This is a genomic window from Vibrio sp. 10N.247.310.17 (assembly GCF_041466605.1).
Classification (GTDB): domain Bacteria; phylum Pseudomonadota; class Gammaproteobacteria; order Enterobacterales; family Vibrionaceae; genus Vibrio; species Vibrio tasmaniensis_A.
In genome coordinates, this window is sequence record NZ_JBFSTC010000023.1 from 1 (window position 1) to 57671 (window position 57671).

Below are 57671 nucleotides of genomic sequence, written 5' to 3' on the forward strand. Positions count from 1 at the left end.
CAGCTCGGAAGGATCCTTCAACCGATCACTTTGGCTTTAACTGATCGGCATTACCTTAAGACAGTGCTTTTAGCTCTTCGTATTTCGTTACTAGTATCTAAGCAGGAAATTAACGGTTTAAGAAGTCGACCGCTTTATCTGGAAAATCGGTAAACACACCATCGACTTTGACTTGGTTGTAAAAGACATCCAACATGCCATCAAAATTATCGGCATAAGCTGGGATTCTTCCTGGGTCAGCACGGAACGTGTACGGGTGAACGTCTAAGCCAGCGTCTTTTGCTGACTTCATCAATGGTTTAATAATGATGTTATCTTTGGTCGATGCATCGTCCACCAGCATAGGTTTCCATGGGCCAATGCCATCAGCATAGCTAGCGACTTTTTCCATGCCGCCCTTCTCAAACATCCAGTCATAACTGTACGGCGTCGCTTTATCGCCCTTGTAAGTCATGGTTTCGTTCCAATCTGTATAGGCCATTAGCTGAACGAGCTTAAGATCCATTTCCATCGCAGGCATTAATTCACCGTTAATACGTTGCAGCTCATTGGCATCAAAACACTGTAGATATACCTTGTCGTCTTTTGATAGATAACCATATTGCTGCAAGGTGGCAAGCACGGCTTTCGAGATATCTTTGCCTTCATGACGATGGAACCAAGGCGCTTTAATCTCAGGATAGATACCCACGTCATAACCCAGCGTTTTGTTTAAGCCTTGAATTAGTTCAATTTCTTCCGCAAAAGTAGCAACGCGAAAATCTGACTGCCACATCGGGAAACGTGTTGGGTACCCTGCCACTCTGTTGCCTTGCTCATCTAGGTTAAAACCTTCTGTCACTTTTAATGATTTGATCTCAGCAAGCGTAAAGTCAATCGCATAATAGCGTCCATCTGCTCGTGCGCGATCTGGAAAGCGGTCAGCAACATCGGTGACGCGATCTAAATAGTGATCATGCAATACCACCAGTTGATCATCTTTGGTCATCACGACATCTTGTTCGATGTAGTCGGGTTTCATGGCATAAGCGAGCGCTTTAGCAGGTAGTGTGTGCTCGGGTAAATAACCAGAAGCACCGCGATGCGCAATCACTAAAGGATCGGCGAACGCATTGGCAGATAAGCTAAGTGCTAATAAAGTCAGAGACAGTGACGTTGTTTTCATTATTGTTTCCCTTGATAAAGCAGAAGCAGGATATACCTGCCTCTGTTGTTTATTAGTATGACGTTGTCCAGTTAATGAACTACTGAGTTAATGCTTCTTTCTGTTGTTCGCGTTCTTTTTGTTTGTGGTGCGCACGTTCACCTAAGAACGCGTAAAGCAGACAGATGATTGAAGCCACACAAGCACCGACCAAAATAATGAAGCCGCCATCCCAGCCGTAATGGTCAACCATAAAGCCGAGTATTGCGTTCGCAGCAACCGCGCCACCTAAGTAACCAAACAAACCTGTTAGACCAGCCGCTGTACCTGCAGCTTTCTTAGGTGCAAGTTCCAGTGCATACAAACCGATCAGCATTACAGGGCCATAGATAAGGAAACCAATCGCAACCAGTGCCAACATATCAACCGTTGGGTTACCCGCAGGGTTCAGCCAATATACCAACACAGCGACTGTCACTAGAACCATGAACAAGATACCTGCAGGTGCTCGTCGACCTTTGAATAGCTTATCTGAAATCCAACCACACAATAAGGTGCCAGGGATACCTGCCCACTCATACAGGAAGTAAGCCCAAGATGATTTATCGACAGAGAAGTCTTTTGCTTCTTTTAAGTAAACCGGAGCCCAGTCGAGTACGCCATAACGGATAAGGTAAACAAACGCGTTAGCAATCGCGATTGACCACAACAGTTTGTTTGAGAAAACGTACTTAAAGAAGATCTCTTTCGCCGTCATTTCTTTCTCATGAGACGTATCGTAGTCGTCTGGGTAATCGTCTTTATGTTCTTCAATCGGTGGTAAGCCGCAAGATTGAGGTGTATCTCTTACCGTAAACCAAACAAAGACAGCAACGAGAGTGGCAAAAAATGCAGGAACATAAAAAGCGGTTCGCCAATCGTCGTTAAAAGCCCACAGCCCCAACAAGAACATCGGGCCAATCAAACCGCCACCCACGTTGTGAGCAACGTTCCATACCGATACGATCTCACCACGTTCTTTGCGAGACCACCAGTGAACCATGGTTCGTCCACAAGCCGGCCAACCCATACCTTGGAACCAACCATTCAAGAACAGCAGAATAAACATCGCAGTGATGCTGCCTGTTGCCCAAGGCATAAAGCCAAAGCAGAACATCACCAGTGCCGACATTAACAAGCCACCGCTGAGGAAGTAACGAGGGTTAGAACGGTCAGAAACACTGCCCATTAAGAACTTAGATAAGCCGTAAGCGATAGATACCGCCGCTAATGCAACCCCTAGCTCTCCACGGCTAAAACCTTGTTCAATGAGATAAGGCATCGCCAAACTAAAGTTTTTACGGACTAGGTAGTAACCCGCATAGCCAACGAAGATGCCGAGAAACAGCTGCCATCGTAGTCGTGTGTAGGTGCTATCGATCTTATCTGATGACAAGCGATCGATATGCGCCATAGGTTTGAATATTCCAAACATAGGAACCTCATAATTATTGGGCGAAGGAAGAATTTAAATGCTCGAACGAAAAAATTTATCGCTCATTCGAAATCAAGGGGATTGTATGTGCTTCATGATTAATTTCTGTGATAGAGGTAGTTATTAACAAAAAATAACTTTAAATACAGCATATTAGTTTCATTTAATTAGACTGCGCTTCATATTTTTGTTTGTGTTGTTCTTCAGTGCAGAATGCGCTTGTATAGAAAGCCACCTTTCGAGTGAGCAAATATCGAACTTTTCAAACAAGGATATGCAATTAAGTTAAACAATTGTAAACAGAATCAACCTCTTTGCGCCCAATTAATGTGAATAGATAAGTCGCACATCGCCATCGGCAATGCGTATAACTAGCAATACATAGCCAATGGTGATGTTTTGTATTTCTTTCCGTTTATTTATCGAATTACCAAGGTTGTTTATTGTACATCTCAAGTGATGCAACAATGTCTATACACAAGGTGTGTACCCATCACCTAGTAGTGAGGTTAGTCAGTGAGCATCTTACGAATTCAACAAACGTTAGGAAATATCATGAACAAATCACTTATCGCACTCGTTCTTACTACTGTTTTAGCAGGTTGTTCATCTGGCGGTGGTTCAGAACCAGCACAACCTCAATTTGATGGCGACTATGGTTTCGAAAATATTGACCCAGGTTTTGGAAACGGCGACTCTGATAGTGATATCGACAATGGGTTTGATAATATCGACCCTGGATACGGCAAAGACGATTCAAAAAATATTGCTGATATCATTGAACAAGCTGATCTAGGCTTCGTCTACATCCCAGATATCGGTGATGTACCATTTTTTAATAAAGACACAGGTGAAGCTCATATAAGCGCCGTAAAACAACGTTCTGATGATCACGAAACGCTATACAGCATCTACTTAGATGACAAGACTGTCGGTGAAATTATTGTTCGTGAAGACTATGTGACGATCAGCTCTGGTGACAAGATGATCTCAGGTGAGCAGAAGTCTTATCTTGATACTGAACATACGTTTTGGACAGTTCGAGATACGAACGGCAATGTAGTTGGTGACTTTAAGCGTCTCGACGATGGTGTTTGGGTGTTCCGTGAAGAAATGAACCGTGAGACCTTTGTAGTTAAGTATCACGACGGTCAGTGGAACTTCATCCCTGTCGCAGACATTAAAAACAAGATCAAAGACAACTTGCCGTCGCAAGCGCAAGCCACCAAAGTGCGAGCAAAAATGCAGGTCAATAAGCTACGTACTTTGAAGTAATACTTATCACCAATCCCATATCAAAAAGGCATCCTCAAATCCAAGAGGATGCCGCTCAAGCGTCAACCAAGAATACATAACTAAAAAGCTCAAGGAAGATCCGGACTAGGTTACTAATCTACTGGCATTCGATAGTTTGAATTTGCCGATATTTTGTATACATAAGCGAGAGATCCAATGACCATCAAAAAGCTTCCCCTTCTGACATTAGCCGCTGTCTTGCTGTTCACTATGTCTAACGCACAAGCCTATGAACAAAACCAAGAGGAAACCGCGATTACATTTGGTCTATCGGCTGAACGTGGTTGGAGAGATTGGTCTGCTTCTTACATCAAATATCGCGGCCCGGGAAGCATAGGTTATGGTATTGAGTTTACCCGCTCAGCTTATAACGAAGATGAAGACTCGTACGAATATAAGCAACGCGACAACGAGTATCAGTTTCAAGCACCTATTGGTATCACCGAAAACTTGTACATCACCCCAGGTTACGGGATTAAGCGTACCCACACGGACGTCATTTTAGATAGCCGTGAGTTCTCTGACAGCTCAACCAAACAAGTTGGTGGCTTAGATGCAACCTACATTATGGACAGTGGCTTTGTTGTGACCGCTGGTTTCGATAAAGCAGAAGGTGAAGATTTGGAGTTCTCGATTGGTGCAGGTATCGCTTGGTAAAGGTAATAACCCAATAGATTTGAAAACAAAAAGGGTCTAGATTTATCTAGACCCTTTTAGGTAATAACGCTTGGTGGCTTTGGTTTTATGTTGGCTAATTAAGCAAACATTAGCTAATTACACGAAATATTAGCCAGCCACACGACGTGATTATGCGTCGATGTAAAAAGCTTCTACAGTGCCTTTTAGAGTAATAAGCATTGGCTGACCAAAACGATCTAGCGCTTTTGGAGAAGGGATCTTAACCCAACCTTCGCTGATGCAGTATTCTTCAACATCAGTACGCTCTTTACCATTTAGACGAATGCCGATTGGGTATTCGAAACACTCAGCAACGTGGTGTGGGCTGCGTGGGTTACCTGCAAGATGATCTGGTAAAGCTGGTCTTGAATTAGTATCGCTCATGTTCATTACCTGTATGTACGTAAATAAAAAAAGTGCGTCATTCTAGTCAATATAGGCTTTGTGCTCAACAACTGCTGCAATAAATCGTATTGATAGGTCTAATCAACAGCTAGTTGTTTGATTTAAAGGCGATATCGACATGAGTTCCAACGAAAGTTTAACAGGTTTATACGTTATGGATGAAAGGGAGAAGTTCATCACTCGCACGGCAGATAACCTAATATCTGACTTTAATCTTAGTTTATCGATTAAGCTCAATACTCATCACTTTATGGTTCGGTTCTGATTCGATATCGACAACTGACCAACCTAGCCCTTGGTAGAGTCCCATGATATTGGTGTACGCGTAGAGTTGAGTTTGCACTGCAGAAGAAACCTGTCTGACACCACGATTAATCAGTTCACTGGCAATGCCTTGACCGCGCCATTGAGGGGCGACGAACACGGCGTTGATCCACACTACATCACGAACTTGGTGAGGTTCTTGAAAATAGGAATACGCCAAGCCACCAATGACCACATTATCGCGAAGTACTGTTATTACTGGAGGGAGTTTTACGTTTTCTTTATAGGTATCTTTAAACTTGAAATCAGACCATTCGCTTTGAAATAAGCCCTCTAACTCACTCCAATAAGGCGAGCTTTCATCGCAATTTCTAAAGATTACTTTCTGCATTTTTTCCGTCCTTTGAAAGGGTGTGATTCGGCTATCCTAGCCTTTTTTAATTTAAGTGTAGGTAAAGCTACTCTTCTTCGTCGCAATCGTCTGCAGGGTCTTGATTGATCTCTTCGCCACACCCTAAGCATTCGGCTTGCAAATCTGTTGGCATGACAATAATCAAACCACAATGCGGGCATAAATCGCCTTGTTGAAACATCCTGCTATTCCTTCTGCTTCATGGCTATTGCTTAGGGTACTTTTGCTTACTCGCTTCTAACCAGTCATGGATGACTTGGCGAGCCGACTCCGATGGCGGTGCATTTCGTTTTCCGCAAATTTGGTCAATCTCAAACGGAAACGCTTTGCTCGAGACACGACGTAAACCTATGGTTAAACGCTGAGGCTTAAACATTCGAAACACCACATAGCGGTCGCTCATGATTCGATTGTGATAGACGCCAATACAATGTTTTTGTTCCACGCCCTCTTGTTCAAGGTCGTAGTAATCAGTAAGCGGATGAATATTGTCGTTACCTAGCAAAGGAACCGGGTAAGGAATGTCTTTATCCATTGGGCGGTTACCTTCTAAACGACGCAGTTGACGTTGCTCTGTCCATCTATCGTGAAGTTGTTCGAACATCGCAAATGAGTTCTGGCTGGTAATGGCGCGTAATGGATCATCCATCTCCAAATCTAGTCCTAACAATATCGCATCTTGGAACATCGCCATTTTTGAAGGCGCATTAAGCCTGCCCTCTTCTACCATCGCAATGCCCAATCGACTGCCGGTTAGAAATGGATGAACTTGGTCCAAACGAAGCGCTGTGTAGCCAACTTTGGAATAGTGCTTGAATTTAAGAACACGTCTTTGTAGCGGTTCAAGAATTCGTACAATGTGGTCGAGCTCATCACCGACGTTGTAGTTAAGCTCTAGCTTATCGATGAATTTTAGGGTCGCTTTACTGCCATCTAAGCCCAGTTTGGCTAAGATTCTCTTTTGCCCTAAACGACTCAGTTCCAATGCTTTCTTGTTATCAACACTGTGTTTCATGCAGATTAACGCCAAGATAACCGGCCTTAATTCAAGCAGTTGAGCCGCCTCATAAGTGTTCGCCGCGAGCCAAAGCATCTGGTATTGATACTCTGGAAAATCATCGGTGATCTCACGATAACGAGCTGGCAATGAATCCAACCAACGACCATTCACATCAAACTGCTCAACGAGGTTTAAGCTCAAGCCAATACCACCATCGAGCGGTCGTCTACCATCTTCAAATACGTGAAAACCGACAAGCTTTTGAGACCAATCTCGGATCTCAATATCGTAGTCGAAACCTAACGTCCTAGTGGGAATGGTGAGTAGTGCTGTCATTGATGCCTCTTCGTTATTGGCGCATTAAACCGTAAAGCCTATCTAACAGAATAAGCTAGCGCTTCAACCACTATAACAACCTTTTGTAAATTTCTTATCAATCAAAGCGATATAAATACGATAGTGCTTAGAAGATCATTGAATGATGAATTTATGCAATATGAGATCTCTTCGATATCATTTGTGCTAACAAAAACTATGCTTGTTATATAACTGATAACACGAGGCTTTAATTATGGAATACCGACATATTCTGGTCGCTGTTGAAATGTCCGACGACACTAAGATTCTGATTGATCGAGCGACCTTCTTCGCAAACAAACTAGAGGCTGGCATTTCGTTTGTTTATATCGACGGCACGCATGGAGAGATTTACCCTGAACTCGTTGATATTCAGGGAAATGAAGGCGATCTACCCATCAATGAAGATTCCGTTAAACATTTGAAAGAGTTTGAGGCCTACGCTAAACACCCAATCAAGCACATATTCGTGGGAACGGGAGATTTGAATGATAAGCTCAAAAATACCATCGAGGTAAATGGCGTTGACCTACTACTATGTGGCCATCACCACGATTTTTGGCATAAAATCATTTCCCATTCGAAACAGATCATCGACACATCTCCGGTCGATATTCTAATCGTTCCAATGGATTAGATACTGCCGTTCGAACTTTAAAAACTTCTGCATTGCCAATCTCTATCGGTATTATTGGTTGGCTTCATACTCTCCTTAACATCCCTCTTTGCGCTTAGTTCAGTCATTACCTTTTCAAAACAATCATTTGTGATCTTGTCAGCTTATCAACTCGTAAGCGTCTAATAATTAAAAAATTACGAGTGTAAGTAATGAAAAAGATTGGTCTCTATCTTTTTACAAACGACTTAAGAATCAACGACAATCAATTGCTCCATTGCGCTGCACAGAGGGTCGAAAAACTCATTTGCGTGATTGTCGAACCCACTTTGGTTCGTTTCTCTGCTGATTTAGCGCAAGAGCAAAGTTATGGCGCACATCGCCAGGCTTTTGTTTCACAATCGATAGCCAATTTAGAATCGAATTTAGTAAAGCTAGGGCAGCAAGTTGTCATGATTCGCAGTAATCATTTAGAACCCGACACAACCGAGCAAACACTCAGCCAAATTATTGCTACACAGCACGTCACCCACTTTTTCGCCAATGCACACTGCGGTTACGATGAGCGACGATTGATTCATTCAGTACACCGTCGTCACCCTGACTTAATAACATGCTTGCCACATCACTCGACCTTGATTGACTCACATGAGCTGCCGTTTGAATTATCAAAAGTCCCGAGCTCGTTTACCAAATTTAGAAAGCTAGTCGAACACTTAGACGTTAATCGCCGTGAGACGGTTATTTCAGCTCTACCACCAGCCGTGAGACTAGCATCGACATCGACAATCTCATTATTCAGTTCACCAAATGATGAAAGCGCAGTAATAAGCGATTATTTGGGTGGCGAAGATGCCGGACTAGCGCATTTAGAAAACTACTTTTCACATGATTACGCTCTTAATTACAAGCAGACTCGAAACGCATTTGACGGCATCGTAAACTCAACCAAGTTCTCGCCGTGGTTGGCACTCGGCTGCGTTTCGCCTAAAACGATTTATCGACATTTGAAGCAGTTCGAAACCGAACATGGCAGTAACGATTCAACCTATTGGATCTATTTTGAGTTGTTATGGCGCGAATATTTCTATTGGACGTGTTTGTCACTGGGTTCCTCGTTGTTCGGTGAAACCTCAAACCATAAACTCGACTCTTCAAACTCCTCAGCGACGTTGAACCTGAATTTAGCCAAATGGAAAAGTGGCAATACCAACTACCCGATTGTCGATGCGTGTATGCGCCAACTTAACGAAACAGGCTACATGTCTAATCGAGGAAGGCAGCTGGCCGCTAGCTGTTTGATCTACGAACTAGGGATCGATTGGCGACACGGCGCAGCCTATTTTGAGAGCCAACTTATCGACTATGACGTGGCATCAAACTGGGGTAATTGGGCATATATAGCCGGAGCCCTGAACTCTCAGGTAAACACCCAAGCCAATAAGCAAAATAATGCTAAGCAACCTAAATCACGACATTTTGATTTGGCTATGCAAACGGATATGTACGATCCAGACCATGCGTTCATCAACAAGTGGAATGCGAGCAGCAAAGAACCTTTCTTAACCAACAATCAGGATATGTTATGAACTTCAAAACCGTGCGCCTTGTCTTAGGCGACCAACTCAATGTCCAGCACTCTTGGTTTCAACAGGTTGATGACGAGGTCACTTACATCATTGCCGAACTTAAGCAAGAGACTGACTACGTTGCATCGCACATCCAAAAGGTGGCGGCTTTTTTCTCGGCGATGGGCTATTTTGCCGACGAACTCAAACAACAAGGTCATCAGGTACTCCACTTAACTCTTGATGACACGACTCAATTTGAAAATCTTGATGCGCTATTGCAGCACTATGTCCACGAATTCGGCGCTGAGAAATTCGAATATCAAAGGCCAGATGAATATCGACTTCTCCAACAACTGGCAAAGCTGAAGTTAACCGGAGTAACCAAAGGCTGTAGCGATTCTGAGCACTTCCTGTTTCCGTTTGACGAGATTGAAACCCAATTTCCAAAAGACAAACACATCATGATGGAACACTTCTATCGTCGAATGAGAAAGCGTTTCGACATCCTGCTCGACGATGGCAAACCGGTTTGCGGAAAATGGAATTACGATGCAAACAATCGCAAGAAGCTGAAGAAACAAGACATCGAGAACCTGCCGCAACCGTTAATGTTTGCCAACGACATTTCTGCGATCTTAAAACGCATCGAGCATCATCAAGTTCAAACCATTGGTGAAGTTGGCGACCAATTATTATGGCCAGTTAACCGCGCACAAAGCTTGTCTTTACTCGCGCACTTCTGCCAAGTCTGTTTACCGCTGTTCGGTCAGTTTCAAGATGCGATGACGACAGAACACGACTCAAAATGGAGCTTGTACCATAGCCGCCTCTCCTTTTCGATGAACAGCAAACTGCTAAGCCCCCAAGAAGTGATTGATGCTGCGCTGTCGGCTTATCAAGCCTCTTCTAAGATAAACACACCCACTATCGACATTGCACAAGTCGAAGGGTTTGTACGCCAAATACTGGGGTGGCGAGAGTACATACGCGCCGTCTATTGGGCAAACATGCCTGCGTACGCCAATAAAAACCATTATTCAGCAACCAATAAGCTGCCTCATTACTTTTGGGATGGACAAACCAAAATGAATTGCATGAAGCATGCGATTGACCAGTCCCTTGAATTTGCTTACGCGCATCACATCCAAAGGTTAATGATCACTGGCAACTTCTGCTTAATTACGGGCATAGATCCCGACCAAGTCGACAGTTGGTACCTTGGTATATACGTCGATGCGATTGAGTGGGTCGAAATGCCAAATACGCGAGGTATGGCACTGTTTGCGGATGGCGGGATCGTCGGAACCAAACCATACTCTGCCAGCGGTTCTTACATCAACCGTATGAGTGACTACTGCAAAGGTTGTCACTACAAGATAAAAGAACGCAGCGGAGAGCAATCATGCCCTTTCAATAGCTTGTACTGGCGCTTTATGAACCAGCACCGCGATGCGTTAAACCGTAACCCACGTATGGGAATGTTATATCGCTCTTGGGACAACATGGACGAGCAATCACAACAAGCGATTCTCGATACTGCTGAACAACGAATCACAAACTTGGAGAACTTATAATGGTGGAACAACTCAGATTACACATATTGGTCATTGGTGGCAGCGGCGGTATTGGTTTCGCCGTGGTTAAGCACCTATTGTCTGAGCTGTCTCGCTTTGATTTTCTCGATGTACATGTCGACGCGACTTATCATTCACAACGACCAGAATTGGAAGATAACCGTTTAAATTGGCACCAAGTCGATGCCACCAACGAAGCTGATATTGAACGACTAAGCACTCAATTCGAGCGATTGGATTGGTTAATAAATTGCGTGGGTATGCTTCATACGCCAGACCTTGGTCCAGAAAAGAATTTGTCCTTTATCGACCCAGAATTCTTCCTGAAAAACATCTCGGTAAACACCCTACCTAGCTTATTACTGGCCAAGCACTTCACGCCGATCCTCAAATCCAGTGACAATCCAAAATTTGCTGTGGTATCAGCCAAAGTCGGCAGCATTTCAGACAACCGATTAGGTGGATGGTATAGCTATCGCTCATCCAAAGCCGCACTCAACATGTTCATTAAAACCATGTCGATTGAATGGCAACGCACATTGAAAAAAGGCACAGTGTTAGCGCTCCACCCTGGTACAACCGACACAGCTCTATCTAAGCCATTTCAGACCAATGTACCGCAAGGTAAGTTGTTTGAGTCTAGTTATGTAGCTCATCAGTTGGTGGACATCATTCGAACGGCCACGCCGGATAAAAGCGGGCATTTCTACGCGTATGATGGTGAGCAATTGACTTGGTAGGGAGGAATACCAATCGCTGGCTTTGATGAATAGTAAAATTTGATGAGTGGTAAGAATAGAAAACCCAACAAAGCTATGACTCTGTTGGGTTTAGTAGTAAACGTGAAGCTGTTGGTTGAAACTAAAAATATGATCTCAACGAAGGGCACTCTAAGGGGTCAGTAATGACCAAAACTGATCATTACTATCACCGCTATTCAGCCCAGTTGAACTTGCTATCGTCGACACCTTCTTTTTCTTCCTTAACGCGCTCGCGGCGGCTTTGCTCTTCAGCACGGGCTGCGTCAATTTCTTGCATGATGGCATCAATATCTGCCAAGGCGTCACTTTCGGTAAACTCACCCGTTAGCTTGCTGTCTGGCTTCAAATCACCCTTCTCAAACAGTGCCCACATTTCTTTAGCATACTCAGTGGTCGCCAGTTCAGGGGCAAATTGCGCATAATAGTCACGGATGTTATTAACATCACGAGTCAGCATCCACTCAGCATTGTTGTTCGCAGATGCATCGACCGCTTGCGGCAAATCGATAATCACAGGACCATATTCATCAACCAATACGTTGAACTCAGACAAGTCGCCATGAATTAAACCAACGCAAAGCATCTTAACGACATAAGTCATCATCACCGCATGATCTTCAATCGCTTGTTCAGGCGGCATCACCACATCATTCAATCTTGGCGCGACATAACCTTCGTCATCAGTGACCAACTCCATCAGAAGTACGCCATCAAAGCAGCCATAAGGGACAGGCACGCGAACGCCTGCTTCTGCCAGCTTATACAAGGCATCCACTTCTGCACTTTGCCATACTTTTTCTTGTTGCTCGCGACCGAAACCAGAGCCTTTTTCCATCGCTCTAGCGCGGCGGCTATTGCGGACTTTTCGCCCTTCTCGATATGCCGTTGCTTTTTTAAAGCTACGTTGGCTTATTTCCTTGTACACCTTGGCACAACGGATCGTATCACCACAGCGTACTATGTACACTGACGCTTCTTTGCCACTCATGAGTTGGCTTTTCACCTCGTCGACTAAACCATCGTCAACTAAGGGCTGTATTCTTTTAGGTATCTTCATGTCGTCTTTATACATGAGTTACCTGACAGATAAAATATTAACTCGTTAAATGAGTGGTTATTCTCAATAGATTCTTAAATGAAGGGAGATTATGTGGGTTTTGTCTTGTGGCGACGACAACGTTCAGAGCAATAAATCACCTCTTCCCAACAACGTTGCCATTTTTTACGCCATGAGAATGGTTTGAGGCAAACGGGACATGTCTTGGTGGGTAGATGTTGTTTCTTGTGCATGACCGCTTCCTTGTCGATGAATCCATTAACCTATTCGTTGAAGAGAGATTCCCTATTACGCTCGTTCCTGACTTTAGCGAGTGACGACGATGTGATTGATAACAACCCCGACTCCGTCATCCTCGAGAAGGAGGAACGACCGAGTCGGGGATCTGATTCATCTAGCTCTGCTTCTATTTCTGCGCTGATAAATATAGCAAGAACCTAAGCGACAACCTTGTACTGTTTCTCCATCTCGCTCACGCCAAGGCCTGAATGTTTCGTCACTTTAAGTTGCACAGGCACACGCTCTTTCAGTGCTTCAACGTGGCTGATTACGCCTATCATCTTGCCTGACGCATTCAAGTTATCCAGCGCGTTTAGAGCAATGTCTAATGTGTCACTATCGAGCGTGCCGAAACCTTCATCTAAGAACAGAGAATCAATACTGGTTTTGTAGCTCACAAGATCAGAAAGCGCTAATGCCAGCGCCAAGCTCACCAAAAAGCTTTCGCCACCTGATAACGTCTTGGTATCACGCATCACATCGCCCTGCCATGTGTCGAGCACTTGAAGTTCTAAGCCATCATCGGCTTTACGTTTTAGCTCATAACGACCATGTAAACGCTGTAGCTGCTTGTTCGCCAAATACACCAAGTTTTCCAGAGTTAAACCTTGGGCAAACTTACGAAATTTATCGCCGTTCTTAGAACCGATAAGTGAGTTCAGACGTGAGATATCATCAAACTCGACCTGCTGTTCGTCGATCTGCTTGAACAGATCTTGCTGATTGCTGCGGTTCTGGCTATCCGTTTCAAGATTGGCAGAAATTGCACCGATCTTTGTCGCATGGCTTTGCTGTGCGTTTTGACACTCAGTAGTCGCTTCTTCAACTTGCTGTTGGTCTTGCTCTTGCCATGCTTTAGCATTTTCGTGGTTTTGTAGCTCCACTTGCGTCGCTTTGGCGGTGTTCAACCTAGCTTGTGCACTGACAATCGCTTCGTCTAAAGACTTCTTCAGGCTTTGAAGTTGAGTTCTAACCTCTTCATCCAACAACGCCGCTTCAAAATTTACCTCATCTTCGAATGGGCTCGTTTTCAGTGCTTGTAACCAAGCATTCGACGCTTGTGTGTAGCTTGATTGCTTACTGACCAACTCGTCCGAGAAACCAGTGTGTTTGGTTTGCTCAGTTCGATGTTCAAGTTCACAGCGGTTAAGCACCAACTGCGCGGCATCAAATGCACTAACCGCTTCTGTGACTTTTTGCTTCATCGCATTGCTGGTGGCTTGAATGTCTTTGTCACCAAACAACTCTGTTCTTTCAGAAACTACACGAGTGAGCTCTGACGCTAGAGACTCACTTTCTTGCGTCAGTGTCGCGAGCTCTTTCTCAACACTGCTTAGCTTGTCATCTAAGGTTTTCAATTCGGCATTTTGAGTGATCAGTTGCTTCTCAATATCGGCCTGTTGCTGTTTGGTTTGCTGCCATGTGTTTGATGCTTGCGATTTAGCAGCAAACCAATCATCAATATTTTCAAGTTCAGGCGCTTCAATAGCCGTTTGAACAATGCTCTCTTTCAGAGCGTTCCATTGCTGTTCTTTTGCTAGAGCTATCTGAGCCACTTGTTCGTTCGTGCTGTGATTTTGCTTATTCAGATCCGCTAAGCGTTGCTCGGCCAACTCGAGATTAGACTGCGCCTTGTCAGCCATAACACTTACAGATAAACGTTGTTTCTCAGCTTCAGCATAGAGCGCTTTCGCATCAGCCAACGCCTTGAGTTGCTGTGAGCTCTGACTTAGTTGAAGTTCACACTGCTGAGCAAAGGTCGCGACTATAGCTTCATTGCCCAAATCGTTAATCGTTAACAGTGCCAGTTCAGGAGCCATGCCAACGAAATCCGATAAGCTCTGTTGAAGCTTGCCGATTACACCTTGCCAATTCAGTTGAGCTTGTTGAATATCCGCTTGCGCACGTTGAATGTCATCGTTAAGCGCTGCAATCATAGGGGCCAGAGAATCTAACTGCTGACGATGCTCTTGGCCTTCTTTTTTGATGGCCGTTAACTCTAGGTTTTCCGTTTCTTTTTGAGCAACCAAATTTGCAATATCTTGCGACTGCTCAATCGAATGGTCTGTTGAACCACACAGTGGGCACTCAGTTCCAGATTCCAAAGCCGCACGGTATTTCGCCAATTCGCCTTCTTGATCAATCAATCGCGTTAGTCGTTCAAGAGACGTCTCTTTCTCTTTATATCGCTCGACTAACACTTCACGTTCTTTCGAAAGCTTATCGACCAACTGAGTGTTAGTTTGATGTGCCTGAGTTTTTGCGTGCAGCTGTTGCTGGGCATTTAGGAAACCACGGTTGATCTCAAGTAATGAGTGCGTATTGCGATTCCAGTACTCCAACAGATCTTTTTGCGCATTCAATACTTGTTCGCTGATGTTGCCTTGCAATGCTTCCCACTGTTGCTTTGCACTACTCTCTAGCACAACCAATTCACTTAAAGTTTTGTCTTGCGTTGCTTTAGCTTCTTGCGCAGATTTGATGATCGTTTGCTGTGCATCAATCGCAGACAAAGTTTGCTTCGCTGAGTTTAACTGTTCTGCATGCTGACGCTCTAGAGTACGAACTTGCTCTACCTTTGCTTGCCACTGACCTAAGTGTTTTTCCAGATGTTGGTCAGTTTGATGTGTATTTAAGTACTCAGTGCTGAGTTGATCTTGTTGCTTCAGTGCATCAATTTTTTGGACTAAAACAATCTGTTGATTACGCTGTTGCGTGTGTTGCTCGTTTAGCGTATTTGCTGCATTAACGGCCGCAGTTTGCTTATCTTTGAGTACGGCAATTTGGTTATCTAGCGGACGGACAAGATCGATGATCTTCTCTTGATCTTGTTGCTCGGTTTTTACTTGTTCGACAATTGCACTGCTTTGAGTCAATTTAATTTGCGCGTCTTGCTTTTCTGCATCACGAACGGCCAGTAACTTAGAGCTGTTATCTAAGTGAGCTTGAGTAGTGCTCACCTCTTGTTCGCAACGCTTTAAATCTTTGTGCATTGGGCGCAGCTTTTCAGCCGGCTCACTGTTTGCCAAGCGCTCTAATGAAGGTTGATTACGGTCTAGTTCATCTTGAGCTGTTTTAAGATCGTGCTCACTGGTCGCGATAGTTTGCTCAGCTTTAGTTACGTCTTTCCACCAGCTTAGATGCGCTTGCCACTCTTTTAATTGCTCCGCTAAACGCTTCTGTTCCGCTTCTAACGTTTCTCGTTCTGCGGTTAGCTCTTGGATTTGCTCTTCAGACAGTAAGCTCACACCTTCTGCTTTGGCTTTAAGGTGATTAAGCGACTCTTCACTCGACTTGAAATGATCGTAGATGCGCTCAGAGATCAGGCTATAGACTTCTGTGCCCGTCAGCTCTTCAAGTAGCTCGGCACGGTCGTTAGCATTAGCATTTAAGAACGCCGCAAACTCACCTTGAGACAACATGATCGATTTAGTGAAGCGTGAGAAATCGAGACCCGTTACCTGCTCCACCAACTTTGTCTTCTTGGTCAACATAGTCTCTAAGACTTTATCGGTGTCCGCATCCGCAAATTCACACGTTGGCGTTTGTAATGCGCCATCGTGCTTTCCGCGAGCTCGCTTTTGGTGGAAGTTAGAGCGATACGTTTTGCCCTGCACTTCAAATTCAAGCTCAGCGAAACACTCACCCGTGCCACGCGTCATTAATTCGTTGTTGCCTTTAGCGATGCTCTTTAAACGCGGTGTGCGGTGGAACAATGCCAAACAAATCGCATCAAGAATGGTGGTTTTACCTGCCCCTGTTGGGCCAGTAATCGCGAACAGACCATTTTCTGCAAACGGTGATTGGGTAAAATCGAGCTTCCAACGCCCTTTTAAAGAGTTCAGGTTTTCAAATTCTAGGCTTAAAATCTTCATACTGGTTACTCTTCTACTTTATTTGGCGCTTGAGCGCTCTCAGACACTTCAACCATCACTTGTTTAAACTTCACCGTCATGCGCTCTAAACGCGCTTTTTCAGAATCGGTTTCAAACTCTTCTAAGGCAATACGCTTCGTAAACACGTCCATCGGGCTCAGTTCAGATAAGGTTTCTGCCGACTCTTGCTCTAATGCTTGATTGCGACGCTCTCTTGCTCTGCGCAGTTGAAGTACTTCCACATTCAAACCGTCAGTCAATGAACGCATACGTTCTTGTAGATCCGACAAGTAATCTTGCGCTTGCACTTCTATCGATAACCACACGCTTTGTTCGCTATCTAAACCTATGTATTGGTTCAGCTGAGATTCGATCTCGCTCAAGTCGCCTTTGATTTCAGCTAGAGGTTGGAATGTAGGAACAGGCAATTGAGAAATGGTGCGCTCACCTTCAACAAACTCAACAACACACACTTGTTTCTGAGATTTAAGTTCATCAAAGCTTAGTGGGATTGGAGAGCCTGAATAACGAATGTATTCACGCTTTGCCACCACTTGTGGGCGATGGATATGACCAAGTGCGATATAGTCTGCATCTGGGAAGCCATCAGCGGCGAAACCATCAAGGTTGCCAACATAGATATCACGCACCGAATCCGATTGTTGGACACCCATCGCCGTTAAATGACCAGTAGCGATGATCGGCATGTGCTCGCTGTTTTCAAACGCCGCACGTTTTTCTACAGCGGCATCATAAACACTTTGGTAGTGTTGCTTGATTGCATCACCGAGTTGCTTCTGACGTTCAACACCGGTGACACCCGCCTGACTGGTCAACACATCGCGAGGACGAATAAAAGGAATGGCACAAACCAGCGCTTCTACATCGCCGTTCTTGCCTTTGAGTTCGACAACCTGAGTCGCATGATCTTCATTGGTATTAGGAATCACGTATGCACCCATGTATTTGAGCAGCTGTTGTGTCTCTTTAAGCACAGAGACTGAATCGTGATTTCCACCTAATAACACCAATTGGCAGCCGATCTTGTTCGAATCGACCACAAACTTGTTATACATCTCACGAGCGTAACTCGGCGGTGTGCTGGTATCAAAAATATCGCCAGCAACAATGATCGCGTCGATGTTGTGCTCAGTAACTTGCTGAAGTAACCATTGTAAAAACCGTTCATGTTCATTCTTACGGCTTTTATTGTAGAAGTTTTGGCCAAGGTGCCAATCGGACGTGTGAAGAATCTTCATTTCTGCTCACTGGAAGTCGGTAATAGCTTTAATTTACCAAAATAGTCGACAAAATACCCTTTTATAAGCTTGTGAAAACCAACTAATTTCAGGCTTTGGATCAACTATGCCCATAGCGTAACCAATCATTATTTTTGACATAAAAAAACCGCTCAACGTTAGAGCGGTTTTAATTGTCTGTGGCCTAAACTATACGCCATAAATTACTTAATCTTTATTTAGCGAGCTTCTGCTAGGCTTGCCAGGTAGTTATTCGTTAAATAAAAGCCGCTGAACTTGTCAATAAAGTCCGCTGGAACGGTTTTATCGGTCAACCCAGATTCAATCAGAGCCGCTTGCCACCTCTGTACTTTCGGGAAGCTTTCTAGCATATCGAAGCCTGAACGCCCTTTAATTACAAATGCTCGGTGTAACAGTGGTAACCAAGCGATGTCGACGTTAGAGATGTAGTCCCCTTTAAAGAACTCAGTATCACCCAGTTTTTTCTCTGCCTTTAGGAACGCCTTTTGTAAATTGGCTAAGCGTGTTTCAAAAGTCTCTTTGTCTTTACTCGCCATGGTGCCGCACTGTGCCATGTAATGTTTGCTCGCTTGATAAGACCAAGCACGGTCGAGTGCTTTCTGCTCGGGTGAAACCTCTTCAATAGGGGCATATTTATCGTCTAGGTATTCAACAATCGCATCAGACTCAAAAAGAACCGTGTCATTTTCTGTAATCAATACAGGAACCTGCCCGTTCGGTGAGATATCCAAAAACCACTGTGGTTTGTTATTCAGCTCAATGTACTCAATTTCAAACGGGACGTTTTTCATTACTAGTGAACCCATTACACGTTGAACAAATGGGCAGTTTTTAAAGCTAATCAATTTAATCATTTTTGGCTCCGAATCGGGTTAATAATTTCTTGTTACACCCCTAAGACGAACCCAAAATCCAAAAGACGAAGAATAATTCGTTATTTCACGAAATAATTTAATTTGTTGTTATCAAGACGTTTAAAACCAACAGAGAAATGCGAAATCTTTGCAAAGAATAATTAATAGCTAGGGAGGCAAGACAGAGGGATACAGTACTAATTACTAATTAACGAGCTAGCAAGCTAACAAGCCGTACTTTCCCCACCAGCGTTCAACTGATGAGGAGAAGTTAACGAAAGCAGAGTAAAACTAAACAACCAAAGATAGTGCAATAGATGCCATGATCACTCCTACAACAAACTCCAACATCTTCCATGATTTCGGGTTCTTAAACATTGGAGCTAAGAATCGTGCACCATAGCCAAGTAAAAAAAAGAACACGAATGAAGCCGATACTGCACCTGCACCAAACAACATTTGATTTGGTTGATATTGTGTAGAGATAGAACCAAGCAATACCACAGTATCCAGATACACATGCGGATTAAGCCAAGTAAACGCTAAACACATGGTAACTGCTTTGGTTAAAGAGCTTTTGGTTTCGACACTGGCTTCTAAGGCATGATTTTCGGTAAATGCTGAGCGAAAGCTCAAGAATGAGTAAACGCCTAAAAAGATAGCCCCACCGTAACGAGCAAACTGCTCAACTTGAGGGAACTGCTCAACGATCGCGCCAAACCCCGTCACACCAAAGCTAATGAGTAAGGCGTCAGAAATCGCACATACAGCGCAAACTGCCAATACGTGTTGGTTCTTAAGCCCTTGCTTTAAAACAAACGCATTTTGAGAGCCAATCGCAAGAATCAACGAAAGGCCAAGGGAGAAACCTGCTAAGTAAGTCGTCATCTAAAGCTAGCCTCTTAACGTAACTCAAAACTCATGAAATGACTGTGCGGATCTAACACATAATTAGCAAAAGGTTCACAGTAACCAAAGCCAAATTTTTGGTACAAATTACGCGCTGGCTTAAAGTAGTCTTCCGATCCCGTTTCTAGGCTAATACGTCGATATTGGCGAGCGGTTGCCGTATCCAAAACGTGCTGCAATAGCTTGCTTGCGACACCGGACTTTCTTGCAAACTGCGAGGTTCTCATTGACTTCAGTTCAGCGTGTTGTGTATCAAGCTCTTTAATGGCGACACACCCAAGCAGTTGGCTGTCTTTCCAAGCACTGAAAAAAGTAATCTCTGGCGACTTGAGCCCCTCTAGATCCAGTGCATGAACGCTTTCGACTGGCGATGTCGCATACATATCAGCTAAATGCTCTTCGAGTAGCTCAATAACCTCTCCACCCGACAAATCATCAATTTTTATTTCCATAACTCTTTAATTATCCTTAATAATTTTTTTATCCGTTTTAGATACAGTAAAATTACGCTACCCTCAAAAAGTTGCGTACGGCACACTTTAATCACATAGTATCGTGACGCTTGCCGTGTTAGGTATCTGATAGCTTTGTCGATATACAGCAGTCACAATTTATTTACGACACCACCATTTATTTAAAGCACCTGTTTTTGGTGAGAGGATATGTAGTCAGATCTATATGAGCATCCAACTAGATTTAACCACAGCCACCCCTAGGCAGAATTTCGACTCTGCACAGGGCTATATTACGCTGCAAGACCACCGTGTCATCGATGTCGACGAAAACATTGCAAAAATCTTCGGTTACAGTTGCCGTGAAGCACTTCTCAACAACGTCGATTTTGTCTACTCATTAATACCCAAAGATTATCACGGCTCTGTCCGTGAACGTTACCTTTCTGCGATTAAAGGCCAACTGGGAAAGGGAAAGCTTTATAAAGATATTCCGGTGAATAACCGCCTTCTCTCGCTGTTTAGCCTTGCTCAAGCGGTCAGAGTCAACGACCGCCCCGCTCTTCGTGTAATGATCATAGATATTACCTCAGTTGTTGCTTCAGAGCGTAAACATCAAGAAAAAGATCGTATGTACCGGACTTTACTCAATAGTTCGAAACAGGGCGTGCTCGTCCACCAAAATTTCAAGCCTCTAATGGTTAATCAAGCCTGGGTTGAAATGCAGGGTGCCAAATCGATAGAAGCAGTGCTCGCCATGGACTCAATCATTTCAATTATTCCGCCGGACAGTCGTATCAATGCCATGAGACGCAGCCAGAGTATTCTTGCCGGTGATACACCAAGCTTCAGTTCTGTGGTTGAAAACCAATGCTTTGACGGGAGTAAAAAACACTTCAATATCTACGACAACATCATCAATTGGGAAGGCGAAAAAGCGATCCAAGTGGTGGTAGAAGACGTTTCCGACAAGGTTAAATTAGAACAAGAGCTACTGCACCGCGCACTTCACGACGACCTAACACAAGTATTCAGCCGCAGTGCCATTTACGATTGGTTAAAAAAACCGTTAAAAGAACAAACTGAGATGTCTTGTTTACTGTTGGATATTGATGACTTCAAAAAAATTAATGACCAATTTGGACACAGTGTTGGTGACGAAGTGATTCGCACTCTCGCGAATACCATTAAGAAGCACGTCAAAGCCTTGAACGGCGTGGTTGGCCGCTGGGGAGGTGAAGAGTTTATCGTCTTCTTTCCAAAAAACCGAACGACTCATGGAACCATTTTCGACACGGCATACTCCCAAGCGAAAATTGTTGGTCAACGTATTTGCGAAGAATTTCGAACTCATCAATTCTTGGGATTTAATCGCACCAAGTTTCAATCAAGCGTCAGTATTGGCATTACCGACAGCTGCATCGTTCGTACCAACAACTCCCTAGATACGTTGATTCGAGTTACAGACGACGCGCTCTATCGTGCTAAATCCAACGGAAAAAATAGAGTCTCAGTAAACCACGAAGGTGCATGTATAGAGTGTGGCTCGTGAAACAATTGCTAAGCATCAAGAAAAGGTCATTTAAGCCTATAAGTTGACCCAAGATTTTCTTGTTATTTTTAAGTTCTAGTTTACTATGCGCCACCCCAATTTTTTCAGCAAATGCTGCAGGCAAACATGTCCGCCAACGCACTCTATACCGACCTATCCGGTTACTATGATTTAATGTGTGTCGATATTGACTACCAAGCGCAGAGTGACTGCGTTCGTAGGTTACATCAGATTTTTGGAAATGAAGGAAAAACACACCTCGACCTTGGATGTGGCACTGGACCACACGTTCGCCATTTTATTGATTACGGCTATCAAAGTAGTGGCCTTGATCTGAATAAACCAATGCTCGACATTGCTCAAGTTCGTTGCCCTGAAGCTAACTTTTCAGTACAAAACATGAGTAACTTTGAGGTCTCAGAACCGCTCGATCTTATCACTTGTTTCTTGTATTCCATCCATTACAACGACGGTATTGAGAGACTAAAAGAGTGCATTGCAAGCGTGCACCGAGCTTTGAAACACGAAGGTGTCTTCTGCTTCAACGTGGTTGATAAAGAGAAGATAAGCAATGACTTGTTTGTTCGACATACAGCCAACAAAGAACATGATGACTTTACCTTTCGCTCAGGTTGGTACTACTCCGGCGAAGGTAGTAAGCAAATGTTAAAGCTAAGTATCGAAAAAACGACTGCGGGTGAAACTCAAGTATGGAATGACGAACACCCTATGGTGGCATTCTCGTTTAAGGAGTTGATCGAGATATTGAAGCCCTACTTTGAGGTTCATATTTTTGAGCACGATTATGACAAGCTGCTGCCTTGGGATACCAAATCAGGTAATGCTTTGGTCACTTGTGTAAAAATCTAGGTAAGCCAATTCCAAACGAATTAAACCGATACAAGCACACAAAAAAGAACCCACACTCGCCGTTCTCTTTATAGAGTATCGAGCCAATGTGGGTTCTTCGTTTCTATATGTATCTTGCTACCAAATCAAACACAGATTGATTAGAAGTCCGCTGTCATACCTACGTAGTAAGTACGTGGCTCTTCAACATAACCCATACTCTCTAGCTCTTGTGATACAGCTTCATCAGTCAAGTTAGTAATGCCTGCACGTACTCTAACCGAATCATTAATGTTGTATACGCCACCAATGTTTAAAGTAGTGTATGCATCTTGAGTCAAATCAGTTTCGATATTACGTTCACCACGGTAACGCGCACTAATAAAGGTATTCAGATCGAAAGTTGGGCTCCAGTTCAGTTTAACTAAACCTGAATGCTTGTAACGCTCAAGCAGTTCTTCACCCGTTGACTTATCTTCTGTGTCTAAGAACGTGTAGTTACCAGACACGCCCCACTCATCGGTAATCTGAAATTGACCCGTAAGTTCGGCACCTTGAACCACCGCCTCAGATACATTGGTATAAGTACGCTTCCCTTTCACATAGCCAGTAGAGCTAGAACTGTCTGCGCACCCTTTACCCGATTCAAACACTCCGCCGTTCTCGCAGTACGTTTCATCGCGATCAATAAGGTCATTGATTTCGTTGCGGAACAAGGCACCTTCAACATTCCAACGTGGTTGGTTGTATATTGCTGCAATTTCATAGTTCAAGCTCGTTTCAGGCTTAAGGTTTTCATTGCCATACAAATCACACTTCCCTTTGCAGCTATTAACAGTGTAGTCAGCTTGGTTTTGAGTTAACGAAGGCGCTTTAAACGCCTTACCCACACCACCTTTGATGATGAGGTCATTAGTCGTTTGGTGAACTAAGTACACACGCGGGCTGAATTCTTCACCGTACAATTCGTGCTTATCTAAACGTCCACCAATGGTTGCGGTGAGTTGTTCAGTCATCAACCACTGGTCTTGAACAAACAAAGCACCTTGATACGCTTCTGATGTACCGTTGATCAAGTTTTCTTTGTTGGTTAATTCGCTCAACTGGTAGTCCATACCAAAAGTTACGGTGTGACTATCACCGAGATAAGTCGTTGCTGACGCTTCTACTATTTGAGTTAGCTCTTCTACATCGCTACTGTAATTGTTACCTAGATCAGCGGCATCGTTGTCTGTCACGTTTTCACGAGAGTAACGAACTTGTGTGTCACCCCAGTTCCAAAAACCGCTGTGTGTAATCGCTTGACTGTTACGTACAACATTACTATCCACTAGGTTCGAACCTGTAGCATGTTCTGCTAAACCATCACGTTTATCGTCACTATAGCCAAGGTCTAAATCAATCGTCTGATTGTCTGTCATATTCCATGTCAGGTTGGCAAGCAAACTTAAAGTGTCGCGTTCCTCTAGAGCGGTAATATTTTCACGACCATTACCTGTATATGGTTGCCATGCGTCACGCGAGGTTTGATTTAAAGAAAAACGCGCAAACAACTCATCATCAATCAATGCACCGGACGTAGTAAAACCAACAGAATATTCTTCGCCACCATCTCCGTCTAATGGAGATGAAGTGTCCATGTTAATCGTTGAGCTCCAATCATTTTCTGGAGCTTTGGTGATGATGTTGATTGTGCCACCCATACCATCTGAACCGTAAAGTGCAGACATTGGGCCGCGGATGATTTCAACACGTTCGATTGACTCAGCTGGAATAGTCGAGAGATCGAAATCGTTACCACGAATGATGGCACTTGCAGAGCTTAAGCGACGGCCATTCACCATGATAAGCGTATAGTCTGAATCCATACCACGAATAGAGATCATCTGACGGCCAGCACGTGTGCTATCAAAATCAGATTCCACACTCGTTGATTCTGCAACGATGTCAGCCAAAGTGATTCCAGGGCTGTCTTCGATGTCTTGAGCGGTGATAACCGACATTGAAGCTGGCACTTGTTTTAGAGCCATTTCAGTACGAGTTGCCGTAACAACCATTTGCTCATCTGTCGCTTGCGCTTCTTTTTGCGCTAACACGTTAGCCGATAGTGAGGTGCAAATAACAGCTACTGCGACCGAAAGGGGTTTACGAATCATAAGAGGTTTGCGAACTATAAGGTGCTTGCGAACCAAAAGAGGCTTGCGAATCAACAGAGATTTCTCAGACATGATATTTATTCTTATATGTAATTAGTAGTGATAATGGTTTGCATTAAACAACCAGTTACCACTCCAATCAACGAAAGTTTCATGCTGAAAATTCATTATGATTATTCACCTATCAAATAATGCAGGCAACATATATTCAATTCATTAGCATTAAGCCAGTAACATTCATGTGCCAGATAATTTAGGAGTATGTCTCTTTAAATAGTTCACGAATCCAACGACACATAGGGTCATTGTGGAAACGTTTATGCCAGTAGAGATATACGTCTTCTGATGGGCTCCTGATCGCTTTGGGTACGCGTTTACAAACAAGGTTTCTCTGTTTTGCTGCTTGTTGAGCAAAAGGTGTCGGCAGGTGAAAGATGATATCGGTCGCTTCAGCCATATCTGGAGCGACGTTAAAGTTAGACAGTTGAATCGGTATCGATAGCTGACGCTGCTTATCGATCAAGCCCAAATCTTTGAAACGACTTTCAATCGAGAGCTTCTTATCCCCTTGCAGTGAGATCTGGCCGAGTTGGCTACTCAATAAATCATCAACGGTGATCTCTTTATCCGCCAGAGGGTGGTCTTTGCTCATTAATAACCGATAATCGCGACTGATTACGAACATTCGATACAGGTTTTGTTCAGAACTTAATGGTTCATGCGTCGACAATACAAAGTGCGCATCACCTGATAACAGAGGTTCAAAGTGTCGTTTAGGAATCGAGTCGATATCGACAACCATATTCGGCGCTTGTTGGCGGATTTGTGCCACGACTTTTGGCAAAAGGTGTGAAACCTGAGGAACCAAGCCAAAGAACCGAACGGTACTATTACTCGTCTGCGGTTCAAATACGTCTCCATGGACCAATTTCTCAAGGCGTGTGAGCACAGAGTTGAGGTCTTGCTTAATGACTTCTGCTTTCGGGGTTAACTCATAACCATAGGCTGCGCGGACTAACAAGTCATCGTTGAATACCGTTCGTAGTTTTTGTAGTGAACGACTCACCGTCGGTTGGCTCATGTCCAACGCCAAGGCTGTGTTTGATACGTGCTTCTCTTCAAGAAGGTGTTTAAGAATAACGAGTAGGTTAAGGTCGACCTGGGCAAGATTCATTATAAGGATATTCAAAATACTGAAGATTCAATATGCGTATAGTGCTATTTCCCCAGAATTAATACAATTGATAATCACTCTTACTTTGATGTCATACAATGTGAAGTGCCGAATTTGATGCTAACTAAGTTTTTGAAAGGCTTATTTGGGTGACTTTAGACACAAAAAAAGAAGCCAAATGGCCTCTCTTTACCCTATTCACTCTCGCTACTATTTTCGTTAGCGCTCAACACTCGGCGAATAATAAGCGTCCAACAGTGAAATGAAATTCCCTCTATCAAGTTCGCTAAGTTGATTAATGCCAGCCGCTGCTTTTCTTCCTCCGCCAGTTACAAAGCTAGAGCAAATTTCATCTGCGCCTGTTCTATTGGATAGTGGTGCTCTTAGGCTAACAGTATAAGATTCGCCATCTTGGTTTTTCGTTAATACTGCTTGCGCTCGGTTTGGATCTTGATTCACGATCTCATTGCCAAATACACCGCTGATACGTCTTGCCCAAGTCTCACCGGGCAGTTCAAACACACGTGCGACTTTACTTTCATAAACAGGGGCAAGGTTTGATAGTTGCTGGCGGTCATTTTGGTAAGCCGCTCGTAATTGATAGAACACGGAGCCTTTGTCATCCATAAGATCGAACGGGTTCGGGTATTGATAAAGGTTTTGGTAGAGCTCAACTGGCGTGAAATGTAGATCGCTCAATGATGTGCCGTAGCCGTTGTAATTAACCAAGGTACCTAGCTCTTCTAAGAACTCAATTTGTGATTGTTCGAATCCATTTTCATCAGCTAACTGTGCGGCCACTACTTTTAAATTATCACCAAAGGCCGCCGCGATTGCCCAAGCTACGTGTGCACCATTTAGCTTCTGGTTAATCAATAAACTCGTGCAACTCTCTGCCGAGGTGTCTATCAGAGTGTCTAAATGCTCAGAGGTTGGCACGTCCCCTGTTCGATGGTGATCGCAGTAAAACACATCGATGTTGGCATCTAACAGTGAGTGCAATGCTGGCAGGTTCTTCTCCATCGACACATCAAGAACGGTAACGGAAGAGACATCATTTGGATTGCCCGGCTCTATGATTTGACTGGCAACTTGAGAAACCAACTTAATATCACGCTTTACACCGCTAACGAGTACGCTTTTTCTTGGTTCACTTAATCGCAGTTGTAGCAACGAGATGATACCGTCTGCGTCTCCATTGAATACGTCGTAGTGCATGCTGTTCCTCTTCCGTAAGATTTAACGTTTATTTGAAACGCGCCAAAGATATGGCTCACGTCAATGCGTTCGTTCATCGTTAGTCTGTCATTATTTTAGTTTTATTCCACAGATACTTAAGTCTATTTTGTAATGCCTTATTCTTATTTCTATCGATTCAGGCACTTGCCTATTCTTCAGGCACAAAAAAGGCGCGAATAATTCACGCCTTTGCTTTCTAAGAACTCACGCCTTGGGTTTCAAATACTTAACATATTTGGTTTCTAACTTGCTCTAGCAGTCTTATGACGTCTTGAACTGTGCTACCGCTTGATCCATATCGTTCGCTTGCTCAGCTACTTTATCGACTTCGACCAAGCAATGCTGCGCCGAAGCGTTGTTATCATTCGAGATGGTATTCAACTCAGTAATTGAGTCACTCACTTGTGTCATTACGGCACCCTGCTCTTCAATCGCTGAAGCAATACGTTCTGAGTTGCCTTGAATGCTTTCCATATCACTCAAGATCAGTTGCAAGCTTGCATCCAGTTCTTCTGAATCTTTAAGTGTCAGCTGGCCTTGTTGATTACACTCGCCAATCTCTGTCATAGAAGCATTCATTTGGCTCTGGATTGCAGTTACTACACTGGTGATTTCAGTGGTTGATTGGTGCGTTCTGCTTGCTAACGCTCGGACTTCATCCGCAACAACGGCAAAGCCACGACCTTGCTCACCAGCACGAGCGGCTTCAATGGCTGCGTTCAGTGCTAATAGATTAGTCTGTTCCGCTATACCTTGGATAATGTTAACGGCACTGCCAATTTGATCGACATGGTGATTCAAAGAACTAATCGAATCTTGGCTACTTGAAAGGCGTTCAGACAACTGGGTAATGTTATTGATGGTATCAACCACCACTTCACGACCTTTGTCGGCATTCACTTTCGCTTGATGAACGCCTTCAGCGGCAACCGATGTACTTTCTGATATTTCCCCAATAGTCAGTACCATCTCTTGCACTGAAGTTGTCATTGTTGAGGTGTGATTTGCTTGAACTTCAAACTGTTTGATGACCGATTCAAGCTCGTCATGCATGCTCGACGTACTTTGTGTCAACTGATGCGACTTAGATTGAGACGTTGCTATCAACCCTTCAAGCTGATCTAGCAGTTGATTGAAGTATTCGCCTAGCTTACCGAGTTCGTCTTTGCCATTCTCCGTCGCACGAATAGACACGTCGTTCGAGTCGACAATATTACGGATCACAGTAAGTAGAGATTCAATCTTACCGATGATTGAACGGACGATTAACCAGCTGAATAGAATGATCGCCACTAACAGTGTGACGCAAAGTGTGTTGTTGATCAGCGATAGTTTATCCATCTCTTGCTGTGCCTGTTGATCTAACACGGCCGAGAATTCTTTGAATTGAGTCTCGATAACGTGCGAACCTGTGCGCGCTTGCCCTAATAACCCTTCGTTATGTTTTAACCCTATCACTCGTTTCTGATCTACGACTTGACGAGCTGCTTCTATCAAAGCAGCTGAGCCACCCGCATTAGAAGTAATAGACAGAACACTTGGGTCGAACTCACCCTTCTCGATCAGATCATTGAAGAGATACAGCTCAATTTTTTGTTCAGCACTTGCTGAAGCACTTATGTTATCGAGTACAGCATGAAATTCCCCTAACAATCCTTTGTCTCGTGCTAGTCCATACACTTGGCTGGCTTTAACAAGGTTAACAAAGCTTGTGTGGTACGTTTCGATATCTTCACGCAAATGCGTACTGTTGGCCAAACCCAGATCATTCAGCACAGCATTAAGCTCAGATTCAGACGCTAAGAATTTTTTGTAATTTACGTCGAATTTGTCGAGGTATTTCAGATCACTGCGAAGTAAGAAATCTTTCTCGTTACGACGAAGGTTTAGCAGTCGCACTTCAAGTTCTTTGGTAATTTGTTTGGCTTCGCTCATTTTAGCGGTGGTGTCCGCAAATTGAGATGTGGTAAACAACAATGAAATCATGCCGAAGATGGAGAACACCCCCAACGAATAGAGCTTTTTCTTTATATTCATATACATGGCTCGTCTTTACTAAATTAACTATAAGTATCTAATTGATCGCATCAAAGCATGGATATGCGGCTAGTGCGATCGAGTTATTGTTATGATTTTTTATCAGTAATGGGGTTGAATTTTTGTAGCGGCCCTGCCCGCCAGTAGTGACATCATCAATACATTCAAACAAAAAAGATCCGCCCCATTAACGATAAATCAATCAATCACACATTTTAGTTACATGTACATTAATAGAATTATAAAAGTGAGAGACAGATATTTGACGGGGTATAAATAGCTGAACGCCTTGCTATTAAGGCTTTGAATTAAAACAGTTTGGGCAATTAATGATCTGACGGCTGTGAATGACATTTTTTTGGCTCATCAGCGGAGCAAGAACGAAGAGCAATATTGGGAGGTTTTGACTTTTTTTTGAAACGATGAGTCCATCGATTAGTGATTGTATAGTCGAGAGAAAACGGCGAAAAAATGGACCTACTCAATTCGAGTCAGGTCCATTTTTAGATTTCTTAATCAATCGCTTTGCAGCTAATAAGTTAGGGTTTGAACTTAAGGCTGACTAAAACGCTTTTACCATCTTAGATAGGCACTTCAGTAATACCACTTTCTCATCTTCTTCGATGTCTTGCGTTAATTCATTAACTAGGTTCAAGTGAAGCTGATTGTGGTGAACGTGAATCTTCTGCCCTTCATCAGTTAGAGCAACCACGATTGCACGACGGTCCGTTGGGTGTTCATGGCGTTCAATCAATTCGGCTTTAACCAGCTTTTCGATTTGAACGGTCAATGTACCCGTGGTGATGCCCAGCTTTTCAGCGAGCTCTTTCATTCTTAACGCGCCATGCATACCAAGTACTTCAATAGTGTGTACTTGAGCCAGGGAGTAACCCGTCTCTTTGACAACAGACTGCTCCCACGAAGACATTTTATCGTAGAACTCAGTCAGTATTTGGTTAAGCTGTTCTATATTTCGCATGGTCGTTTGAATGCACTTCAAGAGTAAGATGATTAATCTTATCAAACTTGGAGAGCATTTGTTTATATTCAGACACGGTTTTATCACTGTTTGATTCAAGAGTAATTGCTGCTGAATAGTGATGCCCACTCACCTTCCACATATGGAAATCGGTGACCGACGCATAAGGCGTTAAGGTTTCGGTCACTGAGTCGCGATAATCTTGGTCGATATTCTCATCAAGCAGGATTGGACTGGTTTGTTTCATAAGGTTCATCGTCCACTTAGCAATCACAAATGCGCCAACCATTCCCATTGCTGCATCTAACCAGTTCCAACCGTAAAACTTACCAAACAGCAGCGCAACAATGGCCAACAGTGAAGTCAACGTATCCGCCAACACATGCATGTAGGCTGCGCGTAGGTTATGGTCATGATGGTGCTCACCATGCTTATGATTATGGTCGCTGTCGTGATCATGGCTATGTGAATGACCGTGATTCTTACTATGATTGTTACTATGATTGTTACTATGATTGTTACTATGATCGTGGCCATGTTCGTGTCCGTGATCATGATGGTGATCGCCGAGTAAAAACATACTTACCACATTCACGGTTAAACCAATACAAGCAACGATGATCGCTTCATTGAACTGAATCGCTTGTGGGTTAAACAAGCGATGCACTGATTCCACCAGCATCAATAATGACACAATACCCAATGCAATCGCGCTGGTGTAGCCCCCTAACACGCTGACTTTGCCAGTACCAAACGAGAAACGTTCGCTCTCGGCATGTTTCTTCGCATATCGGTATGCAAATAAGGTGATACCAAACGCTGCAGTATGCGTTCCCATGTGCCAACCATCGGCAAGCAATGCCATTGAACCATAAATGGTACCCGCAACGATTTCGACAACCATGGTAACGACGGTCAATAACAGGACATAGAACGTGCGTTTCTCACCTTGGCTGTTATGTGAAGAAAAGTTGTGTTGGTGACGTGTTGGAAAACTCAAAATGGCGTCCTTAACTTGTATTTGTGGTTAGATAATCGTTGTTAGCAAAATCCCTTTGATTGACAAGTAATTTGATAATCAAAGCAACTGGTTGAAATTTAGTTTGATCATCAAAGTTTGTCAACGGCGAATTTGATTTTCGAAATGGGACGAAAATGAATAAGGCTCACTTAATCAAGAAGTAAACTCTGGGCAGGTCTCTGATTTTGAGTAAAACACTAGCCCTAATCACGGCTCCACTATTCTTCTAAGTAACTAGAATTCATACCCAGTAGTCCTCTGAGTTAATACAAAATTGGTATTTTCTTTCTAAACAGATAGAAACTAAAGAAAGGACATTACCTTGACTAAATTAACCAAAACCGTGTTAGCAATGAGCGCACTCAGCGTTGCTCAAGGCGTCGTTGCGGCAGACCAACCGAACATTCTTGCTATCTGGGCAGATGATCTTGGTTACTACAACACTAGCGCATACAACCGTGGAATGATGGGCTATGAAACGCCGAACATCGATCGTATTGCTAATGAGGGTGCTATTTTTACGGATATGTACGCACAACAATCTTGTACGGCTGGCCGTGCTTCGTTCGTGACGGGTCAACACCCATTCCGTACCGGCCTACTTACTATCGGTATGCCAGGTTCTGCACACGGAATTCCTGACTGGGCTCCTACCATTGGTGATGCTCTTAAAGAAGAAGGTTACGCAACGGCACAATTCGGTAAAAATCACTTAGGCGATCAAGACAAACACCTTCCTACAAACCATGGTTTTGATGAGTTCTTTGGTAACCTTTACCACTTAAACGCGGAAGAAGAGCCTGAAACCTACTTTTACCCAAAAGACCCAGAATTCAGAAAGAACTACGGGCCTCGTGGCGTTATTAAAGCAACCTCTGATGGCAAAATCGAAGATACGGGTCCACTGACTCGTGCTCGTATGGAAAACATCGATGAGGACTTTACCGAAGCGGCTATCACGTTCATGGAGAAATCTGTAAAAGAAGATAAGCCGTTCTTTATCTGGTACAACTCGACTCGTATGCACGTTTGGACTCGTCTGAACGAACATTACAGCGGCATTTCAGGTCAAGGCATCTACGCTGATGGTATGGCTCAATTAGACGACAACGTGGGCGCGTTGCTTGATACTCTTGAACGCTTAGAAGTTGCAGACAACACGATTGTCATCCTTTCTACCGATAACGGTGCAGAAAAGTTTACATGGCCTGACGGCGGTACATCTCCTTTCCACGGTGAGAAAGGCACAACTTACGAAGGCGGCATGCGTGTTCCACAAATCGTGAAATGGCCTGGTGTAATCGAACCTGGCTCTGCGGTTAATGCGCTAATGTCTCAAGAAGACTGGTTACCGACACTAGCTGCTGCTGCCGGTAATGACTCTATCGTTGAAGACCTTAAAGAAGGTGTTTCTCTAAATAATACAGATTGGCGTGTTCACTTAGATGGCTCGAACTTTATGCCATATTTTGAAGGAGAGGCTGAAAAGTCACCCCGTGAAACTATCTTCTACTTCTCTGCAAACGGTGACTTCAATGCGCTTCGTTGGAACGATTGGAAAGCAAGCTTCGCTATGATGGAAGGCACAATGCAATCGGCTATCCGTCAAGCTCCTGCTTGGGCTTCAATTACAAACCTACGTATGGACCCGTTTGAAACCGCAGCGAAAGAATCTGGCATGTACACTCGTTGGATGGTAGACAACATGTGGTTATTCGTACCAATGTCTCAAGAAGTGATTAAGTTTATGGGCTCTCTAAACGATTACCCAATGCAACAAGGCCAAGGCTTCAGTGCCGCAGACATCAATTACAACACGCTAAAAATGCAAAAGCTGATTCAGCAGATGCAAGCACAAAACGCGAAATAGCGGAGCAAGGGTTAAACAGCGAAGCAACAGCTAGATAACCCGGCTACCGACCATTAAAGATAACTGACTAATTAAAGCCCCACTGGGGCTTTTTTTGTGAGGCATCAACAATCTTTTTTCTAAACCATGAATGCGCCATATCTGCATTACGACTCTTGTGCCACACCAGATATTCAGTACCAAGATCCGATTCAAACGGTAAAGGCGACAGCTTAAAATCATCCAGCAAGCCATACCTTTCAAGTATCGATTTCTGACTAATACAAAGCCAATCCGTCCCTCTTACCATATCAAGCATTTCAAATGGGCCAGGCGCCTTTCGTGCAACCTTTCTACTTTTCGCATACTTACTGGTTTTGGTTAACGGCGATTCTTTGGTATCCCACATACTATGAAGAACATGCTTCTCTTCAAGGTATTCTTCCAACGTAATCTCGTTCCCTAATCTAGGGTGGTTTTTATCATAAGCAACCACCATAGGTTCGTTAGAGAGCTGAATACATTCCATTGCCGGATCGTTGATAGGCGTATGGACTATACACAAATCATATCGGTGTTGGCGAAGGTCTAGAACGATGTCTGCGGTATAGTAAGGGTCAATATGAAGACCTATATCTGGCGTTTCCGCATAGAGGATATCGGATACACGCTTCATCAATGAATAAGTTGCACCACTAATACAAGCGACATTAAACGACCTTTCAATTTTTGTTGGGTCGAACTTTCGCTTACTTGGAAAAGTCGATTCAAAGGCATCGTAGGCCTGTTTTATCTGAGGGTAGATGTCATAACAAAAACTGCTCGGTCTATAACCTTCCTTTGTTTTCACAAACAACGGATCATCATAGGTTTCTTTTAGTCGGTTAAGCGCCTTACTAATTGCGGGCTGAGTAACGCCAAAACGTTTCGCGGTATTCGAGATAGAGAGCTCTTCCATCATGACAACAAAATACGGGATCAGACTAAAATCAGTGTTTTTCATGTTCTATTTACCAAACTCGCGTACTAAATTAACTTTCATATCATTGAATTATACCGTATCAACCAAGCACTTCATTAGCGACCCTTTTATTTTGGGAAGTCACCTACGAATTAACATGCTAGAAACGATGATTAACAGAACACAAAAAGCCCACACTTGGCAGGCTCAGGTAACTCTAAGTCAGTGATGGCGTTTATTTGCTTTGTAGCAGAGTAATCTCATCATTAACCCAGCCTAATAACTGCTTGGTCGCTTTAGACAAGACTTGATTCTGCCTCACGATATAGCCTAGGCTGGTGCTAGAGAAATTGGTCAATGGCGTAACCTTTGAATTCAAATACTGCTTAGTGGATATCGCAAACTCAGGAATGATGGCCACTCCAAACCCAGCTTCTGCCCAGTCGATTTGAGCATCGACACTCCCTACTTCCATGACTCTATGATTGGGTAGATTAAGGCTTGGTAAACCTTCATCAATGAAGTCACGGGTTCTCGTATCGTGGCCAAGTAGAATCAAGGTGAGTTCTGTCTCTATATCGTCATCTTTAACCTCGTTTCCTGTCTTGCTATCAGAGTATTGCATGTCGAAGCCATCGCCTAACGCACACCATGAAAGCTCTTGAAGCTTAGTAAAATAGAGCGACTCGTTGTGTTGCTCTTTCGCAATCACAAAACCAAGATCCGCCTGAGCGTTCTTAACTAAACTCGATGCTTGAGATGACGTAGTGTTCAGTAGCGTTAGGTCGATACCCGGATACTGCGCTTTGAACTTCTGGAACGGGCGAATTAGCAAGAATCGAGAGATGATGTCGCTCACGGCAATAGTTAACGTGCCTATTTTAAGGTCGTTAATGGCGTTGAGATCGGCCTGACAAATCTGCAGTTCGAGTAATGTTCTTTGACTTGTCTCTAGTAACCTTTCACCTGCTTGAGTCAGTTGAAACGGACTTCGCTCTATCAACTTGATGCGTGTTTGTTGTTCCAGTTGTTTTAGGTGCAAACTCACATTGGGTTGTGTCATATGCAGTGCGTTGGCTGCTTTTCCGAAATGCTTATATTCCGCTAGCGTCACAAACGTCTTCAACAAATTAATATCGAGCATCATATCCCTCCCAGGTTTTTTACATTATATATGAAATCCTTATCAAGATAATAAAGATAATTAATTTCTCTTATCCACTTTGTAGGCCTAACATGATTTCTCAATCAGTCAGGAGAAAAATTATGCCATCTATTGTTGTTGTAGGCGCAAACTGGGGCGACGAAGGCAAAGGCCGTATCGTTGATTTTTTAGCAGACCAAGCTTCTGCTAGCATTCGCTTTCAAGGCGGAAACAATGCCGGCCATACCGTAGTAAACGACTTCGGTACATTCAAACTGCATCAACTGCCTAGTGGTATTTTTAATCCTGATTGTACGGCAGTTCTTGGCCCTGGCATGGTGATCAGCCCTGCTGCGCTAACTCAAGAGATTGCAGAAGTACAAGCAGCTGGCATCAAAGTGAAAATGGCGATTTCAGACCGTGCGACACTTTGTCTACCTTTACACGCGCTTGAAGACACACTTGAAGAAGAACGTTTAGGCGATGGTGCTTACGGTTCAACACGTCAAGGTATTGCACCCGCTTACGGCGATCGTGTGATGAAGAAAGGCATTCTTGTTGGCTGGTTGAATCAACCTGAAATTTTGGAGCAACGCATTCAATTCTTACTTGATTGGAAGATGCCTCAACTTAAAGCGCTATACCCACAATGTGACTTCTCTCAGACTGCTTCTGAAATGACAGAATGGTTACTTGAAGTGACTAAAGCTTGGCGCCCATTCATTTGCAACGTAACTGAGCCGCTTAAAGCACTGCAATCGCAAGACGCGAACTTACTGTTCGAAGCTCAGTTAGGTGCAGGTCGCGACCTTGTTTACGGTGAATATCCTTGGACGACATCTTCAAATGTAACCGCTGCATACGCGGGTATCGGTAGTGGCTTACCTGCCCTTCGCCCCGAGCGAGTTATTGCTGTTGCTAAATCGTTCAGTTCGTCTGTTGGTACTGGCACGCTAGTGACAGCAATGGAAGAGCAAGATAGCTTCCGCGAAAGCTCTAACGAATACGGCGCAACGACGGGTCGTCCACGTGATATGGGTTACTTTGATGCGGTAGCAACTCGCAACGGCGTTGACCTACAAGCTGCAACGGAAATCGCACTGACTAAGATTGACTGCCTGTCTGGTTTGTCTGAACTTAAGATCTGTACCGCTTACTCTGGTGAGCACACTGAAAACCCGATTTGGCCACAAACGGCTGAACTAAAGCCTGTATATGAAGATATGGCTGGCTGGGATGAAGACATCACTGGCTGCCGCACGTTTGAGAGCCTTCCTCAAGCAGCACAAGATTACGTTACGCGTATCGAAGAGTTGATGGGCGTGCCAATCGTGATGGTATCAGTAGGCCCTGAGCGTGAGCAAATGATCATTCGAGGTTAGAGCTCTATCGAGTATTTCAGCTAAAGCGGTTGTTTAGGCTGAAATACTCATTGATAAAAATCAAATGTCATAAAATTATTTAAACTATGAATTTGAACGACATTGTGCCGCCTAGTGCCGTCACTCTTGATATCAACATGGCCACTCATGCATTGAGTTAAATACTTACAACAACTCCACTCGCATTAGTTTGATTGCTGTTGAAGAACTTCAATACTAGAGGGCAAGTGGAAAGCTGATGGCCACCTGATGCCCGTATGTTTCTTCTCTGATATATCGAATGGTACGACCCAAAGTTTATGCTTATCTCCCAATTCAAAGGGGAAATGCAGGGCTTCATCAAAGTTATCTTGGCTAGGGTAAATAAGCACTACATCCTGTCCACTTTCATCATCCGCAAGGTATTTTTTTGAATAAGCAAACAGTTGGTAAATATCCGATTGGGAGATATTTGAATTACTTAACTTGGTATTGAGTAATTTCCACTTCGTATCAAGCACGACTTGATTGGTGCTCCCTTCCTTAATGATCAAGTCTGGGCGTAAGCTAAATTTATCTCGGCCATCATACCTAGCCAAGTGTTCTCCGCTAACTTGAGTGCTTACAGTAAGTTTGGGGTGACTCACAGCAAGCTGATCTTTTAATACTTTAGCGACGTAGTCTTCAAAGACCTTTTCCATTGGGAATAGCAAAGAAACGGCATGTGACTCACCTTTCATCGTTTGTGGAGAAAAGCCCTCTAATATCAGCTTGCACCACACCAATGGCACTTGATAGTAGTTCATCCCTCTATCGAGTTTTACATTGTTAAAGTCTGACTTGTAATCACTGCTTTGAGGAACTTCATTGAAAACAAACTCTAGTTCTTGGAGTAGCTTTTGATTGGCTGCACTACGACTGATGGTTTTCACTTTTAGAAGAGCTGAATGAAGCAAGCGATTAGCAGGGCGATCAAGTAGGAACTCATCATATTCACAGTAGAACTTGTGCTTATTGATGTAATTTCGCTTTACCTGTTTACCGACATCAAGCTTACCTTTCAAGAAGGCTAGGTTATCTTCCCGGCGAACGTAGTCACTTTTCAAGCCTCGTTTCACTAATGCATTAACCGATTTTAAAAACTGGCTAATAAACACTTCTAACAGCGGCATTTTCTGTTTTGCGATATTCGCGCTTGAGGTTTGAATATGGGAAAAGCCTTTTAGCGCTCTCAACATAATCAATAACGATTTTCGAGCCTTGTCATAGGTACTTTCATCATTGTCTGTCTCCTCACCTTTAAAACCCTTACCAATTTTAGGCAGTACTTCAATTTGGGTCCTGTCTGGTGTAAAGATCACCCCTGCGTAGTTTTGGACTTGTAGGACTTCCATATTGCGGCGACGACGCAGTTGCAGCAGCTTGCTTTCACTCTCATCACTTAAACAAAGGGATTTAAGGTAGTCATAAGCAATATTAGATATCACCTGAATGTGTGAATACTCAGATGATGTATAAGCCGCTTGTTTTGCGCCTTCTTCACTGACTAGGCAATCAAATTCAAACAGCGTAATTTCTTTATTTGCCCTCAACGGGTTAGTCCTTCACGCTATTGAGAGAATAAATACCAATATAGGCTTCGGCTTTGTTCCAGATAGAATCAACGGATTCAAAGGGCTTCATTTGATAGGTGGTTTTACTTTCCTCATAAAGCTCTAAGCCGTGATCAGCACCAAACAGCTCGGTATATGACTCATTATTGACCTCAATAAGTTGTAGGCTTTCGTTATCACCTTCTTTTAAGCTGTCACCAAGAACCAAGCGTATCTTGTTCCAGTCTTCGTAAAAGTACTCTTCAAGTAGAGGGATAATCTTATTTTTAAACGCCGCTTTAAGCTCATCAAACGCGAGTTTATGTTCACCTGTTTTTGCCGCATTGTAGGCTGGGAATAGGAAAGCATGACCAAGGGTATGTTCACGGTCATATAGTACTTCAATACGTTTGTTTAGAGCTTCAAGTAAAGATTTTAAGTCGATCTTCTGTCCGTGCCATTCTATACAATGGTCGCTAAACAAATCTGCTCTGGGCATCATCTCTACGAAGTCAAAACGGCGACGTAATGCTGTATCCATCATCGCTAACGAACGGTCAGCCGTATTCATTGTGCCTATGATGTGAAGGTTATCGGGAACAGAAAACTTCTCGTCAATACGAGATAGTGGAAGCTGTAACTCCAACTCTTCATCAGCACCTTTTCTCTTTGATGGTTCGATCAAAGTGATCAATTCCCCAAAGATCTTAGAGATATTGCCACGGTTGATTTCATCAATCACTAATACATAGTTTTGGCGCTTTATGGCTGGTTGCTGCTCAATTGCCACCAACCCCTTCAAGTAACGAACTAGCGGGTTATAGTAAACTCCAAGACCCGATGTATAATCTCGTGAGCCTTCAAAGATATCTTTCAGTGTATTGATGCTAAGAGTGTGGTCTTGTTTACCATTACTTTTCTCAAAGAAAATGCGTTTAGCATTAAAATCCATGACACGAAAAGACGTTTGAGACATCGTAATTTCAATACTGTCCTTTTCAGCTAATTGTTCAGAAAACACCTGCCAACACAGGTCAAAGCTATGAGCTTTTGATGCTGCCTTTTCCGTTGTATGCTTTGCAGCCTCATCACATATTTGTCGAAAGACCCCTTTCTCAACATCGTAAGAAATTTCACCATCTTCCGAGTTTGCTTTCAATCCCTCAACAAACTCCTCATAACCATAACTCTGATGAAAAGTAACAAACCGAATCCGACCAACAACGCTAAGTGATTGGTATTTTTCAATCAATTTCAGACGCTGTTCTTCGGTTGCTCCCTTTTCTGAATCAATACCAAGTGCGGCATATTTATCAGGCTCAGCTGCTTTTACCGCAGCTTCAATTGTATGGTAAGTTTTACCAGTTCCCGGAGGCCCATAGAGAATTTGGTTGAGTGGCACATTTTCAGCTACTTCGTAGATCTTGAACTTTCCTTCCTTCACGATATTAGTTTCAGCGTCCAGCAAATTTAACTTTCTAACTACGTCATCATATGTGTAACCAAAATTGGTAATTGAATTATTCGTCCACTCGACTAACTCTTCAAAGTCCATAACTAGAGCGTCGTTGTGGTTAAGGCATGAAACAATCGAAGAGTTAGCGTAATCACCTCGCAGATTGCTATATTCCTTAACCAAAGAAGTAGGTGCATTTATTGTGTCAATCTTTACTGCAAATTCATCAGTAGATATATGTACTGTATAGGCTAATGATTCAGGGCTTTCTAATGTCGGATAGATCTTAGCCCATAAATACGGAAAAAAATTACCACCTTGATTGACTGGGCTGCGCCTAATCTTTACACGACCTTGCGGAAACAGTTTCTGCTGTACAGCCTCAGCCCACCTAGCAACAATATCGTACGCTTGTTTTAGCTGTTGAGAGTCACTTTTCTGTTCCGGATTATCTTTATCACTTTTTTGACCTTGCCATTTAGCCAACAATTCAATGTGCTTTTGCGTAAAGTAATCATTACTCATCTGTTCACCACACTAACATTTTTACAACTGCACTCTATAGGGAGCTTCTTAATTACATTCATAACTAACTATTCTTCTTATAATTCTCAGCCTGCTCTAGCACGCCTTTGTAAACATCATCGTTGGCTACTGGTGGGAAGCCGTATTTGTGTAGCAGTAAGATTAAATCCACTTTCAACTTGGCTTTGATGTCATCGCGCCCTGCCCAGTCTGGGTATTGGGCAACATCGTCTACTGTGGTTTTCATCTCCTTCGCCAGTTCGAGCATCTTGTCATCGTCGTAAGTGAAATCGTACTTCTTGCGCATGTGGTTCAAGATATCGAGGAACGCTTTCTCTTCTAGGTCGATACCTAGGTCTTCAAACGAGCCCATTTCTTTCACGATATCAAAGATAATGTCGGTCATTTCTTGAGAGAAGGTATCGAACTCCTCGCCATTCAACACATCATTTTCACGACGTTCGTTGTATTGCTCCACCAGCGATTGGAAGCGCTTAGAGAAGTTCATACCTTGTAGCTGGTTGACCTTTTTAAAGTCACTTATCGCCTTCTCTAGTAGCTTTTGGAGTAACTGAATCTTAGTGTTAGGTAGCTTAATCTTGTTGATTCGAGCTAGGTAATCTTCGTCAAAAATATCGATCGCTTCGGCGTGCTCATCACCAATGGTAAAGATCTCTTCTACTCCATCGGCACGAAGTGCTTCTGCCACTAACTCACGAACGCGCTTATTCATTTGTGCCGTGTCTGGTGCATCACCTTTGGTTAGCTTAAAGATAATGGAGCGTACTGCGATATAGAAGTGAATTTGGTCACGCTCTTGCTGAGATAACAATTCACTACCACAGCAAACATCATAAGCCGCCTTCATACGGCCCACTAAAGCCATGAATCGGGTTTCGCCTTTCTTGGTTTGAAGGATGTATTCTGCCGACTGATTAAGGCACTCTAGCTGCTTACACGGCTCTCCTGTGTAATAACCTGACGTATCGAACTTGTGGAACATCTGCCTTAACAGATCGAGATGGTTCTTCACCTCAATAACGGAAAAGCGAATATCTTCAAAGTTAGTCTCATCAGCCTTTGAATACATCGCTAAGGCTTGATTCATACGCGACTTGATACCAATGTAATCGACAACTAACCCTTTCGCCTTGCCTTCAAACTTACGGTTAACACGTGAGATAGTTTGAATCAGGTTGTGTTTCTGCAACGGCTTATCGATGTAGATAGTATCCAATTCAGGAACGTCAAAACCTGTTAGCCACATATCGACCACAATGGCTATTTTGAAATTCGACTTAGGACTCTTAAACTGCTGGTCGAGCGATTTTCGATATTCCTTTGTCCCTAGCAGGCTGTACTGATCAGGGTCATCGTCTTTACCGCGCGTCATCACCATTTGCACCATCGCAAGTGGCTTTAACTCTTCTTTCTCTTTATCCGTCAGCTCGACACCATCAATTGATAGCTTTTCCTCAAACCATTCTGGCTTTAAGATCTTGACTTGCTTATAAAAATCAAACGCGATTTCACGACTCGCACAGACAAACATCGCCTTGCCCTTTATCGTAGAACCTTCTTTAACTCGCCCTTCATAATGTTCAACAAAGTCTTTCGCCAAAGCTTCAATACGATCAGGGTCACCAAGGATCGCGTTCATATTGGCAGAAGCTTTCTTACTCTCTTCTATCTGATGTTCATTGGTGCCCGCTTCTGCGCACGCTTGGTAGTATTTCTCTACCTCTTCAAGCTTGCTGTTATCAAGAATGACTTTAGCGGCTCGGCCTTCATAAACAATACGAACCGTAATTTCATCATTAACAGATTCTGTCATGGTGTAGCTGTCTACTGGATCACCGAATACATCAAGGGTGGCATCAATCGGTGTTCCGGTGAAACCAACGTAAGTCGCGCTTGGTAGAGAATCGTGCAGATACTTAGCAAAGCCGTATGTCTCTTTCACATCGACGGCTATACCATCTTGATATTTGATCACCACTTTCTTATCGAGGTTGACCTGTGAACGGTGCGCTTCATCAGAAATACAGATGATGTTTGTACGCTCTGAAAGCAATTCGATGTCTTCGGTGAACTTATGAATGGTAGTCAGGAACACACCACCACTCTTGATGCCTTGTAGCTTGTCTCTTAAATCTTGACGGCTTTTAACTGGCACCACCATCTCATCACCAATGTAATCAGAGGCATTACAGAACTGTTTAGAAAGCTGGTCGTCGAGATCGTTACGATCAGTAATAAGTACAATGGTTGGGCTTTCGAAATCGATGCTTTTCATCAGTAGGCGCGATAGAAATTACATGGTAAAGCTCTTACCACACCCTGTTGCACCAAAGTAAGTACCGCCTTTACCACTACCGTATGGCTTACGTTCTTTGTCAATGTTGTAGTAAAGCTTTCGCGCTGCGTAGTACTGGGGGTAACGACAACAGATTTTTATTTCTTTCTTTGATGTATCAGGGAAGAAGACAAAGTTCTTCACCACATCAAGTAATCGGGTTTGGTTAAACAACCCGGCAATCATGGTGTAGAGGGAGTTAATACCCTCTTTTTCGGTAGACTCGTTGCCCGTTACTTTGCGCCATGCGTAGAAGAACTCATACGGCGCAAACAGGTTACCCATTTTGTTGTTCACACCATCACTGATGATGCACATCGCGTTGTAGACGAACAGCTTGGGAATATCACGGCGATAACGCACACAGATTTGCTTCCATGCATCAAAAATGGTCGCGTCTTTCTCTCGCACGGCACTTTTGAATTCAAACACCACCAGCGGCAAGCCGTTCACATAAAGGATGCCATCAGGGATTCGAACTTGTTCATCGACACCTTCAATCTCTAGCTGGTTAACGATTTTATAGATATTGGTGTCAGTCGCTTTTAACCGATTTGTTTCTAGGTACGTAACCTTACCTTCAGCAACTTCTCTATCAGTATTATCAGGTTTAGATTTATTCTCTAGCAACGGCACAAACATCAAGCGTAAGGCTTGTGCCAAATGTCTTGTATCGATTAACTCAATATAGAGGTCTTTCTTTGAGCGATCTTCACGCTTAAACAAGAAGCCATTGGTTAGCCATTGGCAGAAGGTTTTATTGCTATGGTACAAATCACTGGCAGGCAACGTTGAGATCATACGGACAATGGTGTCGATTTCGCTCTCGGTTATACCATCGCCTCGGTACTGCTTGGCAAGGTAGCGTCGTAAGTCATCGACAATGAGTACTTGTTCTTTGTCTTCACGCGCTATTTGTTCACCCACTGCGTGTGGGTAGCCTTGCTCACCCAATAACTCAATAATGGCCTGTTCGAGTTTGGCTTCAGTAAATTTTAAGCTCATCGCCTTTCCCTACTGCTGTTTGACGTTGTTTGTTGTTTTCTAGATTTAATTATTTGAATTTGTTTTTGGACCAAATCGATTTTGTTCTGTCATCTGAGGTGTGTTTGATTCACCACCTTAGAACTTCACCTTCGTCACCTTAGAACCTCGCCTTTGTCATCTCAGAACCGAGGGACGAGGTATCTGAGATCTCGCTTTTCACCACCGCCAAAAACGAGATTCCTGATAAGTTCGTTCCTCACTTTCTGGAATGACGAAATGTTACTCTGCGATTGCTTTCGTTGCTTCTACTTGCATTCTTTCTAAGTCGAAGCAATCAGGTCTAATGCTGAACAATAGAGTCAAGTAGGACTATTGTTTTACCATTACTTTTAACAACACCAATAGACTCTAAATATTGCAAACTTTGCTCAAGCTCTTGTTCATCCATACAAGGTAGCCCCAAGAACGCAAAACGTTTAGCTTGTTCGTTAAGTATGCCGTCAATCGACTTATTTGTTGCTTCGTGAATGGTAGTAAGTAAAACAGCATCTTTCGGTTTTATAGGCGTCTTTTTTCCAAATACAGCCGTACAAACTTTCGTTAAAACTCCAAGTGGAATAATGTTATTCGTCACTAACTCGACAGCTCCGGAAGTAAGAGTCTCGGTTGCTACGTTGCCAAACGTAATGAACATCAATGAAAGTCACACTAAAGTCGTTCCGGCTATTTTTCATTCACTAGATATTAGCAACGCTGAAAAAAACTGATCATGATGAACTTCAAAAGAGCATGGTCGCAGAAGAAATATAGGGAAAAAACCACAAGGGAAAACAAAAAAACCTTAAATATCGTTGTTGACGAAACGGTATCAATCCAGCTTCATCAGCTTTCCAAACAATTTGACATGCCCATCAACCAGGTAATCACTTTGATGACCAATCAGTTTGCTAGTAAATCTGAAGAATTAATGAGAAGCATTGAAGAAGATAAAAAAAATAAAGCCACACAATTCTCTAAGCTTCTATAGCATGCTTGGAGAGCTATAAAGCTCTCCAATATTTAATTTTACCTGTTTAGCACTCTTTGGCGGACCCAGTCTTGAACCTCACTTTCTACCCAGGCAACAGCTCTATCTCCAATTGGCACCTGTGATGGAAACTGCTGTTTTTCTATAGAGCGATACATTCCCGACCTTGATAAGCCAGTCATTACTAGTACTTCATTGAGACGAATTAAGCGAGCGGTTACGTTTGACATATTGATACCTTACAAGTGAGTGGATTTCACTTAAATGACATATGTCTGAAATTATTTAGGTTATATGCACCATAGAAAACCGTACTCTACGCTAAGCCAATGCCTTTCAACTTATTGAAGGTTTAAAGTTACACTGTAACTCTAATTTACTAGACATCAAATTTCAAATCTATTAACCCACAACCTTCAGGCTCTTTTTACCACTCATCGACAAGTTCCCCGAAGCCGCTTCTTCAATGTGATCACTCCACCACGCCATTAGAACTTTACGACGTTCAAGGTAGTCTGTGCGGTTGTATGCGCTTCTTACCTTATCTCTATCCACATGAGAAAGTGCGGCTTCTATAATATCTGGATCGAAGTTTTGCTCATTTAAGGTGGTACTGGCTAATGCGCGTAAACCGTGGGAAGTTTGCCTACCCTTCATGCCCATTCGTACCAATGCTTTATTTGCTGTCTCTTTGTTGATGTGATTTTTGTTACTTTTGTCAGCAGGGAAAAGGTATTCACTATCACCCGTGATGAAATCAATCGTCTCTAATAGGTCTAAAGTTTGTTTTGTTAAAGGAACAGTGTGTACCCTTCCCTTTTTCATTCGTTCAGCAGGAATGATCCAAAGCATCTTTTCTCTATCAATTTCATCCCAACGTGCCCCGGCCGTTTCAGCAGGTCTTGTCATGGTGTGAAGTTGCCATTCTAGCAAGCAGCGAGTGATAGGTTTAATTGACGCGTAGTTGATTGTTTTGAGGAGTTCAGGAAGTTCATCAGGAGTTAACGAGGCTTGATTGGTCACCTTAGCTGTTTCAAAGGCTTTACCAATGCCTGCGAGCTTGTTGTGCTCAATCACACCAGTATTTACTGCAAAGGTCATTATCTCATTGAGGTTGCGACACAAGCGCCCTACAGTTTCTAATTTACCTTGATTCGCAATGGGTTTAATTGTTTTTATCGCTTGTGGTGCCGTAATGTCACCAAGGGGAAACTTACCAAGATCAGGTAAGAGGTACTTCTCAATTCGTTGCTTTAGCTTCTTAGCGGTTTGCTCTTTGACGCTTGTTCTCTTCACTTCAATCCAGTCATCAAATACCGACTGTAACGTATTCGCCAATTCTAACTGTTTTTCTCTGAGTGTCGTATCACGGTGCTCTTTAGGGTCAATACCATCAGCGAGTAGTTCTCTTGCCTCAATCGCTTTGGTTCTTGCTTTGGCTAGTGAGACGTCAGGGTACTTACCTAAGGCTAGGTTCAAGCGCTTTCGTGAAATGGGATGATAATAAGAGAAACGCCATAGTTTTGTTCCTATAGGCTTAATCTTCAATGATAATCCATCACCGTCACCTAAATTATATTCTTTCTCTTTAGGCTTTGCTTGTTTGATTTGAGTTGCCGTTAAAGGCTGTACTTTTTTCGCCATCGTAACCCCCTGAAGTAACCTCGAAATTGCTTAGATCTTAAAAGACTACTTCAGAGATTACTTTAAACGGTGGATTTTACAACACATCATGGAATCTCTTGGGACCAATAAATGGCTAAGAGTCTGATAAAACAGGGAATTATAGGCACAAAAAAGCCCACACTAGGTGGGCTCATTCGTATAATGTGGTGCCCGCTACTGGACTCGAACCAGTGACACCTTGCATGTCATGCAAGTACTCTAACCAACTGAGCTAAGCGGGCAATGCTGTGAAACTTATCTAACCGCTTTATTAAGTGGCTAACGCTTCAGAACGAGATGGATAATAGCGAGTGATTTGGATGCGTGCAAGGATAAATTTGCACAAAACTGTTTGTTTGCTTTTAAAAACAACAATCAGAATAAAATTTAAACACAAAGCAGATCAATGGCTTGAAGTAGATCACATTTAAGTTCAACTTCGATGATTACATACATCAGCATGCTCGTGTCTTTTCTCCCTTTACTGAGCACTTTGGCGCAAGGTATTAGTTAGAATCTTCGTCCATGTCGAACACGACGTTGTAGTTCTCTGTATAAGTACAGTTAGGTTGACGACTACAAGTAAAGAAACGTCGGCCTTTATAATCGCCATGGCTTGCGAGTTTGATGATCATAGGGCTGCGACATTTCTTACAGAATCGAACTTCTTTAGATGGCTCAATCAAATCGATGTGTGCTGCCAGTAACCTCTTCAAACGGCTCACTTGATAACTGTGCTTAATTGAAGCGCCAATAAGTGGAAGGCCAGCCGATTTACAAACGTGCATCAATAGCTTCTCGCGATCAACCTTTCCTTTATTCAGCTCTTTTCCATTATCCAATTCGATGATTACACGTGGCTCTAACGTTCGCGGGTCGCACACTACAAAGTCAAAATAACTGCGTGAGATTTTGTTGTTCGCAATAAACCAGTTCTTTTTATTGTTCGCCTTAGCGGGGACAACAATGTTAGACATGCTCACTTTAGCAAATACTTCCCCATGGTTACCCACTGCGGATTTGAGTGCGTTATAGAAGGTCGCTTGTTGCGCCGACATTAACGAGCCTTTCTTTTGATAAGCATGATCTTTGGTGTCATCATTTTTTACTAGATAGTTTTGAATAAAGTAAAAGAACACAACCAGAACAATTACAACGATAAAGATATTAGTCATTTTCCAACACAATCACATTTGTATAGGGATTAAGAGAGTGGTTAGCGTATGTAGAAAAGCGTCACGTGGCAAGCAAAAGAAGCAGAGCTGCGAATTGGAATCATGACCTTTGAACGCTTTAATCGCCAGAGGCTGTCTCTTTACCGGCTTCGACAGTTCAAGACGCACATCTCCTATTTAATAATCAAATCATCAATTACATATTAAATTGATTCAGATCAAATCGCACCAAGTTGTGACCAATTAGCATGAAAAACGTTAGGCAAATGTTAATAAGGAAATAACTGTGGAACTCAAACAAGACCCAAGATGTTATACCGATGTGTGTGTCGATGGTAAATGGTTCCATTATGACCACTGTGGAACTCAAGCTTATATGTTAAAAGGCGGCGCTTCAGCAGTCATTGAGCTCGCTCGTGAACCAGCAACAGAGAGTGAACTGGTTGAAATGTTGGAAAGTATCGCTAAGTAATACTCTTAATAAATAATATAAAAACTAAGCGAATAGGAGTTGATAACACCCTTATTCGCTTAGTTGCTTAGTTGAATGGTTGCTTTAGGTTCTTTTACTCGATTAAATTTAAACGCTTCTGCCTAAGGGGAATGATTCAGATGAGGCTGCCAAGTATTTAAATTACAGGTTCATTTAAGCTGTATTTTCGCACTAAGCTGTATTTTTCGCTAAGCAATGACCACCTGGTTGCGCCCTGATTGTTTTGCTTGATATAAAGCGTCATCTGCTGATTTCAAATGCTGTTTGTAGGTACTGCTATTTAATTCTTGATACGTTAAATGAATGGTCGCACCAATTGATGTAGTTAACGCTAACGGACCGGAATACGTTTCTATCGTTTGATCAGCGATTGTTTGCCTTATCATTTCCAACTGTTTGTTTGGGTCTTGAGTGCCAGCAAGCAGTAAAACGAATTCTTCCCCACCCCATCGAGCCAACACATCGTTTGTTGATAGCGCTCGCTCTATACGCTTAGCAACCTCTACCAAAACTTGATCCCCAATATCATGTCCGTATGTATCATTGACTCGTTTAAATTGGTCTAAGTCCAAAATAGCAAGCGTATACCCGAACGGAGACAAACGGTATGGCATTGGCTGAGTTAACAATTGTTCCAGGTAGCGTCTATTGAATAAACCTGTCAACTCACATCTCGTCGATTGCTTAACCAACTCTTTGTTGGTCTTGTGCATAGTGCATAACCTTACCAGAAGTACAGCAAAGCTTATGATGACCATAACACCGAGTACGACAACAATGCGGTCTTTTAAGCTCTGTTTATCTAGCGTCACCTCTGCGAGCTCTTTTTCTGCATTAAGCAGTTCATTCTCTTTCGCTAATGAAGCCGTAGCAAAGTCTTGTTCTAATAAAAAGATATCACTCTGACGCTTTTCAAATAACAGCGCTTTGTTGCCCTTGTAATAAAGCTTGAAATACCGAAGTCCAATTTCACTGTTGCCTTTAGATTCATAGTATTCTGCAAGCGCTTTGAAACCAAGCACCTTCCAACTACGGCTGCCAACAATATCAAACATCGTAGACGAACGTTTTAGATCAAAGAAAACAAAGTTATCTTGGTTCAAACCGATATTTGCTAAAGCTCTGTTTAAGTAACACTGACCCAGTTGGAGTGTGTACTTTGCAACACCCGGGTAACCAATACATTGGTTTGTTACTTTCCTTGCTAACTCAAAGTTCTTTTCTGCTAGCAGTACTTCACTCTGAGCTTTTAGAAGAAGGATTTTGTACCTTTCACTTACGCTATCATCATTAAATTTGGTGGCACTTTTATAAGCCTCTCGACCTTTTACTAAGTCGCCACTGCGTAGATAAGCAAATGATTCATTAACATATAACACACCGATGGTTGAACCATCGCGTAGTCCACTTTTGATATAGAGTTTTTTGGCCTGTTCGATAAGTTTGAGTGCTTTCGGCCAATCTTCCAGATAGATATAAAGCAATGCCATATTCGACATCAACTTACTGTTATAGATATGCCGTGGGTATTTCTTGCCAAGATTTAAGCCCTTATGAAAAAAATACTGAGCTTCGGAAAAATCATTTTGGATGTTTTTGATCGACCCCACAGTGTTGTAGGCTTTTATCAACAGTTCTTCATACTGGATTGATTCAGCGATACTTATTGCTGCTTTAACTTGAGATTCAGCCTCTACTAATTCACCTTGACTCATCTGCTCAATCGCTAGTTCAACTAAAGATTGCGCCTTTAACCACCCCATATCTTCACGCTGTGCTAATGCCTTGATCTGTCGTGTGTATTCAGACACAGCCTGTTTATCGAGATCATGCTGTGCGAGATTCGATAAAATCATTAGTTCATAACCACGATAGATGGCTTTATGTTGCGTAGGGCTCGTTGCTTTTAAGGTTTCAAGCTTTTGGGAGGCAAGCTTTGGATCACCGCGAGACACATTAAGGATTTCAATGAGTTCAGCGCCATATTGAGTCGCTGATAACTCTTTTTCGGGACTGTACGCGCCTGGGGGTTCTGGTCGAATAGTCTGTAAATCGTCGTCATAAGTTGGATAGAGTAAATACAATCCTAGTACAACACTGATCAGTACGACGAGAAAAAATGAGCCTAACACTCTGTTGTTATTCATTTATAAGTGCCATTACTGATTGCATACCAATTTAATCGACGGTTACCTTAAGCGGTTTCACATTGTACCCGACACATATGGAGATTTAAATCCTGCACATGGGTCGATCCGCGTAGTATTTTTCTCATAAATTAGAATAATCAGATAATTTTCTTGATTTAACTCAGGCAATGATTCTGTAAAAAGGCGTTATAGTTATTTTCCTGTTCCTGCCTCCGTGACTTCTTTAGAAACAACGGAGCAAAATGAGAATTAACAATGACCCAAATTAATGAACAACGTCTCGTAGAACATTTCTGCGATCTAGTGAAAATTGATAGTGAATCTCGTAACGAAAAAGCGATTGCTGAAGCTTTGGCTGAGCAACTCGGTGAACTGGGTTTTGAAGTTCACAAACTGGCGGTTCCTGAAGAAGTGTCTAACGGTTTCAACATCTACGCTCGTCTAGATGGCACTCTTCCAGGTAGCACAGTATTCAGCTGCCACATGGACACAGTAACGCCAGGTATCGGCATTGAGCCAATCATTGAAGACGGCATCATCCGCTCTAAAGGCAATACGATTCTAGGCGGCGACGACAAGTCTGGTATCGCAGCGATCATGGAAGCGGTTCGCGTAATCCAAGCTGAAGGCCAAGCGCACAAAACCATTGAAATCGCGTTCACCGTATTCGAAGAAGGCGGTCTGTTCGGCTCTTTGAACTTCGATATGTCTTACATTCAGTCTGAGCACGCTATCGTACTAGATACAGGCGGCCCAATTGGCACTATCGTCAATGCAGCACCTGGCCAACAGAAAATCGTTGCGAAGATCAAAGGGCGCCCTGCTCACGCGGGTTTAGCGCCAGAAGAAGGCATCAGTGCCATTCAAGTTGCAGCAGACGCGATCACTAAGATGAATCTGCTTCGTATCGATGAAGAAACAACAGCAAACGTCGGTATTGTTGAAGGCGGTCAAGCGACTAACATCGTAATGCCAGAACTTAAAGTCGTGGCTGAAGCTCGCTCTCTAAACGGAGAAAAGCTAACAGCTCAAGTTGAGCACATGATCTCTACATTCCAAGAGAGTGCAAAACAGTTCGGTGCTGAAGTAGAAATCGAATCGACTCGTGCTTACGATGCATTCGTTATCGCAGACGATCATCCGCACATTCTTTCTATCAAATCCGCATTCGAGAAGCTTGGCGTAACAGCGAACACTAAACGCACTGGCGGCGGTAGCGATGCAAACAACTTCAACGCGAAAGGCCTAACAACGGTTAACCTTTCTACAGGTATGGCGAAAGTTCACACCACTGAAGAGTACATTGCAGTGAAAGACATGGTCGCAATCACTGAGTTTGTTGTGGCTTACGTGACTCAATAGTCTTACTGGTTAACTAGCCTGTCTTATTTGTTAACTAGACAATCTTACTCGTTGACGAAATAGAAAATGCCATCTAGTTAACGTCAAAAAGCCGAGTTCACATGTAACGTGTGAGTCGGCTTTTTTGTTGTCTTAATTTAGACAGAAGTTCCAATCTAAAACCCCCTACGCTTCCAAAACTGCCCTTCGTCTTTCGCAACAAGGTCGAATGTCTTATCAGCAATGATGTTGCCTTTTAGCTCGACGGTCATGCGCCATTTACCGAGTTTGTTGGAGACAGGCGCCCAGATAGTATCGCCTAAGTAAAAATCCCAGTCATTGTTGCCGACATGCTCTTCACCATCGAACGGTTCGAGCACTTCACCCGTGTCGGTGGTGATGTTCGGGTGATAGATGCAGTAACGGATTTTTTCACCTTTGGCTTTTTTGATATTCAAGATATAGCCAAATTCCACGTCGATTTCAGCATCAACGGTAGTGGTGAACTCTTGGATTTTTGGAAGATCTTTAGATTTGGAATCCCACGTTGTATAGATGCCATAAGATGTCATGTCGACCACAACAGAGCGCTTTGCCATTTCAATCGTTACCTTGGAGTTGTTCTATTAATTTAATTCTAGCTACCATTCAGCCACGTAAGTAGAGGAAGAACGAGGCTATTCTTGCCAATCTTTCGCCATGCGCTTAATCACCGACGGTTCGATGTCGTGAATGCTGCCATATTGTTCTCGGCACACTTCTATAACCAAATCCGCTTTGTATTTGAGTGCGAGTTGACGATAAGCCTTCATTTCCCACTGCTTAATAAAGGTATTCGACACTACAACATCCAACCCTTGCTTCAAGCCGTCTTCTGCAGTGTTCTGACACCACTCATGCGCCTGCTGCAACTGCCTTGGGTCAAAATGATAGTCACCTTGCTCATTCACATAATACATATCCGCTTCGACATGCAATACATCGTAGGTTTTTGCTTTTGTTGACTTGCCAGAACCAGGCAACCCTCGAATGAGTATTAACTTCATCTGTCACTTTACAGGCTAATTTGAAAACATGAGTTTATCTTAAATAGTAACGAGTTTCTCTGATAACTGCCTTTGCTCAACATCCAAAAACCGAGTCCTTATACTCGACTCAAATAATCACTGAATACAATGAGACTCCCCTCGACGCTGGTGGATGACTTCTGATAGCAAACACAAATAATTTACAACTATCCATTTTGTATATCGACAAGCGTATCAAACTACTATAGATTTAGATGTATAGACGTCTACATATCTAGCTTAGGGAGAAAGCTTTGCCTATTCGCATTCCAGACCAATTGCCAGCATCTGATGTTCTTCGTGAAGAAAACATCTTTATTATGCCGTTATCAAGAGCATCGACACAGGAAATTCGTCCACTTCGAGTCTTGATCCTCAACCTAATGCCAAAGAAGATTGAAACTGAAACTCAATTCTTGCGCCTACTATCCAACAGCCCATTGCAAGTCGATGTAGAGCTGTTGCGTATTGATGACCGACCAAGTAAAAACACGCCGACAGAACACCTTGATAACTTCTACCGTCAATTCGAAATGGTCAAAGGGAGAAACTTTGATGGATTGATCATCACAGGTGCGCCACTTGGCTTGGTTCAATTTGAAGACGTTATCTACTGGGATCATCTAAAAACCATCATGGAATGGGCAAACAAGCATGTGACCTCAACCTTGTATGTGTGTTGGGCAGCTCAAGCTGGCTTAAAGCTCTTGTATGATTTACCGAAGCGAACTCGTAAAGATAAGCTTTCTGGGGTTTACAACCACGAGATACATAACCCGTACCACCCAATTTTACGTGGCTTCGACGATACTTTCTTGGCACCGCACTCTCGCTATGCTGATTTCTCTCAGGAATACTTAGCCGAGCATACCGACCTTGATGTTCTTGCGACTTCTGATGTAGCGGGCGTATACCTTGCGGCAACGAAAGATAAGCGAAACGTGTTTGTAACCGGTCACCCTGAATACGATGCTCATACACTTCACAATGAATACATTCGAGATTTGGGTGAAGGCATGGAGCCGGTGATACCAATCAACTACTACCCGAACAACAATCCAGACAACAAGCCTGTAGCAAGTTGGCGTAGTCATGGACACTTATTGTTTTCAAACTGGCTTAACTACTGCGTTTACCAACAAACGCCTTACGATCTGGATCACTTCAGCGAAGACAACTTCACCAAGGACGACTAAGTTCTTTCTTCCGATTCACAAACACATAAAGCCGTATTCCATAGGTTGTTGATAAAACACCAAATTGGACACGGCTTTTTTTATGGTGTTTGGGTCGCATTCCATAATCTATCTAACACTTAAATGTGTTCGATTTCATATCATGGGTTTGTGTTCAAAAGGAGCTGCACATGCCTAACAAGTCGCTATTACCAAAATCCACTCTGCTATCTCAACTCACGCTTCTCGCCTCTCTTTCTTTGGTAGGTTGTGTTTCTGTAACCGAAGGTCCACCAAAAATGGCAAGTGATCCAATTGCAATGTCTCAATCACGTATTGAATTGGGTTTGGGCTACATGGGACAAGGTAATATGGTCAAGGCACGTGAAAACCTAGAGCTCGCTATCAAACACGCTCCTAGCTATTACCGCGCCCAACTTTCGATGGCACATTATTACGAGCAAGTTGGCGAAGTAGATGAAGCAAGAACCACTTACCGCAAAGCACTCAGTCTAGATTCAAGAAACGGCAATGTATTGAATAACTACGGTACGTTCTTGTGTAAACAAGGCGAATACGAGCAAGCTGATAAATATTTCAATCGCGCAATTGACCAACCCTACTACTACCTTGTCTCTGCAAGTTATGAGAATGCGGCATTCTGCGCGTTTAAGGCTGGTAATACCGACCAAGCAAAATACTACTTCACACGAGCGATTGACCACGATCCAAATCGCGTAAAATCGATACTACAGCTATCAAAAATTGAAGTGAGTGACGCCGATTACAACGACGCTAGGCTTCGTTTATTCAAATTCCACCAGCGTTATGGTTACCAAATTCCATCGCTTAAAATCTTGGTCGATCTCGAAAACAAAGCAGGTAACAGTGCTCTAGAGAAGAAATATCAGAGTAAGTTAGATGAGTTACTTTCTGCTTAGCGTATAGAAAAACACAAAAAACGGGCTTGTTGCGTTAACAACAAGCCCGTACGTAATTTCAACTTAATGTCTTGACTTAGCGCAGCCGCTATTTTAGCGCGATCCACTCTTGTCTTTGCTCGTCGTCCATAAAGGTCCATGCGATAAAGCGACTCACCTTCTGGCCTTGCGACATCTCAACCACTTTTACTTGTTTAGCTCTTAGCTTACCCAGCTCTGAACGAACCATATCGACGTTATCTTTCTTAGAAATCAATGTCGTGAACCACAATACTTGAGTAGCAAAAAGTTGGCTCTCTCTCGCCATTTTCATAATGAAAGCAGCTTCGCCACCCGGACACCAAAGTTCAGATTTTTGGCCACCAAAGTTTAAGGTTGGTTTATCTTGCTTAGTTGGTTTATCTAACTTAGCTGGCTTCTTATTCGTTTCTGGCTTGAATGACTGACCGGCTTTCTTAGCTCGGTTTGCCGCTAGGTTATCCAGTTTACGTTGTGATCCCTTTTCCGCCTCTTCTAGAGAGCTATGGAATGGAGGGTTACAAATTGTGACATCGTAACGTTCATTATCCTTAATCACGCCCTTAAAGATAGATTCTGAGTCGGCTTGCAGGCGAGCTCGGATCTTACCTTTTAGATTAGGGTTACTTTCCGCAATGAAGTTCGCTGTTTTGATGGAGACTGAATCGACATCAGTACCTGTCCAGCGCCACTTATACTCTGTCGCACCAATGATTGGGTAAATACAGTTTGCACCAACACCAATATCTAGTGCTTTCACAGAAGCATGATTATAAGGTTCACCTTGGCCATCGCTATTAAGGATGTCTGCCACTCTGTGAATATAATCTGCACGGCCAGGAATTGGCGGGCACAAGTAACCAGCAGGAATATCCCAATGCTTAACGCCATAGTGATGCGCCAGTAAAGCCTTGTTAAGTAGCTTAACGGCTAATGGATCAGAGAAATTAATGGTGTCTTCGCCCTCCGGGTTCTTGATCAGATGTTCTTTTAGCTCAGGCAAGGCTGCAACCAATAACTCGAAGTCATAACGACCTGTATGTTGGTTTCTTGGGTGCAATCCACCTTGAGGCTTTTCAGTCGAGCGTCTTTTCTGCGCTGCGTTTTTGTTAAAAGCAGTTTTATTAAAAGAACCCTTATTCGATGATCCTTTATTCGCACCCGGTTTACCTTTGCTATCTTTTGCAAAAGGTCGCTTTGCTTTGTTGTTGTCAGCACCTTTGGGAGCACTGTTTTTGCGGTCTGATGTGTTCTTTGTAGAAATACGCTTGTCGCTGCTTGGCTTGCCTGCATTTGGCTTAATATCACCGTGCTTACGGTTACCTTGATCAGCTTGGTTGTCTTTTGTTTTTGTTGATGAGGTACTGTTTTTCGACAGGCTTAGCGTAGTTCTATTTTGTGATTGGCTCATTGGGCTACTTCTTTAAATCTAAATACATCATGAATAAACGGGCATCTAACTCAAGTTGATGATATTCCGGCTCCATGTGACAGCATAGTTGGTAAAAGGCTTTGTCGTGCTCTTTCTCTTTGATGTGCGCCAGTTCGTGTACCACCAACATTCTCAGCAAAGGTTCTGGCGCATTTTTAAAAACACTGGCGATACGAATCTCATTCTTCGATTTGATCTTTCCACCGTGATTCTTCGCGACGTAAGAGTGCAGACCTAATGCATTATTAATTAGGTGTATCTTGCCGTCATAAATCACTTTACTAATCGGTGGTGTTTTTTTCATATAACGATTTTTAATCTCAATCGCATAGTCAAACAGGGCTTTCTCGCTTTTTATTTCATGATTCTTTGGGTAGCGAGCTTCGAACCACGGCACCAACTTTCCCGATTCAACTAGTTGAGTTACCGGGTCGAGAATGTGCTTCGGGTAGCCTTGGATATAGCGTAAAGAAGGATGCATGCTGAAAGACCGTACAAGTTACACCACGACAATACGTTGTGGTCTTGAAAATTGAGCCGCATAGTGTAACTGATCACACTTTTCTAATCACCTAGGATTCGTTACACTTTAGCGAGATTCACCAAGAGCTAGACTCAAAAAGAGATTATAAAAATGAAACGTGTTGTATTGTACGTCGCAGACAAATGCCCGCACTGTAAAGATGCACAGCGCTATTTGGATTCAAAGAAAATTGTTTACCGCCTAACGAATGCAAAGATGCAGCGTGGCCGTAAAGAGTTGCAAGCGATGGGAGCTCGCTCTATCCCCGTACTTAAAATCGGCGACCAGGTGATGGTCGGCTGGAATCAGAAGAACTTCGATAAGATGTATAACTCAAAGAGTACCTAAGTGCTCTAAGCCAGTAATACTTCTATATAATAAAGCCCGAATGTCCAATCTAGGATACTCGGGCTTTGTTGTTCTATACCATTCTAAATCACACGTAGCGCTTAACGAAATCAATAAAGGTTCGGTCCGCCTTCGACAAGTACCCTTCCTTTCTCCACGCCAAAGATAGGTTCAGCTTCACAGGGTCTTTAAATGGCACGCCTACTACGTCTTCCTCGTATTCTGTCACCAAGCTAAGCAGCGCAGTAATGGCAAACTCTCGCTTCACGATAGAAAGAATCATTGGCAATAAATTGGTTTCGAACGCGATGGTCATATCGAGATTGTACTTTTTACAGGTCGCATCAATAAAATCACGGTGGAAATAACCCGACTTGAACATAATCAGTTCTTGAGCGAAAAACTCTTCAAAGGTGATGGATGCTTGCGTTGCCAATGGGTGTTCTTTACCAACAACTGCTAGCATCTCAGAACTCAACAAGTGATCGGTTTCGAGATCATCTGGCACATTTTCATGATTGATAACCCCAATATCCAGTTCGCCGTTTAATAACATTTCACGAATCGATGCGGTGCCGGCATCAATTAAAGTCAGTTTTAGGTTTGGGTATTGGCTTTTGAATGCCATCACGACTTGCGGGAAAAAGTAACTGCCCATCATGCTTGGAGCGCCTAATCGCACTTCTCCCTTTTCTAGTCCCTTTAGCTCATTCATTGCGAGTTGAGCATCATTGAACTGTTGGGCGATTCGCTTCGCATGCTCAAATAATACTTTGCCCTCTTCCGTTAAGGTGACGGATTTATCTCCGCGACGAAATAG

Annotated in this window: 49 protein-coding genes, 1 tRNA gene and 1 pseudogene (1 of these 51 running past the window's edge); 16 read left to right on the forward strand and 35 right to left on the reverse strand. The window is 43.1% G+C overall.

The genetic code is table 11. The features are described 5' to 3' along the window. Positions 1 to 109 precede the first annotated feature (109 nt). Positions 110 to 1165, reverse strand: a complete 1056-nt coding sequence (glpQ, locus tag AB6D80_RS08940; protein WP_372188330.1) for a glycerophosphodiester phosphodiesterase — start codon at positions 1163 to 1165, stop codon at positions 110 to 112. Positions 1166 to 1244: 79 nt separating this feature from the next. After that, positions 1245 to 2618 carry a glycerol-3-phosphate transporter gene (gene glpT, locus AB6D80_RS08945; protein WP_372188332.1) on the reverse strand — a complete coding sequence of 458 codons (1374 nt, stop codon included), beginning with the start codon at positions 2616 to 2618 and terminating at the stop codon, positions 1245 to 1247. Between the two features lie 555 nt (positions 2619 to 3173). On the opposite strand from glpT, the gene AB6D80_RS08950 reads away from it, so the two are divergent. Together AB6D80_RS08950 and AB6D80_RS08955 are read left to right on the forward strand one after the other, a co-directional pair. Beyond that, positions 3174 to 3893 (forward strand): lipoprotein, encoded by a 720-nt coding sequence (locus AB6D80_RS08950; protein WP_372188334.1) that lies wholly within the window; start codon positions 3174 to 3176, stop codon positions 3891 to 3893. Between the two features lie 177 nt (positions 3894 to 4070). Further along, on the forward strand, positions 4071 to 4571 hold the full coding sequence (locus AB6D80_RS08955; RefSeq protein WP_122046623.1) for a hypothetical protein: 501 nt from the start codon (positions 4071 to 4073) through the stop codon (positions 4569 to 4571). 150 nt (positions 4572 to 4721) lie between these two features. Here the strand turns inward: AB6D80_RS08955 and AB6D80_RS08960 are convergent, their stop codons facing one another. The 4 genes from AB6D80_RS08960 to AB6D80_RS08975 form a co-directional block, all read right to left on the reverse strand. Next, positions 4722 to 4976, reverse strand: coding sequence for a DUF3297 family protein (locus tag AB6D80_RS08960; RefSeq protein WP_017059204.1), 255 nt, complete (start codon positions 4974 to 4976; stop codon positions 4722 to 4724). A gap of 241 nt (positions 4977 to 5217) precedes the next feature. After that, a complete protein-coding gene (locus AB6D80_RS08965) occupies positions 5218 to 5652 on the reverse strand; it encodes a GNAT family N-acetyltransferase (RefSeq protein WP_372188336.1) in 435 nt (144 codons plus the stop codon). A gap of 67 nt (positions 5653 to 5719) precedes the next feature. Next, positions 5720 to 5854: a hypothetical protein gene (locus AB6D80_RS08970; protein ID WP_372188337.1), complete on the reverse strand. Its 135-nt coding sequence runs from the start codon at positions 5852 to 5854 to the stop codon at positions 5720 to 5722. 24 nt (positions 5855 to 5878) lie between these two features. Beyond that, entirely contained in the window at positions 5879 to 7009 is a 1131-nt protein-coding gene (locus AB6D80_RS08975; protein ID WP_372188339.1) for a PcfJ domain-containing protein, read from the reverse strand. Positions 7010 to 7244: 235 nt separating this feature from the next. Between AB6D80_RS08975 and AB6D80_RS08980 the strand changes: the two genes are divergently transcribed. From AB6D80_RS08980 to AB6D80_RS08995, 4 genes are all read left to right on the forward strand, one after another. Continuing rightward, the gene (locus AB6D80_RS08980; RefSeq protein ID WP_012604051.1) at positions 7245 to 7667 is read left to right on the forward strand and encodes a universal stress protein; all 423 of its coding nucleotides are present in this window, start codon (positions 7245 to 7247) and stop codon (positions 7665 to 7667) included. Positions 7668 to 7858: 191 nt separating this feature from the next. Further along, positions 7859 to 9235, forward strand: a complete 1377-nt coding sequence (locus AB6D80_RS08985; RefSeq protein WP_371703218.1) for a DASH family cryptochrome — start codon at positions 7859 to 7861, stop codon at positions 9233 to 9235. After that, the gene (locus AB6D80_RS08990; protein WP_371703220.1) at positions 9232 to 10791 is read left to right on the forward strand and encodes a cryptochrome/photolyase family protein; all 1560 of its coding nucleotides are present in this window, start codon (positions 9232 to 9234) and stop codon (positions 10789 to 10791) included. Before AB6D80_RS08985 ends, AB6D80_RS08990 begins: the two co-directional genes overlap by 4 nt. Beyond that, positions 10791 to 11531 (forward strand): SDR family oxidoreductase, encoded by a 741-nt coding sequence (locus AB6D80_RS08995; protein WP_371703222.1) that lies wholly within the window; start codon positions 10791 to 10793, stop codon positions 11529 to 11531. The genes AB6D80_RS08990 and AB6D80_RS08995 overlap by 1 nt, the downstream gene beginning before the upstream one ends. A gap of 193 nt (positions 11532 to 11724) precedes the next feature. Here AB6D80_RS08995 and AB6D80_RS09000 read toward each other — a convergent pair whose 3' ends face one another. The 7 genes from AB6D80_RS09000 to AB6D80_RS09030 form a co-directional block, all read right to left on the reverse strand. Next, positions 11725 to 12609, reverse strand: a complete 885-nt coding sequence (locus tag AB6D80_RS09000; RefSeq protein ID WP_371703227.1) for a PA4780 family RIO1-like protein kinase — start codon at positions 12607 to 12609, stop codon at positions 11725 to 11727. An 89-nt stretch (positions 12610 to 12698) separates the two neighbouring features. Then, positions 12699 to 12842, reverse strand: a complete 144-nt coding sequence (locus AB6D80_RS09005; RefSeq protein WP_102307268.1) for a DUF2256 domain-containing protein — start codon at positions 12840 to 12842, stop codon at positions 12699 to 12701. 204 nt (positions 12843 to 13046) lie between these two features. Further along, entirely contained in the window at positions 13047 to 16763 is a 3717-nt protein-coding gene (locus tag AB6D80_RS09010; protein ID WP_372188342.1) for an SbcC/MukB-like Walker B domain-containing protein, read from the reverse strand. Positions 16764 to 16768: 5 nt separating this feature from the next. After that, positions 16769 to 18022: an exonuclease subunit SbcD gene (sbcD, locus tag AB6D80_RS09015; protein ID WP_372188344.1), complete on the reverse strand. Its 1254-nt coding sequence runs from the start codon at positions 18020 to 18022 to the stop codon at positions 16769 to 16771. 218 nt (positions 18023 to 18240) lie between these two features. Next, positions 18241 to 18897, reverse strand: coding sequence for a glutathione S-transferase family protein (locus tag AB6D80_RS09020; RefSeq protein WP_102248874.1), 657 nt, complete (start codon positions 18895 to 18897; stop codon positions 18241 to 18243). 291 nt (positions 18898 to 19188) lie between these two features. Next, on the reverse strand, positions 19189 to 19785 hold the full coding sequence (locus AB6D80_RS09025; RefSeq protein WP_017104375.1) for a LysE/ArgO family amino acid transporter: 597 nt from the start codon (positions 19783 to 19785) through the stop codon (positions 19189 to 19191). A gap of 14 nt (positions 19786 to 19799) precedes the next feature. Then, on the reverse strand, positions 19800 to 20258 hold the full coding sequence (locus AB6D80_RS09030) for a GNAT family N-acetyltransferase (RefSeq protein WP_135384908.1): 459 nt from the start codon (positions 20256 to 20258) through the stop codon (positions 19800 to 19802). Positions 20259 to 20484: 226 nt separating this feature from the next. On the opposite strand from AB6D80_RS09030, the gene AB6D80_RS09035 reads away from it, so the two are divergent. Continuing rightward, a complete protein-coding gene (locus AB6D80_RS09035) occupies positions 20485 to 21810 on the forward strand; it encodes a sensor domain-containing diguanylate cyclase (protein WP_102248872.1) in 1326 nt (441 codons plus the stop codon). Positions 21811 to 21936: 126 nt separating this feature from the next. Beyond that, on the forward strand, positions 21937 to 22680 hold the full coding sequence (locus AB6D80_RS09040) for a class I SAM-dependent methyltransferase (RefSeq protein WP_102248871.1): 744 nt from the start codon (positions 21937 to 21939) through the stop codon (positions 22678 to 22680). A 140-nt stretch (positions 22681 to 22820) separates the two neighbouring features. On the opposite strand, the gene AB6D80_RS09045 is transcribed toward AB6D80_RS09040, so the two are convergent. From AB6D80_RS09045 to dmeF, 6 genes are all read right to left on the reverse strand, one after another. Continuing rightward, positions 22821 to 24815, reverse strand: coding sequence for a TonB-dependent receptor domain-containing protein (locus AB6D80_RS09045; RefSeq protein ID WP_371704002.1), 1995 nt, complete (start codon positions 24813 to 24815; stop codon positions 22821 to 22823). A gap of 253 nt (positions 24816 to 25068) precedes the next feature. Beyond that, complete coding sequence (locus tag AB6D80_RS09050) at positions 25069 to 25989, reverse strand: LysR family transcriptional regulator (protein ID WP_029223872.1); 921 nt, start codon at positions 25987 to 25989, stop codon at positions 25069 to 25071. 219 nt (positions 25990 to 26208) lie between these two features. Continuing rightward, positions 26209 to 27207, reverse strand: coding sequence for a DHH family phosphoesterase (locus tag AB6D80_RS09055; protein WP_372188346.1), 999 nt, complete (start codon positions 27205 to 27207; stop codon positions 26209 to 26211). Between the two features lie 282 nt (positions 27208 to 27489). After that, positions 27490 to 29214, reverse strand: a complete 1725-nt coding sequence (locus AB6D80_RS09060) for a methyl-accepting chemotaxis protein (protein WP_371695514.1) — start codon at positions 29212 to 29214, stop codon at positions 27490 to 27492. Positions 29215 to 29827: 613 nt separating this feature from the next. Continuing rightward, the gene (locus AB6D80_RS09065) at positions 29828 to 30244 is read right to left on the reverse strand and encodes a MarR family winged helix-turn-helix transcriptional regulator (protein WP_017099853.1); all 417 of its coding nucleotides are present in this window, start codon (positions 30242 to 30244) and stop codon (positions 29828 to 29830) included. Continuing rightward, the gene (gene dmeF / locus AB6D80_RS09070; RefSeq protein ID WP_372188348.1) at positions 30222 to 31244 is read right to left on the reverse strand and encodes a CDF family Co(II)/Ni(II) efflux transporter DmeF; all 1023 of its coding nucleotides are present in this window, start codon (positions 31242 to 31244) and stop codon (positions 30222 to 30224) included. Before dmeF ends, AB6D80_RS09065 begins: the two co-directional genes overlap by 23 nt. Positions 31245 to 31617: 373 nt before the next feature. Between dmeF and AB6D80_RS09075 the strand changes: the two genes are divergently transcribed. Continuing rightward, on the forward strand, positions 31618 to 33135 hold the full coding sequence (locus AB6D80_RS09075) for an arylsulfatase (RefSeq protein WP_372188368.1): 1518 nt from the start codon (positions 31618 to 31620) through the stop codon (positions 33133 to 33135). Between the two features lie 67 nt (positions 33136 to 33202). Here AB6D80_RS09075 and AB6D80_RS09080 read toward each other — a convergent pair whose 3' ends face one another. Both AB6D80_RS09080 and AB6D80_RS09085 read right to left on the reverse strand, forming a co-directional pair. Next, on the reverse strand, positions 33203 to 34117 hold the full coding sequence (locus AB6D80_RS09080) for a LysR family transcriptional regulator (RefSeq protein ID WP_009846875.1): 915 nt from the start codon (positions 34115 to 34117) through the stop codon (positions 33203 to 33205). A 193-nt stretch (positions 34118 to 34310) separates the two neighbouring features. Further along, positions 34311 to 35222 carry a LysR family transcriptional regulator gene (locus AB6D80_RS09085; RefSeq protein WP_017104384.1) on the reverse strand — a complete coding sequence of 304 codons (912 nt, stop codon included), beginning with the start codon at positions 35220 to 35222 and terminating at the stop codon, positions 34311 to 34313. A gap of 119 nt (positions 35223 to 35341) precedes the next feature. Here AB6D80_RS09085 and AB6D80_RS09090 point away from each other — a divergent pair, with 119 nt between their 5' ends. Next, the gene (locus tag AB6D80_RS09090; protein WP_009846877.1) at positions 35342 to 36601 is read left to right on the forward strand and encodes an adenylosuccinate synthase; all 1260 of its coding nucleotides are present in this window, start codon (positions 35342 to 35344) and stop codon (positions 36599 to 36601) included. Positions 36602 to 36786: 185 nt separating this feature from the next. Here AB6D80_RS09090 and AB6D80_RS09095 read toward each other — a convergent pair whose 3' ends face one another. From AB6D80_RS09095 to AB6D80_RS09110, 4 genes and pseudogenes are all read right to left on the reverse strand, one after another. Continuing rightward, positions 36787 to 38172: an McrC family protein gene (locus AB6D80_RS09095; protein WP_372188350.1), complete on the reverse strand. Its 1386-nt coding sequence runs from the start codon at positions 38170 to 38172 to the stop codon at positions 36787 to 36789. A gap of 4 nt (positions 38173 to 38176) precedes the next feature. Then, on the reverse strand, positions 38177 to 40153 hold the full coding sequence (locus tag AB6D80_RS09100) for an McrB family protein (RefSeq protein WP_372188352.1): 1977 nt from the start codon (positions 40151 to 40153) through the stop codon (positions 38177 to 38179). A 64-nt stretch (positions 40154 to 40217) separates the two neighbouring features. Continuing rightward, positions 40218 to 43514: pseudogene (locus tag AB6D80_RS09105) on the reverse strand (type I restriction endonuclease subunit R). A 322-nt stretch (positions 43515 to 43836) separates the two neighbouring features. Continuing rightward, a complete protein-coding gene (locus tag AB6D80_RS09110; RefSeq protein WP_372188354.1) occupies positions 43837 to 44130 on the reverse strand; it encodes a hypothetical protein in 294 nt (97 codons plus the stop codon). A gap of 135 nt (positions 44131 to 44265) precedes the next feature. Between AB6D80_RS09110 and AB6D80_RS09115 the strand changes: the two genes are divergently transcribed. Beyond that, positions 44266 to 44523 carry a hypothetical protein gene (locus AB6D80_RS09115; protein ID WP_231847874.1) on the forward strand — a complete coding sequence of 86 codons (258 nt, stop codon included), beginning with the start codon at positions 44266 to 44268 and terminating at the stop codon, positions 44521 to 44523. Between the two features lie 38 nt (positions 44524 to 44561). On the opposite strand, the gene AB6D80_RS09120 is transcribed toward AB6D80_RS09115, so the two are convergent. From AB6D80_RS09120 to AB6D80_RS09135, 4 genes are all read right to left on the reverse strand, one after another. Further along, positions 44562 to 44753, reverse strand: coding sequence for a helix-turn-helix transcriptional regulator (locus AB6D80_RS09120; RefSeq protein ID WP_372188356.1), 192 nt, complete (start codon positions 44751 to 44753; stop codon positions 44562 to 44564). 172 nt (positions 44754 to 44925) lie between these two features. Beyond that, positions 44926 to 46167: an integrase domain-containing protein gene (locus AB6D80_RS09125; protein ID WP_372188358.1), complete on the reverse strand. Its 1242-nt coding sequence runs from the start codon at positions 46165 to 46167 to the stop codon at positions 44926 to 44928. A gap of 186 nt (positions 46168 to 46353) precedes the next feature. Further along, positions 46354 to 46430, reverse strand: a tRNA-Val gene (locus AB6D80_RS09130). A gap of 264 nt (positions 46431 to 46694) precedes the next feature. Beyond that, positions 46695 to 47363: a DUF2726 domain-containing protein gene (locus tag AB6D80_RS09135; protein ID WP_372188360.1), complete on the reverse strand. Its 669-nt coding sequence runs from the start codon at positions 47361 to 47363 to the stop codon at positions 46695 to 46697. 286 nt (positions 47364 to 47649) lie between these two features. Here AB6D80_RS09135 and AB6D80_RS09140 point away from each other — a divergent pair, with 286 nt between their 5' ends. Continuing rightward, positions 47650 to 47835, forward strand: a complete 186-nt coding sequence (locus AB6D80_RS09140) for a hypothetical protein (RefSeq protein ID WP_009846910.1) — start codon at positions 47650 to 47652, stop codon at positions 47833 to 47835. A gap of 209 nt (positions 47836 to 48044) precedes the next feature. Here AB6D80_RS09140 and AB6D80_RS09145 read toward each other — a convergent pair whose 3' ends face one another. Next, positions 48045 to 50003: a diguanylate cyclase gene (locus tag AB6D80_RS09145; RefSeq protein WP_372188361.1), complete on the reverse strand. Its 1959-nt coding sequence runs from the start codon at positions 50001 to 50003 to the stop codon at positions 48045 to 48047. A gap of 258 nt (positions 50004 to 50261) precedes the next feature. Here AB6D80_RS09145 and AB6D80_RS09150 point away from each other — a divergent pair, with 258 nt between their 5' ends. After that, on the forward strand, positions 50262 to 51368 hold the full coding sequence (locus AB6D80_RS09150) for a M20/M25/M40 family metallo-hydrolase (RefSeq protein WP_009846912.1): 1107 nt from the start codon (positions 50262 to 50264) through the stop codon (positions 51366 to 51368). Positions 51369 to 51523: 155 nt separating this feature from the next. Here the strand turns inward: AB6D80_RS09150 and AB6D80_RS09155 are convergent, their stop codons facing one another. Both AB6D80_RS09155 and AB6D80_RS09160 read right to left on the reverse strand, forming a co-directional pair. Then, positions 51524 to 51946 (reverse strand): DUF3859 domain-containing protein, encoded by a 423-nt coding sequence (locus tag AB6D80_RS09155; protein WP_012604104.1) that lies wholly within the window; start codon positions 51944 to 51946, stop codon positions 51524 to 51526. 78 nt (positions 51947 to 52024) lie between these two features. Continuing rightward, entirely contained in the window at positions 52025 to 52393 is a 369-nt protein-coding gene (locus AB6D80_RS09160; protein WP_372188363.1) for an ATP-binding protein, read from the reverse strand. Positions 52394 to 52668: 275 nt separating this feature from the next. Here AB6D80_RS09160 and metA point away from each other — a divergent pair, with 275 nt between their 5' ends. Further along, positions 52669 to 53610: a homoserine O-succinyltransferase gene (gene metA, locus AB6D80_RS09165; RefSeq protein WP_012604106.1), complete on the forward strand. Its 942-nt coding sequence runs from the start codon at positions 52669 to 52671 to the stop codon at positions 53608 to 53610. A 170-nt stretch (positions 53611 to 53780) separates the two neighbouring features. Further along, positions 53781 to 54530: a type IV pilus biogenesis/stability protein PilW gene (gene pilW, locus AB6D80_RS09170; RefSeq protein ID WP_135442881.1), complete on the forward strand. Its 750-nt coding sequence runs from the start codon at positions 53781 to 53783 to the stop codon at positions 54528 to 54530. Between the two features lie 88 nt (positions 54531 to 54618). Here the strand turns inward: pilW and rlmF are convergent, their stop codons facing one another. Beyond that, positions 54619 to 55959 (reverse strand): 23S rRNA (adenine(1618)-N(6))-methyltransferase RlmF, encoded by a 1341-nt coding sequence (gene rlmF / locus AB6D80_RS09175; protein ID WP_372188365.1) that lies wholly within the window; start codon positions 55957 to 55959, stop codon positions 54619 to 54621. A gap of 4 nt (positions 55960 to 55963) precedes the next feature. Further along, positions 55964 to 56461, reverse strand: a complete 498-nt coding sequence (locus AB6D80_RS09180; protein ID WP_004734935.1) for a YgjP-like metallopeptidase domain-containing protein — start codon at positions 56459 to 56461, stop codon at positions 55964 to 55966. A 153-nt stretch (positions 56462 to 56614) separates the two neighbouring features. Here AB6D80_RS09180 and AB6D80_RS09185 point away from each other — a divergent pair, with 153 nt between their 5' ends. Then, entirely contained in the window at positions 56615 to 56851 is a 237-nt protein-coding gene (locus tag AB6D80_RS09185) for a glutaredoxin family protein (protein WP_012604109.1), read from the forward strand. A gap of 88 nt (positions 56852 to 56939) precedes the next feature. Here AB6D80_RS09185 and AB6D80_RS09190 read toward each other — a convergent pair. Beyond that, the coding region annotated (locus AB6D80_RS09190; protein WP_372188366.1) for a LysR substrate-binding domain-containing protein crosses the window boundary (this coding region is incomplete at its 5' end): on the reverse strand, positions 56940 to 57671 show 732 of its 800 nt. The annotated region continues 68 nt past the right edge of the window.

What these genes read in the sequence shown, in the direction of transcription:
- AB6D80_RS08955 (WP_122046623.1), top strand. Translation starts at nt 4,071, where the DNA reads ATGACCATCAAAAAGCTTCCCCTTCTGACATTAGCCGCTGTCTTGCTG.
- AB6D80_RS09050 (WP_029223872.1), bottom strand. Translation starts at nt 25,989, where the DNA reads ATGAATCTTGCCCAGGTCGACCTTAACCTACTCGTTATTCTTAAACAC.
- AB6D80_RS09100 (WP_372188352.1), bottom strand. Translation starts at nt 40,153, where the DNA reads ATGAGTAATGATTACTTTACGCAAAAGCACATTGAATTGTTGGCTAAA.
- AB6D80_RS09085 (WP_017104384.1), bottom strand. Translation starts at nt 35,222, where the DNA reads ATGATGCTCGATATTAATTTGTTGAAGACGTTTGTGACGCTAGCGGAA.
- AB6D80_RS09045 (WP_371704002.1), bottom strand. Translation starts at nt 24,815, where the DNA reads ATGATTCGTAAACCCCTTTCGGTCGCAGTAGCTGTTATTTGCACCTCA.
- glpT (WP_372188332.1), bottom strand. Translation starts at nt 2,618, where the DNA reads ATGTTTGGAATATTCAAACCTATGGCGCATATCGATCGCTTGTCATCA.
- AB6D80_RS09080 (WP_009846875.1), bottom strand. Translation starts at nt 34,117, where the DNA reads ATGAAAAACACTGATTTTAGTCTGATCCCGTATTTTGTTGTCATGATG.
- AB6D80_RS09020 (WP_102248874.1), bottom strand. Translation starts at nt 18,897, where the DNA reads ATGATTAAATTGATTAGCTTTAAAAACTGCCCATTTGTTCAACGTGTA.
- AB6D80_RS09115 (WP_231847874.1), top strand. Translation starts at nt 44,266, where the DNA reads ATGATGAACTTCAAAAGAGCATGGTCGCAGAAGAAATATAGGGAAAAA.
- AB6D80_RS09145 (WP_372188361.1), bottom strand. Translation starts at nt 50,003, where the DNA reads ATGAATAACAACAGAGTGTTAGGCTCATTTTTTCTCGTCGTACTGATC.
- AB6D80_RS08990 (WP_371703220.1), top strand. Translation starts at nt 9,232, where the DNA reads ATGAACTTCAAAACCGTGCGCCTTGTCTTAGGCGACCAACTCAATGTC.
- AB6D80_RS09005 (WP_102307268.1), bottom strand. Translation starts at nt 12,842, where the DNA reads ATGCACAAGAAACAACATCTACCCACCAAGACATGTCCCGTTTGCCTC.
- AB6D80_RS09040 (WP_102248871.1), top strand. Translation starts at nt 21,937, where the DNA reads ATGTCCGCCAACGCACTCTATACCGACCTATCCGGTTACTATGATTTA.
- AB6D80_RS09120 (WP_372188356.1), bottom strand. Translation starts at nt 44,753, where the DNA reads ATGTCAAACGTAACCGCTCGCTTAATTCGTCTCAATGAAGTACTAGTA.
- AB6D80_RS08975 (WP_372188339.1), bottom strand. Translation starts at nt 7,009, where the DNA reads ATGACAGCACTACTCACCATTCCCACTAGGACGTTAGGTTTCGACTAC.
- AB6D80_RS09125 (WP_372188358.1), bottom strand. Translation starts at nt 46,167, where the DNA reads ATGGCGAAAAAAGTACAGCCTTTAACGGCAACTCAAATCAAACAAGCA.
- AB6D80_RS09180 (WP_004734935.1), bottom strand. Translation starts at nt 56,461, where the DNA reads ATGCATCCTTCTTTACGCTATATCCAAGGCTACCCGAAGCACATTCTC.
- AB6D80_RS09150 (WP_009846912.1), top strand. Translation starts at nt 50,262, where the DNA reads ATGACCCAAATTAATGAACAACGTCTCGTAGAACATTTCTGCGATCTA.
- AB6D80_RS09000 (WP_371703227.1), bottom strand. Translation starts at nt 12,609, where the DNA reads ATGAAGATACCTAAAAGAATACAGCCCTTAGTTGACGATGGTTTAGTC.
- AB6D80_RS08985 (WP_371703218.1), top strand. Translation starts at nt 7,859, where the DNA reads ATGAAAAAGATTGGTCTCTATCTTTTTACAAACGACTTAAGAATCAAC.
- AB6D80_RS08995 (WP_371703222.1), top strand. Translation starts at nt 10,791, where the DNA reads ATGGTGGAACAACTCAGATTACACATATTGGTCATTGGTGGCAGCGGC.
- AB6D80_RS09185 (WP_012604109.1), top strand. Translation starts at nt 56,615, where the DNA reads ATGAAACGTGTTGTATTGTACGTCGCAGACAAATGCCCGCACTGTAAA.
- AB6D80_RS09135 (WP_372188360.1), bottom strand. Translation starts at nt 47,363, where the DNA reads ATGACTAATATCTTTATCGTTGTAATTGTTCTGGTTGTGTTCTTTTAC.
- AB6D80_RS09075 (WP_372188368.1), top strand. Translation starts at nt 31,618, where the DNA reads ATGAGCGCACTCAGCGTTGCTCAAGGCGTCGTTGCGGCAGACCAACCG.
- AB6D80_RS09025 (WP_017104375.1), bottom strand. Translation starts at nt 19,785, where the DNA reads ATGACGACTTACTTAGCAGGTTTCTCCCTTGGCCTTTCGTTGATTCTT.
- AB6D80_RS09035 (WP_102248872.1), top strand. Translation starts at nt 20,485, where the DNA reads ATGAGCATCCAACTAGATTTAACCACAGCCACCCCTAGGCAGAATTTC.
- AB6D80_RS09030 (WP_135384908.1), bottom strand. Translation starts at nt 20,258, where the DNA reads ATGGAAATAAAAATTGATGATTTGTCGGGTGGAGAGGTTATTGAGCTA.
- AB6D80_RS09055 (WP_372188346.1), bottom strand. Translation starts at nt 27,207, where the DNA reads ATGCACTACGACGTATTCAATGGAGACGCAGACGGTATCATCTCGTTG.
- AB6D80_RS09060 (WP_371695514.1), bottom strand. Translation starts at nt 29,214, where the DNA reads ATGATTTCATTGTTGTTTACCACATCTCAATTTGCGGACACCACCGCT.
- sbcD (WP_372188344.1), bottom strand. Translation starts at nt 18,022, where the DNA reads ATGAAGATTCTTCACACGTCCGATTGGCACCTTGGCCAAAACTTCTAC.
- AB6D80_RS08965 (WP_372188336.1), bottom strand. Translation starts at nt 5,652, where the DNA reads ATGCAGAAAGTAATCTTTAGAAATTGCGATGAAAGCTCGCCTTATTGG.
- AB6D80_RS09155 (WP_012604104.1), bottom strand. Translation starts at nt 51,946, where the DNA reads ATGGCAAAGCGCTCTGTTGTGGTCGACATGACATCTTATGGCATCTAT.
- glpQ (WP_372188330.1), bottom strand. Translation starts at nt 1,165, where the DNA reads ATGAAAACAACGTCACTGTCTCTGACTTTATTAGCACTTAGCTTATCT.
- AB6D80_RS09065 (WP_017099853.1), bottom strand. Translation starts at nt 30,244, where the DNA reads ATGCGAAATATAGAACAGCTTAACCAAATACTGACTGAGTTCTACGAT.
- AB6D80_RS08970 (WP_372188337.1), bottom strand. Translation starts at nt 5,854, where the DNA reads ATGTTTCAACAAGGCGATTTATGCCCGCATTGTGGTTTGATTATTGTC.
- rlmF (WP_372188365.1), bottom strand. Translation starts at nt 55,959, where the DNA reads ATGAGCCAATCACAAAATAGAACTACGCTAAGCCTGTCGAAAAACAGT.
- AB6D80_RS08980 (WP_012604051.1), top strand. Translation starts at nt 7,245, where the DNA reads ATGGAATACCGACATATTCTGGTCGCTGTTGAAATGTCCGACGACACT.
- AB6D80_RS09160 (WP_372188363.1), bottom strand. Translation starts at nt 52,393, where the DNA reads ATGAAGTTAATACTCATTCGAGGGTTGCCTGGTTCTGGCAAGTCAACA.
- AB6D80_RS09010 (WP_372188342.1), bottom strand. Translation starts at nt 16,763, where the DNA reads ATGAAGATTTTAAGCCTAGAATTTGAAAACCTGAACTCTTTAAAAGGG.
- pilW (WP_135442881.1), top strand. Translation starts at nt 53,781, where the DNA reads ATGCCTAACAAGTCGCTATTACCAAAATCCACTCTGCTATCTCAACTC.
- AB6D80_RS08950 (WP_372188334.1), top strand. Translation starts at nt 3,174, where the DNA reads ATGAACAAATCACTTATCGCACTCGTTCTTACTACTGTTTTAGCAGGT.
- AB6D80_RS09090 (WP_009846877.1), top strand. Translation starts at nt 35,342, where the DNA reads ATGCCATCTATTGTTGTTGTAGGCGCAAACTGGGGCGACGAAGGCAAA.
- AB6D80_RS08960 (WP_017059204.1), bottom strand. Translation starts at nt 4,976, where the DNA reads ATGAGCGATACTAATTCAAGACCAGCTTTACCAGATCATCTTGCAGGT.